The following is a 56722-nucleotide window of genomic DNA, read 5'->3' as shown; positions in this document are numbered from 1 at the left end:
GATTCCCCTCTATCTGCTCATCGACCGCGAGAAGTCCCAGGTCAGCCTCTTCTCCCAGCCGAAGCGCGACGAGTACACCGAAGTGCACATCGCGGCCTTCGGCGAGTCGCTCGCCCTCCCCGCCCCGTTCGACTTCGAGCTGGACACCAAGCCCTTCCTCTAGAAGCCGGACGCACGACGGCCCGCGCCCTCCGGGTGGAGGACGCGGGCCGTCGGGTGCTCGTACGCGTCAGCCGCGGGTGGCCATGGCGCGCAGGAAGAAGGTGAGGTTGGCCGGGCGCTCGGCGAGGCGGCGCATGAAGTAGCCGTACCACTCCTGGCCGTACGGGAGGTACACGCGCATGGTGTTGCCCTCGCCGGCGAGGCGCAGCTGCTCCTCGGGGCGGATGCCGTAGAGCATCTGGTACTCGAAGGAGTCCCGCTTGCGGCCGTTCCACTGGGCCAGCTGGCCGGCGATCTTGATCATGTTGGGGTCGTGCGAGGCGATCATCGGGTAGCCCTCGCCGGCCATCAGGATCTTGAGCGCGCGGACGTACGCGAGGTCGACCTCGTGCTTGCCCTGGAAGGCGACCGACTCGGGCTCCTTGTAGGCGCCCTTGCACAGGCGCACGCGCGAGCCGGCGCCGGAGAACTCGCGGCAGTCGTCCTCGGTGCGGCGCAGGTAGGCCTGGAGGACGACGCCCAGCCAGGGGTAGTCCTCGCGCAGCTCGCGCGCGATGGCCAGGGTGGAGTCGGTGGTGGTGTGGTCCTCCATGTCGAGGGTCACCGTGGTGCCGGCGTCGGCGGCGGCCTCGCAGATGCGGCGGGCGTTCTCCAGCGCGATCTTCTCGCCGTCCACCGGGAGGAACTGGCCGACCGCCGAGAGCTTGACCGAGACCTCGGCGCCGGCGGCCAGGCCGGTCTCCTTGAGCGCCTTGAGCAGGTACTCGTAGGCCTCGGCGGTGCCGGCGGCCTGGGCGGCGTCGCGGGTGTCCTCGCCGAGGTGGTCCAGGGTGACCTTGCGGCCGGTGGCGACCAGGTCGTCGCAGGCGGTGACGGCGTCGTCGAGGGCCTCGCCGGCGACGAACCGCTCGACTATCGCGTGGGTCGGCGGGAACTTCTCGACGACGGTGCGGACCTGCGAGGACCGGGAGGCCGCGAGGAGGGCGGAACGGAGCATCGTGACTCCTGGAGCTGGTGCTTCTAAGGGTGGCAGAAAGAACGGGCGGCAGGCCGAGGGGGGTGGCCGGCCCGCCGCCCGTGGGACGCGCCCGGCTGCGGGACCGGGGCGTCGGGGACTAGGAGTCCGGGGCACTCAGCCCATGTGCGGGTAGCGGTAGTCCGTCGGCGGGACGAAGGTCTCCTTGACCGAGCGGGTCGAGGTCCACCGCGCCAGGTTCTGCTTGGCACCGGCCTTGTCGTTGGTGCCGGAGGCCCGGGCGCCGCCGAACGGCTGCTGGCCGACGACCGCGCCGGTCGGCTTGTCGTTGATGTAGAAGTTGCCGGCGGCGTTGCGCAGCTTGAGCATCGCGTGCTGCACGGCCTCGCGGTCCTGGGAGATGATCGCGCCGGTCAGGCCGTAGGCCGACACCGACTCCATCTGGGTCAGCATCTCGTCGTACTTGTCGTCCTCGTAGACGTGCACGGCCAGGATCGGGCCGAAGTACTCGTCGCGGAAGTACTCGCTCGCCGGGTCCTCGCAGACCAGGACGGTCGGGCGGACGAAGTAGCCGACCGAGTCGTCGTAGGTGCCGCCGGCCAGGACCTCGACCCGCGGGTCGGCCTGGGCGCGGTCGATGGCGGCCTTGTTCTTGGCGAACGCGCGGTCGTCGATGACGGCCGACATGAAGTTCGACAGGTCGCTGACGTCGCCCATGGTGAGGCCGTCGACCTCGTCGCGGAACTCGTCCTTCAGCTCGGCCCAGATCGAGGCCGGGACGTAGGCGCGGGACAGGGCGGAGCACTTCTGGCCCTGGAACTCGAAGGCGCCGCGGGTCATGGCGGTCTTCAGCACGGCCTTGTCGGCGGACGGGTGGGCGACCAGGAAGTCCTTGCCGCCGGTCTCGCCGACGATCCGCGGGTAGGTGCGGTAGCCGGAGATGTTGGTGCCGACCTCGCGCCACAGGTGCTGGAAGGTGGCGGTGGAGCCGGTGAAGTGGATGCCGGCCAGCGCCGGGTGCTTCAGCGCGACGGCGGAGACGTCCAGGCCGTCACCGGTCACCATGTTGATGACGCCCTTGGGCAGGCCGGCCGCCTCCAGCAGCTGCATCAGCAGGTGCGCGGCGAACTGCTGGGTCGGCGAGGGCTTCCACAGCACCACGTTGCCCATCAGCGCCGGCGCGGTCGGCAGGTTGCCGGCGATGGCGGTGAAGTTGAACGGGGTGATCGCGTAGACGAAGCCCTCCAGCGGGCGGTGGTCGCTGCGGTTCCACACGCCGTCCGAGGAGATCGGCTGCTCGGCCATGATCTGGCGGGCGAAGTGCACGTTGAAGCGCAGGAAGTCGACCAGCTCGCAGGGGGTGTCGATCTCGGCCTGCTGCGCGGTCTTGGACTGGCCGAGCATGGTGGCGGCGGCCAGGGTCTCGCGCCAGGGGCCGGCCAGCAGGTCGGCGGCGCGCAGGAAGATCGCGGCGCGGGAGTCGAAGGAGAGCGCCTGCCAGGCCGGGGCCGCGGCCAGGGCAGCGTCGATCGCGTCCTGCGCGTCCGCCTGGGTGGCGTTGCGCAGGGTGCCGAGCCTCGCCGCGTGGTTGTGCGGCTGGACGACGTGGAACTCGGTGCCGCCGCCCATCCGGCGCTCACCGTTGATCGTCATGGTCAGCTGGACCGGCTCCTGGCCGCCCAGCTCCTTCAGCTTGGCCTCCAGACGGGCCCGTTCCGGGCTGCCCGGGGCGTAGCTGTGGACCGGCTCGTTCACCGGCGCGGGGACCTGGGTCACAGCGTCCATAGAGCGCACGCTCTCCTTCGTTTCTTGCGGGGGGATGCCGGCGCGGGTCGCACGTCGGCCACATGACGAACGCTATTCCTGTACGGGGGCCCGCTTGATTGGCCGGACGGCTAAAATCATCCGGACGGCGTTGTCCGCCCGGATGAAGAATCGGCGCGACGACCCACCACACGCCCCACGCACGCCCCACCGGACGCCCCGAGGAGCCCCCGAGGAGGCCCGTATGACCACCCCCGGCCTCCCGCTCCGGCAGCTGCTGATGTCCCTGGGCGAGCCGCTCGTCGAACTCCAGGCCGCGCCGCAGGGGCTGGACGTCCCGGTCCGCGACGTCGCCATCCTCGACCCCGAGGACCCGCCGACCGCCGCCCCCGGCGAACTCGTGCTCGCCATCGGCGCCCGCGGCCGGGCCGCGCTCCCGGCGCTGCGCGCCGCCGGACGGGCCGGGGCCGCCGCGGTGGCCGTCAAGCTGGACGCCCCCGGGCAGGCCGACGCGCTGCGCGAGGCCGCCACCGAGGCGGGCGTGGCGCTGCTGTCGGTGCGCCGGGAGACCCGCTGGGAGCACCTCGACTCGCTGGCCCGCGCGATCATCGCCGGTCCGGACGCCCCGGACACCCCCGGCACCGCCGAGCACAACGCCGGCGACCTCTTCTCGCTCGCCCAGACCGTCGCCGTCCTCACCAACGGCATCGTCTCGATCGAGGACACCTCCAGCCGGGTGCTCGCCTACTCCCGCTCCTCCGACTCCGACGAGGTCGACGACCTGCGCCGGCTCTCCATCCTCGGCTGGCAGGGCCCCGAGCCGTACCTGTCCAAGCTCCGCGAGTGGGGCGTCTTCCAGCACCTGCGCAGCTCGGACACCGCCATCGCGGTCGACCCGCACCCGGAGCTGGGCCTGCGCCGCCGGCTGGCGATCGGCATCCGGGCCGGGGCGCAGCCGCTCGGCACCATCTGGGTGCAGGAGGGCTCCCAGCCGCTCGCCCCGCTCGCCGAGCAGGCCCTGATCGGCGCGGCCCGGGTCGCCGCGGCCCAGCTGGTGCGCCGGCGCCGGGAGCTGTCGGCGGACGTGCGGCTGACCCAGACCCTGCTCACCGGCCTGCTGGAGGGCTCCACCGGCCCGCAGTCGCTCGCCACCCACCTCGGTCTCGACCTGCGCCGCCCGGCCACCGTGCTGGCGTACAGCGCGGGCACCACCGAGCAGCTGACCCGGGCCGAGGTGACCGGCCTCATCTCGGTGCACACGGCGGCCCGGCACCGCGCCGCGCTGCTCGCGCCGATCGAGTCCCGGGTCTACGTGCTGCTGCCGGAGCTGCCCGCCAACCTGCCGATGGCCACCGTGCGCGGCTGGGCGCAGGAGGTGGTCGAGGCGGCCCGCGACCACCTGGGCGTCCCGCTGCGCGCCGCGATCGGCTCGACGGTGGACGGCCTCGCCCTGGTGCCCGAGTCGCGCGCCCAGGCGGACCGGATCCTGGACGCGATGGGCCGCGGCGGGGTGGACCTGGAGGTCGCCGCGCTGATCGACGTCCAGGCGGAGGTGCTGGTCAGCGAGATCCTGGCGCTGCTCCAGGAGCGCGGCGGCCTGCGCGACCCGCGGCTGACCGCGCTCGCCGGGTACGACCGGCGGCACGGCACCCGGCTCGCCGAGTCGGTGCTGGCCTGGCTGGACGCGCTCGGCGAGGTCCGGGTCGCGGCGGACGCCCTGCACATCCACCCGAACACCCTCCGCTACCGGGTGCGCCGGGCCGAGCAGCTGACCGGCATCGACCTGGCCCAGCCGCAGCAGCGGCTGCTCGCCATGCTCCAGCTGCGGCTGCCCGCCGAGCCCTGAGCCCGGGCACGCGACAGGGGCCCGTTCCGGGGAACGGACCCCTGTCGTTCAGCCGCGCTCAGCTCACTGGCCGTAGCCCTGGCCGCGCTTGTGCTCGTTCAGGCGGTGCCACGGGCCGGTGATGGCCAGCTGGATGCCCGGGGTCTGGATGTTGGCGAACAGGGTCTTGCCGTCGTCCGAGAAGGTGACGCCGGTGAACTCGCTGAACTCGGGCTTCTCGGCGGTGCCGATGTTCAGCTCGTTGCGGGCGATCGCGTAGGTCAGGCCGTCCTCGGTGGCGCCGAACAGGTGCGAGACGCCCTCGCCGTCCTCGGCGATCACGATGCCGCCGTAGGGCGAGACGGTGATGTTGTCCGGGCCGTCGTAGTTGTCGTGGTCGCCCCAGACGTCGGTGTTGACGCCCAGCAGGACCTTCAGGGTGATGGTGCGGCGGGTCGGGTTGTAGAACCAGACCTGGCCGTCGTGCTGCAGCGGGCTCTCCGAGCGGGCGAAGCTGGAGACGAAGTAGAAGCCGCCGTCACCCCACCACATGCCCTCCAGCTTGCGGGCGCGGGTGACCTCGCCGTCCTTGAACTGCTTGCGGATGGAGACGGTCCGCGCGTCGCGGTCCTGGACCTTGACCCAGTCCACGCCGTAGGTGGTGCCGACCGTGGTGGCGCGGGACAGGTCGTCGATGAACTTGCCCTGGGCGTCGAAGACCTTGAAGGCCTCCAGCACGCCGGCGTCGGCGGCCAGCTTGCGCAGCTTGTAGCGGCCGTGCTTGAAGCCGGCCTCCGGGGTCCAGCGGAACAGCAGGCCGTTCGGGTTGGAGGCGTCCTCGGTCAGGTAGACGTGGCCGCGCTTCGGGTCGACGACGACGGCCTCGTGGGCGAAGCGGCCGAACGCCTTCACCGGCTGCGGGTCGCGGTTGTAGTCGTCGTCGAACGGGTCGACCTCGAAGATGTAGCCGTGGTCCTTGGTGAAGCCGTTCTTGCCGGCCTTGTCCTCGGTCTCCTCGCCGGACAGCCAGGTGCCCCACGGGGTGACGCCGCCCGCGCAGTTGGTGGCGGTGCCGGCGATGCCGACCCACTGCTCGACCTTGCCGTTGGCCTTGGCGTGCACGATGGTGCAGCCGCCGGCCGCGCCCGGGTCGTAGACGTGGCCCTCGGTCAGCGGGACCGGGTTCGGCCAGTTGGCGCGGGCGCCGCCCAGCTCGTGGTTGACGACCAGCAGGTTGCCGCCGCGCTCGTCCTCGAACGCCGAGGTGCCGTCGTGGTTGCTCGGGGTGAACTCGCCGGTGCGCAGCTTGCTGACGCCGGCGCGGTTCAGGACCTTGTACGTGAAGCCCTTGGGCAGGGCCAGCAGGCCCTGCGGGTCGGCGGCCAGCGGGCCGTAGCCGACGGCGACGCGCTCGGCCTCGGCGGCCGCGGCGACCGGAACCTCGCCACCGGCCGGGGCGGCGATCGCGCCCGGCGCGCTGGCCAGGGCCTCGGCGCTGCCGGCGATCAGAACGCCGGCCCCGACGATGGTGGAACGGTTGACGAAGTCCCGGCGGGACAGCGACATGGCAGTCACTCCTGAGGGGTGGGCCGCCGACCGGGGAGCCCCCCGGTGCGTGGCGTGCGAGGTGTCGACGATGGTCGTCGACGCCCAGCAGACTCGGCCCGCCCGGTGAACGCCCGGTGAAGCGGACACCTCTCCGAGGTGGTCATTTGCCGACCTTATGCGAACCCGTGACTCACCTTTTACCCCGTTACCACAGGTCACACCACAGGTCGGGCCGGCGTCACCCGCCGTTCGGCCTCCGACGGCCCGTCAGGCCCGCCGCCGGCTCACCGTCCGACCCGCGCCGCCCGCCACTGCTCCCAGGCCGCCAGCCACAGCTGCTCGCCCATCCGCTGCTCCCCGCGCTCGCCGCGCTCCCCCCGCCGGACCTGCCGCCAGGCGCGCTGCGCCGGCACGCTCGCCACCTCGCTGGCGAACACCGTGTACCGGATCGACTCCTCCACCGCGGCGTCGCCCTCCGGCGTGCCCACCACCCAGTGCGTCACCTGGGAGAGCCGGCCCAGCTGTTCGACCATCGCGGCCACCGCCTCGGCCGCCTCCGCCCGGGTCTCCGAGGCCAGCCGCATCTGCTGGCGCACCGCCGTCTCCCAGCGCAGCGCGCCGGCCTCCGCGTGCGCCCCCCGGAGCGGCCGGGGCGGGCGCCCGGAGCGCAGCCGCGCCTCCAGCGCGGCGGCCTCGCTGATGCCGTGCGCGATCACCGCCCGGTGCGCCTCCAGCCCGGCGACCGGGGAGAGTTCGCGCTGCTCCACCGGCAGGTGCCGGGCGCGGCGGACGGCCAGCTCGCGCAGCAGCGCGGTGCGGCCGCTCAGGTAGCGCTCGTGGTCCCCGATCCGCGCCAGCTCGACGCCGCCCGGCGGCACACCGCGCCCGCAGACCGTGACGGTCAGCCCGTCCACCCGGAACCGGCCCGCCCAGACCGGTTCGGTCCCGCCCATCGGGCAGCAGCCGGGCAGCGCCGCGCCGGACCACAGGCCGCGCCGGTCCTCGTGCACCTCGACGGCGCGCGGCTCGCCGTCGACGGTGATCCACTCGCGCAGCGCCCGCACCCGGCCGGGCGTGTCCCCCTCGTCGACGCCGAGCTGTTCGTAGACCCGGTCGCGCTCGTCCTCGACGACGTCCTCCAGCTCGGGCAGCGGCTCGAAGCGGTCGGCGCCCGGCCGGTGGGTGCGCACCGTGACGTAGGGGCCGTCGGCCGAGGTCCAGTCGCCGAAGCCGACCTCGATCCAGCCGGGCGCGGCCCACGACCCGGGGTGTCCGGCCCGCTCCGCCTCCGGTCCGGCGCCCGCGGCGGCGCCGCTGTCCGTCCCGTAGGCGACCAGCGCGCCGCCGGCCGGCCCCGGCACGGGCGCGACGCCGTACACCGGGAAGTCGGCCGCGACGAGGGTGCGGCGGGCGAACTCCTCCTGGACCGCCAGGAACTCCTCCAGGTCGCCGACCGGGCGCCCGTCCGGGCGCCTGCCCGGGGACCCGGACGGGTGCCCGTCCGGGTGACCGTCGAGATGGCCGTCCAGGGGTTCACCCGGGCGGTGGTTCGGGCAGTCCTCCGGACCTCCGCCCGGGCGGTCGCACGGGTCCACCGTCCCCGCACCGTCCCCGTACCGGCCGTCCCGGCCCCCTCCGCTCGCCCGCGTCATCCCGCGCCGCACCCCCTGTCCTCGCCGCCCTCACCGGGCCGTCGGCACCGTGCCGTCGACACCCGGGCAACGATACGTGGCCCGACCTGCCGGGTCATCAGGCCCTTTGCCCGCCGGGCGGATCGGCCGTCCCACCGGACGGCCGCGTCCGGGGCGCCGCTGTCGGTCCCCGTCCCTACGCTGGCGGGCATGACAGCAAGCACACCCGTCCCGGCCCGGCTCAGCGTCGTCACCCTGGGTGTGAGCGACCTCGACCGCAGCGCCCGCTTCTACGAGGCGCTCGGCTGGCACCGCTCCGCCGCCTCCAGCCCGGACATCGTCTGGTTCCGCACCGCCGACTCGGTGCTCGGCCTCTACCCGCACGAGGAGCTGGCCGCCGAGGCGGGCGTACCGTCCGTCGGCGAACCGGCGTTCCGGGGCGTCACCCTCGCCGTGAACCTGGAGTCGCCGGCCCTGGTGGACACCGCCCTGGAGACGGCGGTGGCGGCCGGCGCCGTCGTGGTCAGACCGCCGACGGCGACCGGCTGGGGCGGTTACTCCGGGTACTTCGAGGACCCGGACGGCCACCTCTGGGAGCTGGCCCACAACCCCTTCTTCGCCTTCACCGAGGACGGCTCGCTCGACCTGCCCCGCTGAACGGCGCGGCCGCGGATCAGCCCTTGGAGCGCGCCTTGAACGCGGCCTTGCGGGCCTCCTTCGCCACCGCCCGGTCCGGGTGCAGCTCGCCGACCGCCTCCAGCACGTCCGCCGTGTACGGGTGCTCGACCCGCCACAGCTCGCCGAAGTAGCCGCCCGGCTCGTCGGTCACCGGCAGCTCGGCGACCAGGTCGCGCAGCTGGTCGGGATCGCCGCCGGTGTCCAGCAGCTGCGCCGCGAAGGCGTCCACGACCGTCCACAGCGCCATCGCCCGGTCCGGCGCGGGCACGTCCGCCACGCCGAGCGAGACCAGCCAGGCCCGCGCGCCGCCGCCCAGCTCCGGGTCGTCCAGCACCTCCCGGACGGCCGGCTCGGCGGGCGCGCCGAGCAGGGTCAGCGCCGAGTGGCAGAGCAGCCGCCGCATCGGGGCGTACGCGTCGGTGCCGCGCGCCGCCGCGAGCAGCTCGCGCGCCGCCGCCACCGGCTCCCGGCCGGCCACCCAGACCTTCAGCTCCTCCTCGGGCAGCACATTGGCGGCCTCGCTGACCCCGCGGAGCAGCTCGGCGGCGTCGCCCCGGGCCAGGTCTCCGACCAGCGGCGCGTCGTAGCCGTCCTCCAGCAGCCACTGCCGGATCCCGTACTGGCCCAGCGGGGTGAGCCGGACCAGCCCGAACCGGGCGGACTCCGCCTCGTCCAGCTCCGCCGGCTCCGCCCGGTCCGCGGGCCCGGCCGGCCCTTCCTCCTCCTCGTCGAAGAGCTCCGGGTCGATCGGCCGGTACTCCAGCAGGCCCAGCTCGGCGAGGTCGGCGAGCATCGGGTCCAGGGCGACCATCACATCGGTGATGTCGCCGAGCAGCTCGTCGCTCGGCTCCTCCCCCTCCGGGACCACCAGCAGCGCCGCCAGCACGCCCAGCGGCACCGTCTCGTGGCCCGGCTCGGCGAAGGCGGTGGTCTCGTACAGCACCTGGAGGGCCTCGTCGAGCAGCTCGGCGGCCTCGTCGCGGGCGTCCTCGACCTCGTTCAGGCCGTCCTCGTCCGCGTCCTCCGGCCGCTCCCCGTCCTCCGCCTCCAGCTCCTGGGAGTCCGCCTCCACCGCCAGCTCGCGGACGATCCCGGCGGCCGTCAGCCACAGCTCCAGGACGGTGTCGGCGTCGCCCGCCTCGGCCGGCTCCAGGTCCGGGCCGGGGACCGCGACGTGCTCGCCGGCCGCCGTGGTGCCGATCTCGACCAGGTCCAGGTCACAGGCCAGCGACCAGGCGCGCATCGCCTCGACCACCGCCTCCTCCGGCGCGTCCCCCTCCGCGGGGGCCAGGCCCAGCAGCCGGGCGGCCGGGGCGCGGTCCGGGCCGGTGAGGTCGCCGAACTCGTCCACCGCACGGTGCGGCGCCGCCCAGCGGGCCAGCGCCAGCGCCCACCCGAACATCGGGACGGCCTTCGCCAGCTCGGCCAGCTCCGGCTCGGACGGCAGCGTGACGGGCGGCACCAGCACCGCGGCGTCGTCCAGGTCGTCGTCGTCCAGCCCGTGCGCGGCGAACGCCCCGTACAGATCCTGCAGCTCCAGGTCGGCGGGCAGGACCGCGCCCTCGCCCGGCGCACCCGCCGCCGGGGTGTCGGCGTTCCTACGACGTCGTGCGGCCATCGTTGCGCGTTCTCCCTACGCCGAGCGGTCAGCCGGGCCGGGGCGGTGGAGATCACCTCCGCGTCACCGGTCCACCACCTCAGCGTATAGGCCGGGCACGCCCGATGCCCGGCCGCCAGGGGCGCGCGCCGCAACCGTGCGCCCACCCCTTATCCTTCGAAGTCGGTACCGCGCACAACCCCGCGCGCGCCGACGGGCAACGTAGCCCCCCCCCTCTCAGCTCACCTGCACCACCAGGGAGCCCGCACCGAGGCCACCACCACAGCGCCGCCAGGACGGGCGCGCCGGCACACCCCGCCGACCCGGGTGGTGCCCGGCCACAGGAGACCCCTGCCATGGCGGACCTCTCCCCCGCCGGCTCCGGCCTGCGCACCGCGCAGTTCGACGGACGCCGACTGTCGGAGGCCCTGCTTCCCCTGGAGCTCGCGCCGCGCGCCCAGCTCCAGCTCGCCGCGATCAGCCGCTGGAACGCGCTGCGCGGTGTCCGCGTCGGCCTCGTCGCCGCCGCCCTGCTCCTCATGCTGATCGGCGCCAACCTGGCCACGCCGATCTACTCACTCCTCCAGCAGCAGATGCACCTGACCGCGCTGGACACCACGATCCTCTTCACGGTCTACGTGTTCGCGCTGGTCCCGGTGCTGGCCGTGGTCGGCCACTGGTCCGACCACCTCGGCCGGCGCGCCCTGATCCTGCCCGCCGTGGCGCTGTCCGCCGTCGGCGACGTCGTGTTCGCGACCTCCGGCAGCTTCTGGCAGCTCGCCGCCGGCCGCGCCGTCCAGGGCATCGCCGTCGGCCTGACCACCGGCGCCGCCGGAGCCGCCCTCGGCGACCTGCTGCCCGACCACCCGACCCTGGCCGCCAAGCTCACCCTCGCCTGCTCGGCGGGCGGCGTGGCCCTCGGCCCGGTGGTCGGCGCCCTGCTGGCCGGCGGCTCCGACCCGCTGCTCAGCCCGTTCCTGCTGCACGCGATCGCCCTGCTCGCGCTCTGCGTGCCGCTGGCCCTGGTCCACCCGAGGATGCCCGGCCGCAACCGCCCGCCGGCCGCCCCGCCCCGCATCACCACCCCGGCCCACCTGCGCCCGCAGCGCCTGCGGCTGCCGCTCACCGGCCGCCGCACCTTCCTGCTCGCCGCCGCGGCCGGCTTCATCTCCTACGCGGTCTTCGGCGTCTACCTCAGCCTGGCCCCGGCCTTCGCCGCCAAGCTGCTGCACACCGACTCCAAGCTGATCGGCGCCGTGGTCGCGGCCCTGCTCCTCGGCTCCTCGGCCGTCGCCCAGCTGCTCGTCCCGCCGACCGCCGACCGCCTGGTCATCGCCCTCGGCATGGCTGGCCTGGCCGCCGGCCTGGCCCTGGTCGTCGCCGCCCAGTACACCGGCACCCCGGCCTTGCTCTTCATCGGCAGCGTCCTCGGCGGCGCCTGCCAGGGCATCGCCTTCCGCTCCCTGTTCACCACCGCCGTCGCCGCGATGAACCCCGAACGGAGGGGCTCCGAGCTCTCCTCCCTCTGGATCATCGTCTACCTCGGCTCCTCCCTCCCCATCGTCGCCGTCGGCGCCCTCGTCCAGGCCTACGGCCTCCTCCCCGCCACCGGCGGCTTCACCCTCCTCGCCGCCCTCCTCTGCGCCGCCCTGGCGATCGCCGTCGCCCGCGCCCCCGAGCACGGCTGACCCGCCGCACAACGCCGCCGCCCCGGAACGGATCTCCGTTCCGGGGCGGCGGCGTCCCATCCCCGGGGCTTCCAGGCGTCCGTCTGATCTCGACACCGCACGTTGAAACGAGAGCTATGGTGGGCCGCTCAGACCGACAGGAAGAGAGCACCATGCAGCACCGTGTCCGCGCCGTCCTCCTCACTCCGAGCGACACCGTGCTGCTGATCAAGCGCATTCGTCCCGGCATCGACCCGTACTGGGTGATCGTCGGCGGCAAGGTCGAGCCGACCGACGCGAGCCCCGAGGACGCCCTGTTGCGCGAGGTGCGCGAGGAGGTCGCCGGCGAAGCCCGGATCGTCAGCCTCCTCCACACCATCGAGAGCGACGACGAGCGCCAGGACTTCTACCTCGCCGCCATCGAGGAGTGGAGCTTCGCGGACCGCAGCGGTCCCGAGTTCAGCCAGGAAGGCCGGGGCGAGTACCTGTTGGAGGAGATCCCCGTGACCACCGAGGCCCTCGACGCGGTCAACCTCCTGCCGCAGGAGATCGCCACGGTCCTCCGCGCGGCCGTCGCACGCGGAGACCTCTCCGCCGCCCGGTAGTCGCGGACACCTCACGCTACGCCTACGCCCCCTCCTCATCGCCACCGCTGCCTGCGCCCCCAAGCGTCCCTGACCAGCACAAACACCGCCGCCCCGAAACATCCGTTTCGGGGCGGCGGCCGGCCTCGCGGGTGACCGGCCCGCCTTCCGATCCTTGAGCGCGGGCCGGTCCGCTCATGGCATCGTCAGCTTGTACGGAAGGCACCCTCGGGCCACACGACCGTCACAGGTAGCTGGGCGGCACGGGCTGCGGCGACAGTGTCAGCGGTTCCCCCACGCCCGCTGCCGGGCCTGCCGTCCCACACGGCGAACAAGTGGTCAGCACGGCGCAGCAACTCGTTGTTGGCGGCTTCGTACGCCTCGCGGTTGGCCTCGGCGAACGGCATGACCACAACCTCGGCGGCGACCTGGTGAAGACGGTCGAACTCGGCTGCGTACGCTGGCTTGACCTTGGTCTCACGATAGTCGGCCGACGGGATTACAGCGATCAGTCGGCCGCCGAGCGAGAGCACCGCATCGGCGAAGATCGAGTCCGCGCCCTTGGCGATGCACGAGACACCGGTGAGACCGTGCTCGGTGTGGTCAGCGAGTAGCTGATCCAGCGCCTCGCGGACCAGGACGACACTCTCTTCGGTGAGGTCCATGTGCCCGGTCACCGCGATCACGGTCATGCCGCTCCCCTTTTGAGTCAGTTCGCCAGTAGCTCGCGGATGCTATCGCGGGCTTCCTTGACGGCCGAGTTCGTGGATTCCCGGACGGTGTGCCGGTAGAGGTTGCCGAGCTGGGTGCGAACCCGGTCGGACTTCGTGAGCGTGGCGGCGGCTACAGCACGGTGGGTCTCCTCAATGGCCCCCGACACGTCGCCCATGAGGAACTGGGCCTCGGCAAGCCCGATCCGGTCGAGTGCGTGAGATCGACCGGCTTCTGCCCCTCGCTCGGCAAGCGCTGCCCGGATGTGGTCGGCGGCAGCCTCGGCGTGGAAGCGAGGGTCGGTGCGAGCAAGATCCAGCAGCCGTCCGCCGGTGACCCCCGAGATCTCGGCTTCATCGAAGTACGCGATCCAGTGCGGTTCGTCCTCGGCGGCGCCGGCCGAAGCAAGCTCTTCCCGGGCCTGGTCGGTTGCCCGCCGGAACGCGGCTACCCGTCCCATCGCGGCGTAGGCCCATGCTTCGCGCGTGCGAAGCATGGCCCGAACCCGGGGGCCGGTATGTCCGCGACTGCCGTCCTGCGCGAGTCGGACGAGTTCGAGCGCGTCGCCGGGCCGGTCGGTGCACAGCATCTGGCGTGCCATGCCGGCCAGGACATTGGCTCCGAACGCACGGTCACCGCCCGCGTGCGTGGAGCGCAAGGCCAGGCGGTAGTAGTCCTGCGCTCGGCGTTGGTGTCCGGAATCCCACATCATGGTCGCTGCGGTACCGGCGAGTTGTGCCATGACGCAGTGGAGGCGTCCCTCGATGTCGGGTCGTTGCCGCTCTTCGAGAGCGGCGGCGATGTCGTTGAGTTGGCCCAGCACCGCCTTGGCCCGCAAGCCTCCGCCGAAACGGTGGTCCCATTGACGGAACGCGACGGCTGCGTGTTCGAGTTGGCCGATGTCGTGGGTCCCGAGGCGGCCCGGACGTCTGCGCTCAGAGGCGAGTGCCGGCGGGACCAGCCACCCTTCGAGCGGGTCCAGGAGAGCGGTCCCGGTGATTGCGGCGCCGGCGAGCAGCCAAGCGGCGGTGCGTCTGTCCATGGTGAGATCAGTTCCGGTGAGCTCTGTGGCCAGTGTGGTCGTCACCTCCGGCCGCCATGGGAAATCAACGTCCGGCGGGCTGACCGCGATCGTATTGGGCATTTCCGCGCTGCACTTCTCCCATGAGCGCGGGGCCAGACCGAGAAAGTTGCCGGGGATGCCCAATCCATCGGCAATACGGGCGATCACCTCGTAAGAGGTGATCCGCTTGGATCCGTCGGACATGATCACGGAGACCTTGCCAGGAGTGAGCTGGCACGCCGCCGCGATGCGGTTCTGGGACAGACCGCCGTACTTCTTGATCAGGCCGAAGGCTGCTGCGAAGTCATGCTCAGCGAGTGCCAGGCGGAGATCCTCGCGTGCGAGCAGCTCGGCTGACAGCCGTGGACCACGGGTCGGGCCGGTGTGCGTCATCGGACACAGCCTTCACTTGGAACATAGCCGGTTACGAATCATCAAGTCCTCTCCTCACAGATGCTATTACCGTCCAGGTAACACCCGACGGGAATCGTCTGAATCTGCTTCCGGTCCGATCCTTATTTGCGTGCGGTCCGCCGCACGATCCGAGAGTTCGGCTGGAGGTTGTGTGCCTGTCACCGTCGCCGTCTCGCCTGTCGGCCCCTGCGGGTCCTGGCGGTTCGAGAAGCCCACGTCCCTCAACCCGCGGGGTGGTCGCTACTGATGAGCGACATCGCTTCGTTTCCGGTGCCGCAGGAGTGGGATGTCATGCCGGACCCGTCGGCCATTCCGGCGGCTCGCCGCCTGGTGGTCGAGATCGCACGGTTCTGGCGGGTACCGCTCTCGGACGAGGCACTGCGTGATGCCGAGTTGTGCACCATCGAACTCGTGGGGATGGCACCCGCTCGGGACCGGCAAGGTCGTGTGGTTCGAGTGCTCGGCGGACCAGTCGGTGACCGGAGACGCACGGCTCGCGGTGCTCGTCCACGCCGCCCAGACCATCTGACCCACTTCAGGCTTCAGCCGCACAGGGCGATTCACCCCCTCGAACCTTCTGCTCAGAGGTGGGCGGAAGTCATGACAGAAGGAGCACCGCGTGGAGAACGACATGAAGAAGCCGACGCCGGAGGAGTGCGGACTTCTGCTCACGGTCCAGGAGTTGACCGCTGTCCAGGACAGGTACGACAGCCTCCGGTCCGACAACGCCGGTTCCTCGGGCGACGCGCCCTGGCCCGGTGGTGACGGCAACCTGACCGACGTCGCGTAGGACCCGGTCATCCCAGGGGCGGGGGTTCACGCACCGAGTGGGCCCCCGGCCCTGAGTCCAACACTTTCCAGGAGGTAGAAGTGGAACACCGCTTGATCACCGCAATCGAGACGGCCCTGGGCTGGGACGGCTCCGAACCGATCGGCGCGGGCTTCGCGCTCGGGCGGATCGAGGACGACGCGCTGCTGTCGCGCATCCTCACCCCGAACAAGCTGCTCGACATCGCCATGCGGCGCAGCCTCAACCGGCCGCAGTTCCGGGCCTTCCAGAAGGGCGAGGAAGTCCACCCGGCCATCTACTTCACCGATACCGTCAGCCCGCGCGGACAGTCCATCCCGATGGCCAACATGCACCGTCTCGGGGACCTGCTCCGGCAGGGGGCGACGCTGATCATGGACCAGGTCAACGTCTTCGACCCCACAATGGAAGTCGCCTGCCGCGCCTTGCAGTGGTGGGCACGCGAGCGGGTGCAGGTGAACGCCTACCTCACCACCAACGCCGCCGAGGGCTTCCCCCTGCACTGGGACGACCACGATGTGATCGTGGTCCAGCTCTCGGGGCAGAAGGACTGGGAGGTCCGGGCCGCGTCCCGGACCGCACCCATGTACCGGGACGCCGACCCGAACAGCGCCCCCAGCGAAACCGTGATCTTCAACGGCACGCTCCACGCGGGCAACGTCATGCACATCCCTCGCGGCCACTGGCACCAGGCCACCCGCACCCGCAGCGGCACCGGTCACAGCCTGCATGTGACCTTCGGCATCACCAAGCGCACGGGCGCGTCCTGGATGGCCTGGCTGGGCGACTGGTGCCGCGAGCAGGAGGTCTTCCGCCGAGACCTCGACCGCACCGGCACCGACACCACACCGCTGGTGGAAGCAGTCACCCGACTCGTCGGCGTTCGCGGACCGGAGAACTTCCTGACCGCCTACGAGCAGCAGACCGCCCCCGGCCGGCAGGTCCCGTTCCTGGACATCTTCGGCGGACTCGACGCCGTGGTGTGCACCACCCACTTCCCGCCCCGGATCACCGAGTACGAAGGCACCGCAGGCGTCACGTCGGCCGGGAAGCAGCTCACCTTCGCCGCCAAGGCGCTGCCTGCCCTCCGACCGCTGCTCAGCGGCCGACCGGTCCCGCTCGAACAGGCGGCGGTGACCGTCGGGGACGAGATCCACGAGGTGGCCGACATCCTGATCAAGGAGGACCTGTGCGCACCGCTGACCGACGAGTTGTCCTCGGGCTACACCGGTCTCGTCACCGTCGCGACATCCTGACCGAAGCCCTGGGGCTCGGCGTCACCACGATCGACACTGCCTCGAACTACCTCCACCACCGATCCCACCGCACCCTCAGTGAGGTGGCCGGCGCCCTGCTCCCGAAATTCTCGATCTCCACCAAGGTCGGCTACTTCAGTGACGGGCACAGCCTCTCCCCGGCACGCCTGCGGGAAGCCGTCGAGACGGTGGTGGCCGACCTCGGCCGTGAACCGGACACGGTCCTGCTGCACAACCCGGAGCACTCCGGGCCGGACGCCCAGGCCCTGATGAAGGCGTGCGCTGTCCTGGCCGATGCGGTGAAACAGGGGTGGTGCGGTTCCTGGGGGATCTCCACCTGGGATCCGCGCCCGCTGATCGGCCTCGATGCGCTCCGCCCAGATGTCCTCATGGTCCGCTCGGGCCTCCTGGTCAGCAGCAGCGTCCTCGACGCCGCAGAAGCGTTGGTGACCGCGTGGAGGCCGACCCGGGTGCATGGGATGAGTCCCTTCGGCGGCAGTGCGACCGACCCTGTGTGGCAGAAGATCGACCCGAGGGTGTTCCTGCGGTCGTCTGACGCCACACCGGTGCAGGCGGCGTTCCGGGTCGCCTTCGCACTGCCCGAGGTGGAGGCGGTGGCGGTCGGTACCGATGACGCCGAGCACCTGCGGGAGCTTTGCGGCGGACTGGAGCACGAGATCGACACACATGCCCTCCAGGCTTACCGGCAGCTCCTGCGCCAGTCCGCCTGAAGCTCCTTCACCACCTGCTCCGCCAGTGCGCGGGCTCCCTCAAGGCGGGGGTCCTCAGGATGTGCGTATGGCCCGAGGATCTTCGCCGCGACGAACAGCGTCATCAACTGGCCGTCCCGGCTCTCGAAGTCGGCGCTCCGTTCGGCGCGGACGTGGGTGGCCAGTGCAGGTACCGCGAGAGACGCGGCCCATAGGGTGGCGGAGTCCAGGCCGCGTGGGGCCATGCCCCAGTCCTCCCAGTCGAAGAGACAGAACTCCGGAGCCGTCACGTTCGCCCAGTTCAGGTCCGCGTGTGCCGGGTGCCACTCGTCCACGGTCGTGTCGACGTGCGGGAACACCTGGCGGATCGTTCGCGTCACCAGGTCCTGCGTGATCGTCTCGGTGTCGGGCGTGGCGATCCGGTTCGTCCGCTGTCGCGCCAGCGAATCCAGGGAGGCGTTCAGCTGCGCCCACCAAACGGGAGACAGCTCGGGCACGTCCACCACCACCGCGGGCCCCACTGGTTCGGACGGCAGGAGCCGGGTCTCGTCTGCCCGCCACATCACCGGCTCGGCGTCGTCCCGCCAGGCGACACCTGCCAGCCAGGCGGGCTTCGCGATGCCGCTCAGCGCCTCGGCCGACGGCGTGCCGTCCCCGCCCTGGGCGCCGATCCGTTCCAGCCCGCGCCGTTCGATCCGTACCCACGTGCCGCGTTCGGTGCGGGCGCCCACGGATCGGCGCTTGCGAACCATCGACGCCCGGTCGAGCCGGGTGCCCAACGCGGTCTCGGCGCGTTCCAGCACTTCATCCACGGACACCCGGCGCAGATCCGTCATGGGGCAAGGGTAGCGGGAGTCACCCAACGCCTCACGCTGCGTCAAATGACGTGATGCGTTCCGCGCTCAAAGAGAAGATTGCGACCCCGACGGTGCGGGAACGGGCCTGCGCCGGCCTCGCACGAGCGCGGCCCGCGGCGGTCGGGAGCGGCGCTTCCGTGACGGCCCGGGGTGTCGCACGCGCACGCGCCGCCCTGCGGGGAGCGAGAGCACCGCATGTCGAGATCCCTCCCTCGGTGGCGACTCACGGGTGAGCGGTGCACGTGAGCGCCGCAGCCGAGGAGGGATGCGCGATGCAGGAGCTTGTGCAGCGGGCCGTTGACGAGATGGTGGAGTCGGGCGAGGAGCTGGGGATCCAGGTCGCGGTGTACCGGCACGGGGAGCTGGTGGTGGACGCGGTGGCGGGGGTCGCGGATCCGGGGAGCGGGCGGCCGGTCGGCTCGGACACCCCGTTCTACAGCGCCTCCACCGGCAAGGGGGTGACCGCGACGGTGGTGCACGTGCTCGCGGAGCGCGGGGTCCTCGACTACGACCGGCCGATCGTGGAGCTCTGGCCCGAGTTCGGTGCCCACGGCAAGGGCAAGGCGACCGTTCGCCACGCGCTGACCCACTCCCTCGGCGTCCCGGCGGTGCCGGCCGGCCTCACGGTGCGGGACCTGGCCGACTGGGACGGGATGTGCGCGCTGATCGCCGGCTCCGAGCCCTGGTGGGAGCCCGGGACCAGGACCGGCTACCACGCGATGACCTGGGGCTTCGTGATGGGCGAGATCGTGCGCCGGGCCACCGGCAAGCCGATCTCGCAGGTGCTCGGGCAGGAGGTGGCCGCACCGCTGGGCATCGCCGACGAGCTGTACTTCGGTGTCCCGCAGTCCGAGCTCGGGCGGCTCGCCCGGCTGGAGGAGGCGCCCGGTACCGCCGCGATCATGGCGGCGATGCCCGCCGACCTGCCGTTGTTCAGGGCCACGCCGCCCGCCGTGACCCCCGGCGCCGCGTACGGCAACGACCCCGTGGTGCTCACCTCGGACATCCCCTCGGGCGGCACGATGTCCGCCCGCGCGGTGGCCCGGATGTACGCCGCGCTGCTCGGTGAGGTGGACGGTGTCCGCCTGGTCTCGGACGAGCGGCTGCGCGAGGTCACGGCCCTGGCCACGGACGACGTCGACCAACTGATCGGCTTCCCGGTGCCGCGCGCGCTGGGCTGGAACCTCGGCCGGCCCGGGGCCGACCTGCGGCGGACCCGGAGCACCTTCGGCATGCCCGGCATGGGAGGCAGCGCGGCGTACGCCGACACCACGACCGGGACCGCCTTCGCGCTGACCAAGAACCGGTTCTTCCCCGGGCCCTCCACCGCGGTCGACCGGATCGGCGAGCTGGTCGCGAAGGTCACCGGGAGCTGACCGGGAGCTGAAACCGCGCGGCCCCTTCCCCCGGAGAAGGGGAAGGGGCCGCGCGAGAACGACAGGCCTCAGACGTTGAAGCCGAGGGCGCGGAGCTGCTCGCGGCCGTCGTCGGTGATCTTGTCGGGGCCCCACGGCGGCATCCAGACCCAGTTGATGCGCAGGTCCTGGACGAGGCCGTCGGTGGCGGTCTTGGCCTGGTCCTCGATGACGTCGGTCAGCGGGCAGGCCGCCGAGGTGAGGGTCATGTCGATGGTGGCCACGTCGGACTCGTCGATGTGGACGCCGTAGATCAGGCCCAGGTTGACGACGTCGATGCCCAGTTCGGGGTCGACGACGTCCATCAGGGCCTCGGTCAGGTCCTCGACGGAGACGGTGCCGGCGCTGGTGCCGACCGGGCCGGACGCGGTCTCCTCCGCGGGGGAGGTGGTTTCGTCGCTCATGGGTGGTTCTCCTCCTCTGCGGGGTCAGTCGGTGACGGCGGGGTGCTCGGCGAGGGCCTTGGCGGTGGCGTCCTTCCAGGCCATCCAGCTGAGCAGGGCGCACTTGACCCGGGCCGGGTACTTGGAGACGCCGGCGAACGCGACGGCGTCCTCCAGCACCTCCTCGTCGCCCTCGCCCTGGCCCTTGCTCTGCATCAGCTCCAGGAAGGCCTCCTGGACCGCCTGCGCCTCGCCCACGGACTTGCCGACCACCAGGTCGTTCAGCACCGAGGCACTGGCCTGGCTGATCGAACAGCCCTGCGACTCGTACGAGACGTCGGCGACGGTGCCGCCGTCGAGCTTCACCCGCAGGGTGATCTCGTCGCCGCAGGTCGGGTTGACGTGGTGCACCTCGGCGTCACCGTCGCGCAGCCCCTTGCCGTGGGGGTTGCGGTAGTGGTCCAGGATGATGTCCTGGTACATCGAGTCGAGCTTCATGATCGCGTGCCCCGTCCCGTCAGCCGAAGAAGTTCCGGACGTGGTGCAGGCCGTCGATCAGCGCGTCGACCTCGCCCGGCGTCGAGTACAGGTAGAACGACGCCCGCGTGGTCGCCGGAATTCCGTACCGCAGGCAGACCGGCCGCGCGCAGTGGTGGCCGACGCGCACCGCGATGCCCTGCTCGTCGAGCACCTGGCCCACGTCGTGCGGGTGGATGTCGCCCAGCGTGAACGAGATCGCCGCGCCGCGGTCGACGGCCGTGCGCGGGCCGATGATCCGCAGGTCCGGGACCTCCAGCAGCCGCTCGACCGCGTACGCGGTGATGGCGTGCTCGTGGGCGGCGATCCGCTCCATGCCGATGCCGGTCAGGTAGTCGACGGCCGCGCCCAGCCCGACCGCCTGGGCGATCGGCGGGGTGCCGGCCTCGAACTTGTGCGGCGCCGGGGCGTAGGTGGACGAGCCCATGGTGACGGTCTCGATCATCTCGCCGCCGCCGAGGAACGGCGGGAGGTCCTCCAGCAGCTCCTGGCGGCCCCAGAGCACGCCGATGCCGGTCGGGGCCAGCATCTTGTGACCGGTGAAGGCGACGAAGTCGGCCTCCAGCGCCTGCACGTCCAGCACCATGTGCGGCGCGGCCTGCGAGGCGTCGATCACGACCAGCGCGCCGACGTCCTGCGCCTTGCGCACGATGGCCTCGACCGGGTTGACCGTGCCGAGCAGGTTGGAGACCAGGGTGAAGGAGACCACCTTGGTCTTCTCGGTGATCAGCTCGTCGATGTTGGACAGGTCGAGCCGGCCCTCGTCGGTCAGCCCGAACCACTTCAGCTTCGCGCCGGTGCGCTGCGAGAGCAGCTGCCACGGGACGATGTTGGAGTGGTGCTCCATCTCCGTGATGACGATCTCGGACTCGGCGTCCACCCGGTAGGGCTCGTCGGCCCAGCCGAGCATGTTGGCGACCAGGTTGAGCGACTCGGAGGCGTTCTTGGTGAAGATCACCTCGTCGCGGCTCGGCGCGTTGATGAACGCCGCGACCTTGTCGCGGGCGCCCTCGTACAGCGCCGTGGCCTCCTCGGCGAGCACGTGCACGCCGCGGTGGACGTTGGCGTTGTGCCGCTCGTAGTAGGCGTTCAGCGCGTCGAGCACCTGGCGGGGCTTCTGCGAGGTGGCCGCGTTGTCCAGGTAGACGAGCTGCTTGTCGTCGTGCAGCAGGCGCTGCAGAACCGGGAAGTCCTTGCGGATCGCGTCGGTGTCGAGCAGGCCCGACAGGACCGCCGACTCGTGCGTACGGGTCACTCGGACGCGCCACCCTTCACGTAGGCCTCGTAGCCCTCCTCCTCCAGCTTGTCGGCCAGCTCGGCACCGCCGGACTCGACGATGCGGCCGCCCGCGAAGACGTGGACCTGGTCGGGCTTGATGTACCGCAGGATGCGGGTGTAGTGGGTGACCAGCAGGGTGCCCACCTCGCCGGTCGAACGCACCCGGTTGATGCCCTCGGAGACGACCCGCAGCGCGTCGACGTCCAGGCCGGAGTCGGTCTCGTCGAGGATCGCGATCTTCGGCTTGAGCAGCTCCAGCTGGAGGATCTCGTGGCGCTTCTTCTCGCCGCCGGAGAAGCCCTCGTTGACGTTGCGCTCGGCGAAGGCCGGGTCCATCTGGAGGGCGGCCATCGCCTCCTTGACCTCCTTCACCCACAGCCGCAGCTTGGGGGCCTCGCCGCGGACGGCGGTGGCGGCGGTGCGCAGGAAGTTGGAGACCGAGACGCCGGGGACCTCGACCGGGTACTGCATGGCCAGGAAGACGCCGGCCCGGGCGCGCTCGTCGACGGACATCTCCAGCACGTCCTCGCCGTCCAGCAGGACGGAGCCGCCGGTGACGGTGTACTTGGGGTGGCCGGCCAGCGAGTAGGCCAGGGTGGACTTGCCGGAGCCGTTCGGACCCATGATGGCGTGGGTCTCGCCCTGCTTCACGGTCAGGTCGACGCCCTTCAGGATCTCCCGGGGGCCGTTCTCGGCCTCGACGGAGACGTGCAGGTCGCGGATTTCAAGGGTAGCCATGTGTACTCAGGACTCCTGGTTGACGGAGACGAGCACATCGTCCCCTTCGATCTTTACGGGGTAGACAGCGACCGGCCTGGTGGCGGGCAGGCCGGAGGGCTTGCCGGAGCGCAGGTCGAAGCTGGAGCCGTGCAGCCAGCACTCGATCATGCAGTCCTCGACCTCGCCCTCGGAGAGCGAGACGTTCGCGTGCGAGCAGATGTCGTTGATCGCGAACACCCCCTCGTCGGTGCGGACGACGGCGACCGGGACGCCGTTGAGGTCGACGCGCTTGGGCACGTCCTCGGCCAGTTCGCTCAGCGCGCAGGCGCGAAGGAAGCTCATCGGGCTCAGACCGCCGATTCCAGCTCGGCCTCGATCTTCGCCATGAGGTGGTCCTGGATCTCGGCGACGCCGATCTGCTGGACCAGCTCGGCGAAGAAGCCGCGCACCACCAGGCGACGGGCCTCGTCGGCCGGGATGCCGCGGGCCTGCAGGTAGAAGAGCTGCTCGTCGTCGAAGCGGCCGGTGGCGGAGGCGTGGCCGGCGCCGACGATCTCGCCGGTCTCGATCTCCAGGTTGGGGATGGAGTCGACCCGGGCGCCGTCGGTGAGCACCAGGTTGCGGTTGTGCTCGTAGGTGTCGGTGCCCTCGGCGGCGGCGCGGATCAGCACGTCGCCGACCCACACGGCGTGCGCGTCCTGGCCCTGCAGCGCGCCCTTGTAGACGACGTTGGAGCGGCAGTGCGGGGTGTCGTGGTCGATGACCAGCCGGTGCTCCAGGTGCTGGCCGGCGTCGGCGAAGTAGAGGCCGAACAGCTCGGCCTCGCCGCCGGGGGCCGCGTAGTTCACCCGCGGGTGCAGGCGGACCACGTCGCCGCCGAAGGTGACGACGACGGACTTCAGCGAGGCGTCGCGGCCGATCAGCGCGGTCTGCTGGGCGGCGTGCACCGCGTCGCGGTCCCAGTCCTGGACGGAGACGAAGGTGAGCTTGGCGCCGTCGCCGAGCAGCAGCTCGACGTTGGCGGCCCGGGTGCCGGTGCCGGTGTGGCCCAGCACCACGACGGCCTCGGCGAACGGCTTGACGTCGACGACCACGTGGGCGAAGCGGGTGCCGCCCTCGCCGTGGACGTCGATCCGCACCGGCTCGGTGAGCACCGTCTCCTTGGGGACGGTGACCACGAGCGCCTGCTCGAAGGCGCTGAACGCCTGCGCGGCGACCCGGTCGACCGGCTTGCCGGCCTTGCCGAGGCGGGCGTCGTCACGGCCGACGGTCTCGGCGGTGACGCCCTCGGGCAGGCTCAGCTCGACCTTGTCCTCGCCCTTCGCGGCCGCGGCCGCGGTGCCGTCGTGCAGGCCGCCGAGGCGGTGCAGCGGGGTGAACCGCCAGTCCTCCTCGCGGCCGGTGGGCACCGGGAAGTCCGCGACGTCGTAGGACGGCTCGACCGCGACGCGGGCGTCGATCGGCTGCCGGACGCGGTCCCGGCCGGTGCCGGGACCGGCCAGCTGGGCGCCCGCGCCGGCGGTGCCGACCTCGATCGAGCCGGCGGTGGTGGAGCCGGTGGTGTTCGCAGCGACATTCAAAGGCGTGTCAGCCATGGCTGTTCGTTGTGCTCTCTTCCTGAAAAAAATGTCGATGGACGGCGGGCGGCGGCGGGTCAGCCGACGGAGCCCTCCATCTGCAGCTCGATCAGCCGGTTCAGCTCCAGCGCGTACTCCATCGGCAGCTCGCGCGCGATCGGCTCGACGAAGCCGCGGACGATCATCGCCATGGCCTCGAACTCGGTCATGCCGCGGCTCATCAGGTAGAAGAGCTGGTCCTCGCTGACCTTGGAGACGGTGGCCTCGTGGCCCATGGACACGTCGTCCTCGCGGACGTCCACGTACGGGTAGGTGTCCGAGCGCGAGATCGTGTCGACCAGCAGCGCGTCGCAGAGCACGTTGGACTTGGCGCCCTTGGAGCCCTCGCCGATCTCGATCAGACCGCGGTAGGAGGTGCGGCCACCGCCCCGGGCCACCGACTTGGAGACGATGTTGGAGGAGGTGTTCGGCGCCATGTGGACCATCTTGGCGCCGGCGTCCTGGTGCTGGCCCTCACCGGCGAAGGCGATGGACAGGGTCTCGCCCTTGGCGTGCTCGCCCATCAGGTAGACGGCCGGGTACTTCATGGTGACCTTGGAGCCGATGTTGCCGTCGATCCACTCCATGGTCGCGCCCTCGTACGCCACGGCGCGCTTGGTGACCAGGTTGTAGACGTTGTTCGACCAGTTCTGGATGGTCGTGTAGCGGCAGCGGCCGCCCTTCTTGACGATGATCTCCACGACCGCCGAGTGCAGCGAGTCGGAGGAGTAGATCGGCGCGGTGCAGCCCTCGACGTAGTGGACGTAGGCGTCCTCGTCGACGATGATCAGCGTCCGCTCGAACTGGCCCATGTTCTCGGTGTTGATCCGGAAGTAGGCCTGGAGCGGGATGTCGACGCGCACGCCCTTCGGCACGTAGATGAAGGAGCCGCCGGACCAGACCGCCGTGTTCAGCGCGGCGAACTTGTTGTCGCCGGCCGGGATGACGGTGCCGAAGTACTCCTTGAACAGCTCCGGGTGCTCGCGCAGCGCGGTGTCGGTGTCCAGGAAGATGACGCCCTGCTCCTCCAGGTCCTCGCGGATCTGGTGGTAGACGACCTCGGACTCGTACTGGGCGGCGACGCCGGCGACCAGGCGCTGCTTCTCCGCCTCCGGGATGCCGAGCTTGTCGTACGTCGCCTTGATGTCCGCCGGCAGGTCCTCCCAGGACTCGGCCTGCTTCTCGGTGGAGCGGACGAAGTACTTGATGTTGTCGAAGTCGATGCCGGACAGGTCGGAGCCCCAGGTCGGCATGGGCTTCTTCCCGAACAGCTTGAGGCCCTTGAGACGCAGGTTCAGCATCCACTCGGACTCGTTCTTCTTGGCCGAGATGTCGCGGACGACGCCCTCGTTGAGTCCGCGCTTGGCGGCGGCGCCGGCCACGTCCGGGTCGGCCCAGCCGTACTCGTACGTGCCGAGGCCTTCGAGCTCGGGGTGCGAAACGGTGTCAGTCATGCGGCTTCCTAACGCGCGGACGCTGAATCTTCGGTGGACGTACCGGCAGTCGGCGCGGCACCGGTGTCCCGGCCCGCGGCGGTGCGCAGGGCGGGCGACGATGCGGCACCGGGTGCCGGCACATAGGTGGTGCAGACCCCGTCGCCGTGGGCGATGGTGGCCAGCCGTTGCACATGGGTGCCCAGCAGCTGGGAGAAGACCTCGGTCTCCGCCTCGCACAGCTGCGGGAACTGCTCGGCGATGTGCGCGACCGGGCAGTGGTGCTGGCAGAGCTGGGCGCCCGCCGGGGCCTTCGCCGCGGCCGACGGGACCCGCCGCACCGTGGCAGCGTACCCGGCGGCACTCAGTGCCTGTGCGAGTGCCTCGGTGCGCTCCCCCTCCTCGGCGGAGCGCAGCGCCTCCAGGTACTTCTCCGCCTGGCGGCCGAACCGGGCCCGGGCGAAGGCGGCGACCGCCTCCTCGCCGGCCTTGCCGCCGCCCACCGACTCGGAGATCCAGCGCAGCGCGTCGGCCGCGAGCTGGTCGTACTCCTGGTAGAAGGCGTCGCGGCCGCCGTCGGTGAGGGCGAAGACCTTGGCCGGGCGGCCCCGGCCGCGGCTGCCGTACACCCGCTGCTCGCGGGACTCGACCAGGCCGGCGGCGGCCAGTCCGTCCAGGTGACGGCGGACGGCGGCGGCGGTGAGGCCGAGGCGGCTCGCCAGGTCGGCGGCGGAGGAGGGGCCGTGGTCCAGGATCGAGCGGGCGACCCGGTCGCGGGTGGCGCGGTGGCCGTCCAGCAGCACCTCGGCCGCCGTCGCGGGCACGGCGCAGCCGGGGGCCGACTCGGCCTCCTGCTCCGCGGGGTGCTCGCGCATGTTTTTCACAACACCAGTGTTGCGTAATTACTTCCGGCAGGACAAGCCGTGATGCAGGCCTCACTCGTGGCATCTGTCACGCAGGTAAGCCTTACCTGACCAGCGGATGAAGTGATCAAGCCCAGTGTGCAAACGGCCTGTTGGGGCCTCTTAGACTCACCCGTATGCAATCCGAACCCGCGGTCCAGATCACCGGGCTGGTCAAGCGCTACGGGGACAGGCCCGCGGTGGACGGTCTCGACCTCAGCATCGCGCGCGGCGCCGTCACCGCCGTTCTCGGCCCCAACGGCGCCGGCAAGACCACCACCATCGAGACCTGCGAGGGATACCGCCGCCCCGACGCCGGCACCGTCCGGGTCCTCGGCCTCGACCCGGTCGCCCAGGGCGCCGAGCTGCGCCCCCGGATCGGCGTGATGCTGCAGTCCGGCGGCGTCTACGCGGGCGCCCGCGCCGTCGAGATGCTCCGGCACACCGCCAGGCTGCACGCCCACCCGCTGGACGTCGACGCGCTGGTCGAGCGGCTCGGCCTCGGCTCCTGCGGCCGCACCGCCTACCGCCGGCTCTCCGGCGGCCAGCAGCAGCGGCTCGCCCTCGCGATGGCCGTGGTCGGCCGCCCCGAGCTGGTCTTCCTGGACGAGCCCACCGCCGGCCTCGACCCGCAGGCCCGCCGCGCCACCTGGGAGCTGGTCCGCGACCTGCGCCGGGACGGCGTCACCGTGGTGGTCACCACCCACCACATGGAGGAGGCCGAGCAGCTCGCCGACCGGGTCGCGATCGTGGACCGCGGCCGGGTGATCGCCGAGGGCACCCCGGACGAGCTCTGCCGCGGCGGCGCGGAGTCCACGGTGCGCTTCGACGGCCCGCCCGGGCTGGACCTCGCCACCCTGCTCAAGGAGCTGCCCGAGGGCGCCACGGCCGCCGAGACCTCCCCCGGCAGCTACCGCGTCGAGGCGCCGGTCGACCCGCAGCTGCTGGCCGCCGTCACCGCCTGGTGCGCGGCCGGCGGGGTCCTGCCCGAACGGCTCTCGGTGCAGCGCCACAGCCTCGAAGACGTCTTCCTCGACCTGACCGGACGGGACCTGCGTTCATGACGACCACCGACTACGCCGACTACGCGCCGAGGCCCGGTGCCGCGCCGGTCGGCCGGATGCTGCTCGCCCAGACCGCGTTCGAGACCCGGATGCTGCTGCGCAACGGGGAACAGCTGCTGCTCACCGTGGTCATCCCGACCGTGCTGCTGGTGCTCTTCTCCGCCGTGGACATCGTCGCCGTCGAGGGGCCCGGCAAGCGGGTGGACTTCCTCGCCCCGGGGCTGCTCGCGCTCGCGGTGATGTCCACCGCGTTCACCGGCCAGGCGATCGCCACCGGCTTCGAGCGCCGCTACGGCGTGCTGAAGCGGCTGGGCGCCAGCCCGCTCCCCCGCTGGGCGCTGCTCACCGCGAAGACCGGCTGCGTGCTGGTCACCGAGGCGCTCCAGGTGGCGCTGCTGTCGGTGATCGCGCTGGCCCTCGGCTGGTCCCCGCAGGGCAACCCGCTGGCCGTCGCCGCGCTGCTGGTGCTCGGCACGGCCGCGTTCTCCGGGCTCGGGCTGCTGATGGCCGGCACGCTGCGCGCGGAGGCGACGCTGGCCGCCGCCAACCTGGTGTTCGTCCTGCTGCTGCTGGCCGGCGGGGTGGTCGTGCCGCTCGGCAGGTTCCCCTCGGCCGTGCAGTCGGTGCTGGAGCTGCTGCCGATCGCCGCGCTCTCGGAGGGCCTGCGCGCCGTGCTGCAGAACGGTGCCGGGACGCCCTGGTCCGACCTCGGCGTCCTGGCCGTCTGGGCGGTGGCCGGGCTCGCGGCCGCGGCGCGCTTCTTCCGCTGGGAGTAGCGGCCGGCCCCGTCCGACGCGGCGGCCCCCGGCTCGGTCACCGAGCCGGGGGCCGTCGTCGTCCGCCGTCCGGGGTGCTCCGGATCAGCCCTCGGTGCCGTCGCCGCGGCGGCGGCGGGCGAGCAGCAGGAGCGCGCCGCCGAGCAGCACCACGCCGCCGCCGACGGCCGCGATGACCGGGGTGGCGTCGCTGCTACCGGTCTGCGCGAGCGCCGGCGCGACCGGGGTGGGCGTCGCGGTCGGGGTCGGCGTCACCGTGCGGCTCGGGGTGGGCGTCGCCGTACGGGTGGGCGTGGGCGTCGGCGTCGGGGTCGGGGTCACCGTACGGGTCGGCGTGGGCGTCGGCGTCGGCGTCGGCGTCGGAGTGGGGGTCGGCGTGGGGGTCGGGGTGGGCGTGGGCGTCGGCGTCGGCGTGGGCGTCGGCGTCGCGCAGACCGGGATGGTCTTGGTCTCGGTCTTGTTCCAGTCGCTGTTCTTCGGGTCCTCGGTGGTGGTGACCACGAGGGTGGCGTCCACCGGCGCGCTGTGCGCCGCGACCGGGAAGGTCTGGTGGAACTCCTTGCCGAACTCCTTCTGGTCGAGCAGCTTCACACCGTCGATGCTCAGGCTGACGGCGTTCTTGATGCCCGTCTCGGTACTGTAGTTGGTCAGGTCGACCACGATCTTGTCGCAGGTGATCTGCCAGGCCGGCACATGGGCCGAGGCGCTGGTCGCCAGCGCCACCGGCAGCAGGACGGCGGCGGCCGCCGTCCCCACGATCGCCGCGCCGCTTCCGACCACTGTCTGCCGCCGCTGTCGAGCCATCTCGTTGTCCCCTCCGAACGGTCTGGTGCAGCAGGCGTGTTGAGTGGAACAGCGGTGGCCCGCTACGACTGTCCGGGGGACTCTACCGGCACTCCCGCACCCCTCCACACCCCGCTGCGCGGCCGGATTTCCTCTATCCGTCCGCATCCGCGTGTGCATCGGCAGCCCATCACACCCGCCGCCTCGGACGACACCGCTTCGGCCAACGTGGAATGAACTCTGTCACAGTGGCCGAAAAGAGCGGCCCCCGGTGATCGCTCGCGATCACCGGGGGCGCCCGATCGGGCAATCCGGGTCAGTCCGGAATCGGCCCGCGGTGGAGTCAGGCCTGGCCGGCCGCCTTGCGCCGGCGCGCGACCACGACCAGCGCGCCACCGGCGGCGATGACCACCGCGCCGCCGATCGCCAGCGGCACGACCGGGCCCGAGCCGGTGTGGGCGAGACCGCCCCCGGCGTCGGCCTCGGCCGACGGGCTCGCCGAGGCGCCCGGCGCGGCGGCCGCCCCGGAGGCCGACGGGCTCGCCGAGGCGCCCGCGGACGGCTTGGCGGAGCCCGGCGCGGACGGGCTGCCCGAACCGCCCGGCGTCACGGACGCGCCGGGGGTGCCCGGGGTGGCCGGCGTGCTCGGCGTCCCGGTGCCGCCCGGCGTGCTCGGGGTGGTGCTCGCGGACGGCGTGGTGCTCGGCACCACGACCGGCGGGGTGGTGGCCGGGGTGGTCGGCGGCGTGGTGGGCGGCGTGGTGGTCGGCAGGCAGCCGGTGAACGGGTAGTGGTGCGTCTCCGCACCGCCCTTGCCGGTCAGCGACTTGACGATGACCGAGCCGTTCACCGGGGCCGCGGAGCCGAGGTCGAACGCGGCGTTCGGTGCCAGCACGGTGCCGGACCACGCGGCCGTGCTGCTCTTGACCACCTTGGTGGCGGTCGGGAAGTTCCAGAGCAGCTTGGAGCGGACGGCGCCGCCGTGCGCGCTCTGCAGCTTGTCGTCCAGGACGTAGGCCTTCTTGCCCTCGTCCCACAGGTGGAAGCCGGTGGTCTTCGCGGCGGCCTGGTCGTACGACGAGCCGGTCACGGTGACCACGGTGACCGCGCCGGCCGGCACCTTCACGAAGATGTCGGTGGCGCCCTGGAGGGTGGCGGCGGAGACCGTGAAGCTGTTGAACTTGGCGTCGCCGCTGGTGAGGTGGAGCTCCTTGCCCTTGGCCTCGACCGTGGCGCCGGCGGTCTGCGGCAGCCCCGCCAGGGTGGTGGCGACGGCGCGCGCCTTGGCGAACTCGGCGGCGAAGTCGATCGGCGAGCTGCCCTGGCCGACGGCGCCCTGGTGGGCCTGGATCACGTCGGCGGCGGACTTCGAGCCGTAGACGCCGTTGCCCTTCATCACCTGGGTGTTGCCGCCGGAGAGCTTGCCCGCGACGACCAGCGCGTTGCCGCCGGGCAGCGCCTTGACCTGGTCCGGGGTCAGCTCCTGGCCGACCGAGAAGCCGCCGGTGAAGTCGGCATTGCCGCCGACCGCCACCGCACCCTCGGCGTCCGGCGTATGGGTGTCGTCGCCCTCGACGAACTCACCGTAGAGGTTGGCGACCCCGAGGCTCAGGCACTGGTTCGGGTCGGCGGCGTGGGCGGCGGCCGGGGCGACGAGCCCGGCCAGAACGAGAGATCCACCGAGCGCGAGCGCTGCGGCGGGAACGGATATGCGCATGTGCAGGTTCTCCGCTTACGTGCGGGGGGTGGGAGGGGTCCACCTGAAAAAGGTATGGACCAAACCGCACTCTTTCGGCCAAACGGGTGATTGGTCAAGACCAATGCCCGCGTTGCCCGAACAGTCCTTTTTGCGCCCTCTTTACGTTCCACGGGTTTGCCGCTATGTCGACACGGGAAGACTCGCCGGTTCAACCCGAACGGCACCGCCCGCCCCGCCCCAAGATCGGCTGTAAGGCCGCATACCATGGACGCCGTGCCTAACACCACCCCCTTCTCCCTGCTCGCCGAGCGCTGGCAGCCCTCCGCCGCCATGGTCAAGCGCGCCGCGTTCGCCGCGCTGGTGATGAGCGTGGTGATCGTCGTGACCGGCGGCGCCGTCCGGCTCACCGCCTCCGGCCTCGGCTGCACCACCTGGCCGCGCTGCACCGACGAGAGCCTCACCCCGACCGCCGAGATGGGCTTCCACGGCGTCGTCGAGTTCACCAACCGGATGCTCACCTACGTGCTGAGCGCCGCCGTCGGCTGGGCGATCCTCGCCGCGCGCTGCTCCCGGCCCCGACGGCGCGGCCTGACCAAGCTCGGCTGGGCCCAGTTCTGGCTGGTGATGAGCAACGCCGTGCTCGGCGGCATCACCGTGCTGACCGGTCTCAACCCCTACACCGTGGCCCTGCACCTGATCGCCGCGATGGGCCTGGTCTGGGTCGCGACCCTGATGTGGGAGCGGAGCAAGGAGGGCGACGGCCCGGCCCGCCCGCTGGTGGCCGAGCCCATCAGGCGGCTCAGCCAGGTCCTGGTCGTCGCGATCGGCCTGCTGGTCGCCGCCGGCACCCTGGTCACCGGCGCCGGCCACCACCCCGGCACGCCCAAGGACAACAAGATGGTCCCGCGCATCCCGCTGGACTACGACCGCCTCGCCCAGGCCCACGCCGACCTGGCCTTCGTCTCGATCGGCCTCTCGATCGCGGTGATCTTCGTGTTCGCCGCCGTCAAGGCGCCGCCGGCCGCCAAGGCCCGCGCCCGCGAGCTGCTGATCGGCCTGCTACTCCAGGCCGTGATCGGCTTCGCCCAGTACTTCACCGACGTCCCCGAGATCCTGGTCGGCCTCCACATGCTCGGCGCCACCCTGATCTGGATCGCCGCCCTGCGCATCCCCCTCGCCCTCCGCACCCGCGAGGGCGCCCCCGCCGACGCCCCGGCCGCGGCCCGCACCCCCGAACCCGCGGCCGCCTGACGGCCCCCGCGCACGCCGAAGGGCCCCGGTCGCATCGACCGGGGCCCTTCGGCGTGCGCGCGCCGGGCGGGGTCAGCCGCCGAGCTGGATGCCGGCCATGCGCTTCCACTCGTAGGCGCCGGTCTTGACCTTCAGGCCCAGCTCGCCCTCGAAGTCGGCGTGCAGCGTGATGCCGGCCAGCTCGGCGGCGCGGCGGCCGATCGCGTGGCTGGGCGCGACCTGGTCACCCCAGGTGCCGTCGGCGCCGACCACCACGATCCGGGTGGCGACCGAGCCGACGTACTCGACGACGCCGTCGGCGCTGCCGCCGTGCTGGGCGGCGAAGGCGGTCAGGTGCTTGGCGATGCGCTTGGCGCGGCGCTCGGCGCGGGCGTCCGGGGCGGCGGTGGTGGCGGTCTCTGCGCTGCTCATGCCCGCATGCTACCCAGCGGTAGGGGAGCTGGCGACGGGAGCGCCGTGTGCACCGGGCCACATACTGGGAGGGTGACCTTCGACGGCTGGCCGGCCGAGGCGCTCGACTTCTACGAGCACCTCGAGGCCGACAACTCCAAGACCTTCTGGCAGTCCCACAAGGGCCGGTACGAGCACGCCGTACGGGAGCCCATGGAGCGGCTGCTGGCCGAGCTGGAACCCGAGTTCGGGCCGGGCAAGATCTTCCGTCCGAACCGCGACGTCCGGTTCAGCGCCGACAAGTCCCCGTACAAGACGCACATCGGCGCCCATCTGACGGCCGGCGGCTACATCCAGCTCTCCGCCGACGGCCTGGCCTGCGGCAACGGGCTGTACCAGCTCGCCGCCGACCAGCTGGAGCGCTACCGCGCCGCGGTCGCCGAGGACGTCTCCGGCGCGGAGCTGGAGCGGGTGGTGGCCCGGGTCGGCGCGGCCGGCCCCGAGGTGGTCGGCCGGGACTCGCTGAAGTCCGCGCCGCGCGGCTACCCCAAGGACCATCCGCGGATCGCCCTGCTCCGCCACAAGGGGCTGATCGCCTGGCAGGAGTGGGCGCCCGAGCCCTGGCTGGGCACCCGGGCCGCCTACGAGCGGATCACCGGCTTCCTGCACGCCTCCCAGCCGCTCAAGGACTGGCTGGACGGCCACGTCGGCCCGTCCGGGCTCCCCGCCCGGTAGCGGGGCCGCGGACGCGAGAAGGCCCCGGTCGCATCGACCGGGGCCTTCTCGGCGGTCATCGCCGCGCCGGCGGACTCACTTCACGAACGGGTCCACCGCAATCACCACGAACAGCAGCGTCAGGTAGGTGATCGACCAGTGGAACAGCCGCATCTCCTTGAGCTTGGCACCCACCACCCCGGCCTTGGCCCGCCCGTACAGCGCGTGCGCCTCCTTGAGCCAGGCCGCGCCGAGCAGCACCGCCGCCACCGGGTAGAGCCAGCTGGTGTCGGCCAGCGGCCACAGCAGCAGCGAGACCGCCACCATCACCCAGGAGTAGGCGACGATCTGCTTGGCGACCGCCAGGTTGCCCTTGATCACCGGCAGCATCGGCACCCCGGCCCGGGCGTAGTCCTCGCGGACCTTCATCGACAGCGGCCAGTAGTGCGGCGGCGTCCAGAAGAAGATCACCAGGAAGAGCACCAGCGCCGACCAGGAGACCGTGTTGGTGACGGCCGCCCAGCCGACGAAGACCGGCATGCAGCCGGCGATCCCGCCCCAGACGATGTTCTGCGCGGTGCGCCGCTTGAGCCCCAGCGTGTAGACGAACACGTAGAAGAGGAGGGCGCCGAGCGCCAGCGCCGAGGACAGCCAGTTGACCAGGACGCCCAGCCAGACCGTCGACAGGACGCCGAGCGCGATGCCGAACACCAGCGCCTCGCGCGGCGAGACCATGCCGGTGACGATCGGCCGGCGCTCGGTCCGGGACATCACCGCGTCGATGTCGCGGTCGATGTACATGTTGAGGGCGTTGGCGCCGCCCGCCGAGAGGTACCCGCCGAGGACCACCTTCAGCACCAGCAGCAGGTCCGGCACACCGCGTTCCGCCAGGAACATCACCGGCACCGTGGTGATCAGCAGCAGCTCGATGATCCGCGGTTTGGTCAGTGCGACGAAGGCGCCGACACGGGCCCCGAACGGCCGGTGCGCAGGCGTCGCCCCGGTGACCCCGGCGGGACGGGATTCGACGGCGGTCACTAACACCCCAACTGAAGATGAATCCTCACAGGCGGCCACCGGAACGTTGTCTCCCGAATCGTCCGCTCTGCGCGTACCACGCCACCTTAGACGCTCCATATCTCCCCACCGGCCCCGGGGTGCCCCGGCGGGGCGGAACGCACACCCCCGGGTGAACCCCCACCGCCCCCACCTGGAACGTTGCCGCGGCGGGCCCCGCGGGGCCGCCCCTTCCCGTCCCGCGCCCCCGGAGAGGCGAACCGGACGGATCCGGGCGAGGGTGGACAAAGGGACGGGCCGCGCCGGCGCACGGTCGTCCACGGACCGTCCGGGGAATGACGGCCAACATGCCTGAGTTGTCCCACCACGGAGGGTGAGCCCCGGCCCGGACGGTAGGCTCGCCCACAGAAGCGGGATCTACCCTCCGTGACCGGCACCACCCAGCGTCCGGCCCCAGCGACGTGGCCGACCCGGTCCCTCACGGGGTCACTCTTCACCATGGAAGGAGCCCTGAGACAGGGTGAGCACGACGCCGAATGCATTCGAGTGGTCGGACCTCGACGAGCGGACCGTCGACACGGCCCGCGTCCTGGCGATGGACGCGGTTCAGAAGGTCGGCAACGGACACCCCGGGACGGCCATGTCGCTGGCCCCGGCCGCCTACCTCATCTTCCAGCGCTTCCTGCGCCACGACCCCACCGACCCCTCCTGGGTCGGCCGTGACCGGTTCGTCCTCTCCCCCGGTCACACCAGCCTGACGCTCTACACCCAGCTCTACTTCTCCGGCTACGGCCTGGAGCTCGACGACCTCAAGGCCTTCCGGGTCGCGGGCAGCCGCACCCCCGGCCACCCCGAGCACGGCCACACCGCCGGCGTCGAGACCACCACCGGCCCGCTCGGCCAGGGCATCGGCAACGCCGTGGGCATGGCCATGGCCGCCCGCTTCGAGCGCGGCCTGTTCGACCCGGACGCCCCGGCCGGCGAGTCGCCGTTCGACCACACCATCTGGGCCATCGTCTCCGACGGCGACCTGGAGGAGGGCATCTCCGCCGAGGCCTCCTCGCTGGCCGGCCACCAGAAGCTCGGCAACCTGGTCGCCCTGTACGACGACAACCACATCTCGATCGAGGGCGACACCGAGACCGCCTTCTCCGAGGACGTCCTCAAGCGCTACGAGGCGTACGGCTGGCACGTCCAGCGCGTCACGCCGAAGGCCAACGGGGACATCGACGTCGCCGCGCTCGCCGAGGCGCTCGCCGCCGCGAAGGCCGAGACCTCCCGCCCGTCGATGATCGCTATGCGCACGATCATCGCCTGGCCGGCCCCGGACGCCCAGAACACCGCCAAGGCCCACGGCTCCGCGCTCGGCGCCGCCGAGATCGCCGCCACCAAGAAGGTCCTGGGCTTCGACCCGGAGAAGACCTTCGAGGTCAGCGACCACGTCATCGAGCACGCCCGGCTGGTCGTCAAGCGCGGCAAGGCCGCCCGCGCCGAGTGGCAGCAGTCCCTCGACGCCTGGCGCGCCGCCAACCCGCAGCGCGCCGCCGAGTTCGACCGGATCGAGGCCCGCGAGCTGCCCGACGGCTGGAAGAAGGCCGTCCCGGTCTTCGAGGCCGGCAAGGACGTCGCCACCCGCAAGGCCAGCGGCGAGACCCTCAAGGCGCTCGGCGCGGTGATCCCGGAGCTGTGGGGCGGCTCGGCCGACCTCGCGGAGTCCAACCTCACCACCATCGACGAGGACAGCTCCTTCCTCCCCGAGGGCAACCCGCTGAAGACGGCCGGCCCGTACGGCCGCACCATCCACTTCGGCATCCGCGAGCACGCCATGGGCTCCACCATGAACGGCATCGCGCTGCACGGGAAGACCCGCGTCTACGGCGGCACCTTCCTGGTCTTCGCCGACTACATGCGCCCGGCCGTCCGCCTGGCCGCCCTGATGAAGCTGCCGGTCACCTACGTGTGGACGCACGACTCCATCGGTCTCGGCGAGGACGGCCCGACCCACCAGCCGGTCGAGCACCTGGCCTCGCTGCGCGCCATCCCGGGCCTGTCCGTGGTCCGCCCGGCCGACGCCAACGAGACCGCCGCCGCCTGGCGCACGATCATCGAGCGCCAGACCACCCACCCCGGCCCGGTCGGCCTGGCGCTCACCCGCCAGAACGTCCCGACCTTCGACCGCGTGTCCTACGGCAACGCCGAGGACACCGCGAAGGGCGGCTACATCCTGGCCGAGGCCTCCAGCGGCACCCCGCAGGTGATCCTGCTCGGCACCGGCTCCGAGGTCCAGCTGGCCGTCAAGGCCCGCGAGGTCCTGGAGGCCGAGGGCATCGCCACCCGGGTCGTCTCGCTGCCGTCCTTCGAGTGGTTCCAGGAGCAGGACCAGGCCTACCGCGACAGCGTGCTGCCGCCGTCGGTCAAGGCCCGCGTCTCGGTCGAGGCCGGCATCGCCCAGGGCTGGCGCGAGCTGGTCGGCGACCACGGCCGGATCGTCTCGCTGGAGCACTTCGGCGCCTCCGCCGACTACAAGGTGCTCTTCGAGGAGTTCGGCATCACCGCCGAGCGCGTGGTCGCCGAGGCCCACAACGCGCTGCGCTCGCTCGAGGCCGTCAACCGCTAGCGGCACCGGGCCGCGTACCCGCCCGCACCGCGGGTACGCGGCCCTTCGACCACCCCCACACGCACAGAATCCAAGGGACTGAAGCACCATGACTGACGCATTGAAGCGCCTCAGCGACGAAGGCGTGGCGATCTGGCTGGACGACCTCAGCCGCAAGCGGCTGAACACCGGGAACCTCGCCGAGCTGGTGCAGCACAAGCACGTGGTGGGCGTGACCACCAACCCGACCATCTTCCAGAAGGCCATCGGCGGCGGCGACAGCTCCTACGACGGCCAGCTGCGCGACCTCGCCGTCCGCAAGGTCACCACCGACGAAGCCGTCCGCATGATCACCACCTCGGACGTGCGCGACGCCGCCGACGTGCTGCGCCCGGTCTACGACGCGTCCAACGGCCGCGACGGCCGGGTCTCCATCGAGGTGGACCCGCGGCTGGCCCACGAGACCGCCGCCACCGTGGCCGAGGCGAAGCAGCTGTGGTGGCTGGTCGACCGCCCGAACGTGTTCATCAAGATCCCCGCCACCAAGGCCGGCCTGCCCGCGATCAGCGAGGTCATCGGCAAGGGCATCAGCGTCAACGTCACGCTGATCTTCTCGCTGGAGCGCTACAAGGCCGTCATCGACGCCTACCTGACCGGCCTGGAGGCCGCCAAGGCCAAGGGCCTGGACCTCTCCCAGATCGAGTCGGTCGCCTCCTTCTTCGTCTCCCGCGTCGACACCGAGATCGACAAGCGCCTGGACAAGATCGGCGGCGAGGCCAAGAACCTCCGCTCCAAGGCCGCCCTGGCCAACGCCCGCCTCGCCTACCAGGCCTACGAGGAGGTCTTCGGCAGCGTCGACGGCAAGACCGCCGGCACCGCCCGTTGGCGCTCCCTGGAGGCCGCCGGCGCCAAGCCGCAGCGCCCGCTCTGGGCGTCCACCGGCGTCAAGGACCCGGCCCTGCCGGACACCCTGTACGTCACCGAGCTGGTCGCCCCCGGCACCGTCAACACGATGCCCGAGGCCACCCTGGACGCCACCGACGACCACGGTGTGGTCACCGGCGGCACCATCGTCCCCAACTACGCCGACGCCAAGGCCGTGATGGACGCCATCGCCGCCGCCGGTGTGGACTACGACGACGTGGTCCAGGTGCTGGAGGACGAGGGCGTCGAGAAGTTCGAGCAGTCCTGGAAGGAGCTGCTCGACACCGTCACCGCCTCGCTCGCCGCGCTGTCGGACCAGCACGGCGCCGGCGAGAAGTGACCCCCTGCTCACAGCGCACGAAAGCGGAGCCCATCAAGTGAGCACTGATTTCCCCGAGTTGGCGCCGGACTCGGACGTGGACAACCTCCCGTCGGCCCCCGTCAACCCGCTTCGCGACCCCTCCGACCGGCGGCTCCCGCGCATCGCGGGGCCGTCCGGCCTGGTCATCTTCGGGGTCACCGGTGACCTGTCCCGCAAGAAGCTGATGCCGGCCGTCTACGACCTGGCCAACCGCGGCCTGCTGCCGCCGGGCTTCTCGCTCGTCGGCTTCGCCCGCCGCGAGTGGAAGGACGAGGACTTCGCCCAGGAGGTGCACGACGCCGTCAAGGAGCACGCCCGCACCCCCTTCCGCGAGGAGGTCTGGCAGCAGCTCGCCAAGGGCATGCGGTTCGTCCACGGAACCTTCGACGACGACGACGCCTTCGACAAGCTCCGCGCGACCATCGAGGAGCTGGACAAGGCGCAGGGGACCAGCGGCAACTTCGCCTTCTACCTGTCCGTCCCGCCGAAGTTCTTCCCGACCGTCGTCCAGCAGCTCAAGAAGCACGGCCTGGCCGACCCTCCGCAAGGCTCCTGGCGGCGCGCCGTCATCGAGAAGCCGTTCGGCCACGACCTGGAGTCCGCCCAGGAGCTGAACCGGATCGTCCACGAGGTCTTCCCCCGGGACGAGGTCTTCCGGATCGACCACTACCTGGGCAAGGAGACCGTCCAGAACATCCTGGCGCTCCGTTTCGCCAACCAGATGTTCGAGCCGATCTGGAACCGGTCGTACGTCGACCACGTGCAGATCACCATGGCCGAGGACATCGGCATCGGCGGCCGGGCCGGCTACTACGACGGCATCGGCTCGGCCCGTGACGTCATCCAGAACCACCTGCTCCAGCTGATGGCGCTCACCGCCATCGAGGAGCCGGCGTCCTTCCACCCGAAGGCGCTGGTGGCCGAGAAGCTCAAGGTGCTGAGCGCGGTCAAGCTGCCGGCCGATCTCGGCCTGCACACCGTGCGCGGCCAGTACACGGCCGGCTGGCAGGGCGGCGAGGAGGTCGGCGGCTACCTCGACGAGGACGGCATCGACCCGGACTCCAAGACCGACACCTACGCGGCCATCAAGCTGGAGATCAACAACCGCCGCTGGGCGGGCGTGCCGTTCTACCTGCGCACCGGCAAGCGGCTGGGCCGCCGGGTCACCGAGATCGCGGTGGTCTTCCAGCGCGCCCCGTACCTGCCGTTCGACTCCTACGCCACCGAGGAGCTGGGGCAGAACGCCCTGGTCATCCGGGTGCAGCCGGACGAGGGCGTCACCGTGCGGTTCGGCTCCAAGGTGCCGGGCACCTCCTTCGAGGTCCGGGACGTCACGATGGACTTCGCCTACGGCGAGTCCTTCACCGAGTCCTCCCCGGAGGCGTACGAGCGGCTCATCCTCGACGTGCTGCTCGGTGACGCCAACCTCTTCCCGCGCCACCAGGAGGTCGAGCTCTCCTGGCAGATCCTCGACCCGATCGAGAAGTACTGGGACGCCCACGGCAAGCCCGCCGAGTACGCGGCCGGCACCTGGGGCCCGGCCGAGGCGGACGAGATGCTCGCACGAGACGGCAGGAGCTGGCGCCGGCCATGAAGATCGACCTCACGAACACCACGTCCGGCAAGATCAACGCAGCGCTCATGGCGGCGCGCCGGGCCAGCGGCTCCACCGCCGCCGGCATGGTGCTCACCCTGGTCATCGTGACCGACGAGGGCAGCGCCTACGACGCCCTCAAGGCGGCCAACGACGCCTCCCGCGAGCACCCCTCGCGCACCCTGGCGGTCATCAAGCGCGCCGGGCGCTCGCCCCGGGCCCGCGCCGAGACCCGCCTGGACGCCGAGGTGCTGGTCGGCTCCGACGCCGGCTCCGGCGAGACCGTCGTCCTGCGGATGCACGGCGAACTCGCCGCGCACGCCCAGTCGGTCGTCCTGCCGCTGCTGCTGCCGGACGCCCCGGTCGTGGTCTGGTGGCCGGACAACGCGCCGCTGCACCCGGCGCAGGACCCGCTGGGCGCGCTCGCCCAGCGCCGGATCACCGACGCGGTCACCGCCGAGTCCCCGGTCGGCCAGCTCGCCCAGCGGGCCCAGAGCTACACCCCGGGCGACACCGACCTGGCCTGGACCCGGATCACCGGCTGGCGCTCGATGCTGGCCGCCGCGCTGGACCAGCGGCCGTCGACGATCACCTCCGCGGTGGTCGAGGGCGAGTCGTACAACCCCAGCGTCGAGCTGCTCGGCCTGTGGCTGCACAACCGGCTGCACGTGCCGGTCGAGCGGGTCGTCACCAACGGCCCGGGCATCACCGCGGTGCACCTGCGCACCACGAACGGGGACATCACCCTGGACCGCCCGGACGGCCTGATGGGCACGCTCTCGATGCCCGGCTCGCCGGACCGCCAGGTGGCGCTCAAGCGGCGCGAGACCTCGGAGCTGATCGCCGAGGAGCTGCGCCGGCTCGACCCGGACGACATCTACGCGGCCGCCGTGCGCACGCCGGTGGACCGGCTCAAGGAGCCGGACAACGCCGAGCAGGCGGCGGCGAACGCGGTGGCCGCCGAGGTCGCCACCGAGGTCGTCGGCGAGGCGTCCACGCAGGCGCCCGCGCAGGAGGGCGAGCAGGTCGCCAACCCGGCCCGGGTGACCGCCGAGGCGGCCCCCGGCACCGCGAAGAAGACGGCCGGCAAGCGCACCGCCAAGAAGGCCGGGGCATGACCGCGGCCACCCCGCAGCTGGTCGTCCACCGGGACAAGGAGCTGATGGCCCAGGCGGCCGCGGCCCGGCTGATCACCCGGATCGTGGACGCCCAGGCCGCCCGCGGCACCGCCTCGGTGGTGCTCACCGGCGGACGCAACGGCAACGCCCTGCTGGCCGCGATCGCCGCCTCCCCGGCGCGCGACGCGGTCGACTGGGCGCGGCTGGACCTCTGGTGGGGCGACGAGCGGTACCTGCCCTCCGGCGACCCGGAGCGCAACGCCGTCCAGGCCCGCGCCGAGCTGCTGGACGCCGTCCCGCTCGACCCGGCGCGGGTCCACGAGATGCCCGCCTCGGACGGCGTCGACGGCTCGGACGTCGACGCCGCGGCGGCCCGCTACGCGCAGGAGCTCGCGGCGGCGGCCGGACCGGGCGACCGGGCCGGCGTCCCCGCCTTCGACGTGCTGCTGCTCGGCGTCGGCCCGGACACCCATGTCGCCTCGCTCTTCCCCGAGCACCCGGGCGTGCGGGAGACCGAGCTGACGGTGATCGGCGTGCGCGGTGCGCCGAAGCCGCCGCCGACCCGGGTCTCGCTCACCCTGCCGGCCATCCGCAGTGCCCGCGAGGTCTGGCTGCTGGCGGCCGGCGAGGACAAGGCGGGCGCGGTGGCGGTCGCCCTCTCCGGCCCCGGCGAGATCCAGGCGCCGGCCTCCGGCGCGCACGGCACCGGCCGCACCCTGTGGCTGCTGGACCGCGCCGCGGCGTCCCAGCTGCCGCCCCAGCTGTACCCCCCGGCCTCGGCCTAGGCCGGGGAACACCGAAGGGCGCCACCCCGTGCGGGGTGGCGCCCTTCGTGTTTCGCCTCGTCCTCAGATCTCGCCGCGGAGCTTCGCCAGCGCCTCGGCGAGGATCGCCTCGCCGTCGGCGTCGGTGCGCCGCTCGCGCACGTAGGCGAGGTGGGTCTTGTACGGCTCGTTGCGGGACGGCGCGGGCGGGTTGTGCTCGTCCTGGCCGGCCGGGAAGCCGCAGCGCGGACAGTCCCAGGTCTCCGGGATCACCGCTTCGGCCGCGAAGCTCGGCCGGGTCTCGTGCTTGTTCGCGCACCAGAAGGAGATCCGGTTGCGGGGGGCGGATTCGCCGCGCTCCGCCTCACCCATCGGGCCGGCTCCGACCCTGCTGCCACGGATGGCGTTGCCACTTGCCACGGTCTGACTCCCTGCGTGCTGGTGCGCCGACGCGCGCGACGCGCGTCGGTGGCGAAAGTCGTCCTAGTGTAAGCAGGAGTTAAGCATGCGCCACCACCGGCTCCGCCCCGGACCTTTCCAGGATAGGCCGCGGGGCGACGGGGCGTCAGAGGTATGTCAGCCCTTGTACTTCAGGACCAGGCCGAGCACCAGGAGGCTGGCGAACCAGGCCAGGCCGACCACGATCGTGATGCGGTCCAGGTTGCGCTCGGCCACCGCCGAGCCGCCGCCGGTGGACATCGCGCCGCCACCGAACATGTCCGACAGACCGCCGCCCTTCCCCTTGTGCAGCAGCACCAGCAGGATCATCAGCAGGCTGAAGACGATCAGGGCAATCGAGAACCCGATAACCACGACGGGACCAACTCTCTCGTATCTTCGGCGAAGGGGCCGGACCACGACAGGTGGTCCGGCCCCAAAGCCTACGTTGCTGCGGCGGCGTTAGCCTACTGCCTGCTCACGGTAGCGCACGATCTTGACGAACTCCTCGGCGTCCAGCGAGGCTCCGCCGATCAGACCGCCGTCGATGTCCGGCTTGGCCATCAGGCCGGCCGCGCTCGACGACTTCACCGAACCGCCGTAGAGCACCCGGACCTTGCCGGCCAGCTCGGCGTCGTACAGCTCGGCGATCCGCGCGCGGATCGCGGCGCAGACCTCCTGGGCGTCCTCGGGGGTCGCCACCTCGCCGGTGCCGATCGCCCAGACCGGCTCGTAGGCGACCACGATGGACTCGGCGTCCGCGGCCGGGACGTCCTGCAGGGCGCCGTCGAGCTGGGCCAGGGTGTGCGCGACGTGGGTGCCGGCCTTGCGGACCTCCAGCGGCTCGCCGATGCACAGGATCGGGGTGATCCCGCTGCGGTAGGCGGCCTTGACCTTGGCGTTGACGATCTCCTCGTTCTCGCCGTGGTACTGGCGGCGCTCCGAGTGGCCGATCACCGCGTAGGCGCACTTCAGCTTGGCCAGCATCGGGCCGGAGACCTCGCCGGTGTAGGCACCGCCGTCGTGCTGCGAGATGTCCTGCGAGCCGTACTTGATCTTCAGCTTGTCGCCGTCGACCAGGGTCTGCACCGAGCGGAGGTCGGTGAACGGCACGAGGACGGCCACCTCGACCGCCGCGTAGTCCTTGTCGGCCAGCGCGAAGGCCAGCTTCTGGGTGTGCTGGATGGCCTCAAGGTGGTTGAGGTTCATCTTCCAGTTGCCCGCCATCAGCGGGAGACGCTCAGTCATGCGTGATTCAGCCTTCCAGGGCGGTGAGACCGGGGAGCTGCTTGCCCTCCAGGTACTCCAGGCTCGCGCCACCGCCGGTCGAGATGTGCCCGAACTTCGTCTCGTCGAAGCCCAGGATGCGAACGGCCGCGGCGGAGTCCCCGCCGCCGACCACGGAGAACGCGTCACTGTCGAGCAGGCCCTGCGCGACGGCCGCGGTGCCGCCGGCGAAGTCCGGGTGCTCGAAGACGCCCATCGGGCCGTTCCAGAACACCGTCTTCGCGTCGGCCAGCTTCGCCGCGAACAGCTCGCGGCTCTCCGGGCCGATGTCCAGACCCAGCTGGTCGGCCGGGATCGCGTCCACGGCGACGACCGAGTAGGTGGCCGGGGCCTTGGTCTTGACGTCCGGGAACCCGGTGGAGACCAGGACGTCCGTCGGCAGGACGAACTCGACGCCCCGCTCCTTCGCCTCCGCCAGGTAGCCCTGGACGGTCGGGATCTGGTCCTCCTGCAGCAGCGAGACGCCGACCTCGTGGCCCTGGGCCTTGAGGAAGGTGAACACCATGCCGCCGCCGATCAGGATCCGGTCGGCCTTCTTCAGCAGGTTCTCGATCACGCCGACCTTGTCGGAGACCTTGGAGCCGCCGAGCACCACCACGTACGGGCTCTCGACCTCCTCGGTGAGGCGCTTGAGCACGCCCACCTCGGTGGCGATCAGGTCGCCGACCGCGTGCGGCAGCAGGGCCGGCAGGTCGAACACCGACGCGTGCTTGCGGTGCACCGCACCGAAGCCGTCGCCCACGTAGAGGTCGGCCAGCTCGGCCAGCCGGGCGGCGAACGCCGCGCGCTCGGCGTCGTCCTTGCTGGTCTCACCGGCGTTGAAGCGCAGGTTCTCCAGCAGCGTGACCTCGCCGTCGGCCAGGGCGGCGACGGTGGCCTTCGCGCTCTCGCCCACGGTGTCGGCCGCGAAGGCGACCGGCGTGCCGAGGATCTCGCCGAGGCGGACGGCCACCGGCGCGAGGGAGAACTGCGGGTCCGGCGCGCCCTTGGGGCGGCCGAGGTGGGAGGCGACGACGACCTTCGCGCCACGCTCGACGAGCTTGGCGATGGTCGGGGCGACGGCACGGATCCGGCCGTCGTCGGTGATCGTGCCGTCGGAAAGCGGAACGTTCAGGTCCGCACGCACGAACACGCGCTTACCGGCGACGTCCAGGTCTTCGATGGTCTTCACGGTCTTCGGTCTCCTGGCGAGATGGTGGAGCAGGCGACGGCACAACGTTGTGCCGTCAATGGGGAGTTGAGGGTGCGCAGACGGAGGGCCCGGTCGGCTTCGCACATGCCTTCCGGGCCCTCCCCCCTACTTCACGTCAGCTCCCGCTACGTCAGAGCCCGGCACCGACGAGGGTGGTCAGGTTGACGAGGCGGTTCGAGTAGCCCCACTCGTTGTCGTACCAGCCGAAGATCTTGACCTGGTTGCCCTGGGCCATCGTCAGCAGCGAGTCGAAGATCGTGGAGAACGGCGAGTTCACGATGTCGGAGGAGACGATCGGGTCCTCGGTGTACTGCAGGATGCCCTTGAGGGTGGTCTCGGAGGCCTTCTTGAAGGCCTCGTTGACCTCGGCGACGGTGACGTCGCGCTCCAGGGTGACGACCAGGTCGGTGATCGAACCGGTCGGGACCGGGACGCGCAGCGAGGTGCCGTCCAGCTTGCCCTTGAGCTCCGGCAGGACCAGGGCGGTCGCCTTGGCGGCACCGGTCGAGGTCGGGATGATGTTGAGGGCCGCGGCGCGGGCGCGACGCAGGTCCTTGTGCGGGAAGTCCAGGGTGACCTGGTCGTTGGTGTACGCGTGCACCGTGGTCATCAGACCCTTGACGATGCCGAAGCTCTCGTTCAGCACCTTGGCCAGCGGCGCCACACAGTTGGTGGTACAGGAGGCGTTGGAGATGATGGTGTGCTTCGCGGCGTCGTACTTCTCGTCGTTGACGCCCATGACGACGGTGATGTCCTCGTCGGTGGCGGGCGCCGAGATGATGACCTTCTTGGCGCCGGCGGTGACGTGCTTCTTGGCCGCCTCGGCCTTGGTGAAGATGCCGGTCGACTCGATGACGACGTCCGCGCCCAGCTCGCCCCAGGGGAGGTTGGCCGGGTCACGCTCGGCGATGACCTTGAAGGTCTTGCCGTCGACGGTGATGCTGTCGGCGGTGTGCGACACCTCGCCCGGGAAGGTGCCCAGGATCGAGTCGTACTTGAGCAGGTGCGCCAGGGTCTTGGTGTCGGTCAGGTCGTTGACACCGACGATCTCGATGTCCGCGCCCTGGGCCTGAACCGCACGGAAGAAGTTGCGGCCGATGCGGCCGAATCCGTTGATGCCTACCCGGATCGTCACGAACCGATCTCCTCATTAGGTACGCCGGACGCTATGCCGACGGGGTGGAATTTTGGGATGTCCCCGACCGCCTATGACCCTACCCCTCCGAGGCCGGGTAGAGCACATCAGGCGCCCGCGCAACCCCTGGCGTGGCGCGTGTTCACAACAATTCCGGGCCGTCCGACCCTGCCTTCGCGGGCAGTTGGTCCCGGCCTCCGGACGGGGCCCGCGGCGGCGCCCCGTCCCACCCTCCGGACACGGCTCCGCCGGTGCCCGCGGAAGCGGACACCGGCGGAGGGTTCGGCACCGGGCGTGGCCGTCGGCGTCAGTTGAGCGCCATCTCGTCGGTGAGGTTGGCCTCGGTACTCGGCAGGCCGAGTTCGGAGGCGCGCTTGTCGGCCATCGCCAGCAGCCGGCGGATCCGGCCGGCCACCGCGTCCTTGGTCAGCGGCGGGTCGGCGAGCGCGCCCAGCTCCTCCAGCGAGGCCTGCTTGTGCTGCATCCGCAGCTGGCCGGCCGCGGCCAGGTGCTCGGGCACCTCCTCGCCGAGGATCTCCAGCGCGCGCTGCACCCGGGCGCCGGCCGCCACCGCGGCCCGGGCCGAGCGGCGCAGGTTGGCGTCGTCGAAGTTGGCCAGCCGGTTGGCGGTCGCCCGCACCTCGCGGCGCATCCGGCGCTCCTCCCAGGCCAGCACCGACTCGTGCGCACCGAGCCGGGTCAGCAGCGCGCCGATCGCGTCGCCGTCGCGGATCACCACCCGGTCGACCCCGCGCACCTCGCGGGCCTTGGCCGGGATGCCGAGCCGGCGGGCGGCGCCGACCAGGGCGAGGGCGGCCTCCGAACCGGGGCAGGTGATCTCCAGCGAGGACGAGCGGCCGGGCTCGGTGAGCGAGCCGTGCGCCAGGAAGGCCCCGCGCCAGGCCGCCTCGGCATCGCAGGTGGCCCCGGAGACCACGGCCGGGGGCAGACCGCGGATCGGGCGGCCGCGGCCGTCCACGAGACCGGTCTGGCGGGCGAGCAGCTCGCCGTCCTTGACCACCCGGACCACGTAGCGGCTGCCGCGCCGCAGCCCGCCGGGGGCCATCACGACCAGGTCCGAGGAGTGTCCGAAGATCTCCAGCAGGTCCTTGCGCAGACGCCGCGCGGCGGCTCCGGTGTCGAGCTCCGCCTCGATCACGATCCGGCCGCTCACGATGTGCAGCCCGCCCGCGAATCGCAGGATCGCCGACACCTCCGCCTTGCGGCAGCAGGCCCGGGTGACCGGGAGCCGGCTGATTTCGTCCTTCACCGCTGGAGTCATCGCCATGGCCCGATCCTTCCATGTGTCCGGAAAATCCGGTCGTACGCGGCCGCCAAGAGCTCCGGGTCGTGTCGCGGCGTGCCGTCGGTACGGGCGACCCGGCCGAGCACCAGGGCTGCTCCCATCCGCTCGGCGGCCTGTTCCAGTCCGGCCAGGTCCGCCTGGCCGAAGGCGCCGCCGGTGACGGCGCGCTCGTCCACCAGGATCGCATCCACCGCGAGCGCGGGGGCGTGGTCGGCGATGACCTCCAGGTGGCGCTGCGGGGTGAAGCCCTCGGTCTCGCCGGGCTGCGGGGCCAGGTTCAGGGTGAGCAGGCGGCGGGCGCGGGTCTCCACCAGCGCCTTGGCCAGCTCGGGCACCAGCAGGTGCGGCAGCACGCTGGTGAACCAGGAGCCGGGGCCGAGCACCACCCAGTCCGCCTCCCGGACGGCGGTGACCGCCTCCGGCACGGCGGGCGGCTCGTCCGGCAGGAGCCGGACGGACTGCACGGTTCCGGGGGTGACCGCGACGTTGGCCTGGCCGCGGACGGCGCCGAGCTCGGTCGGGAAGGCCGGGTCGTGGCCGCGGACGACCGCCTCGATGTCCAGCGGCACCGCCGACATCGGCAGCACCCGGCCCTGCACGTTGAGCAGCCGGCCGACCCAGTCCAGGGCGGCGACCGGGTCGCCGAGCTTCTCCCAGAGCGCGACGATCAGCAGGTTGCCGACGGCGTGGCCGCCCAGCTCGCCGGAGCCGGTGAAGCGCTGCTGGATCACCTCGGACCAGGTGCGGCCCCAGTCGTCGTCGCCGCACAGCGCGGCGAGCGCCTTGCGCAGGTCGCCGGGGGGCAGCACCCCGAGCTCCTCGCGCAGCCGGCCGCTGGAGCCGCCGTCGTCGGCGACGGTGACCACGGCGGTGAGGTCGGTGGTGAGCCGGCGCAGCGCGGAGAGCGAGGCGGACAGGCCCTGGCCGCCGCCGAGCGCGGTGATCCGCGGGGCCTGGTTGGTCCGGGCGGCATGACTGGTCCGGGGCGCCGGGTGGGGACGGGACGGGCCGGTGCGGGCCGCCCCGGAGCGGGGCCGGCCGGTCACGGTGGACCGGGCCGGGGCCCCACTCCGGTCGGCGGTCCTGTTCTGGAACTGCCGCCCGGGCACGTATCCCGTCACACCTACCTCGCGTTCCTCTTGCCCGCCGCCGACCTCCGCCGGCGGCCCGGCAGGGTGCGGCGGCTACTCCCGTCCCATGTCACGGTGGACCAGCACCGTCTCCACTCCGTCGGCGATGAGACGCTTCGTCAGGCGCTCGGACATCGCGACACTGCGGTGCTTGCCACCGGTGCAGCCTACGGCAAGGGTCATGTAACGCTTCCCCTCGCGTCGATAGCCCTCGGTGACAATGCGCAGCAGCTCGGCGTAGCCGTTGAGGAACTCGTTGGCCCCGGGCTGCTGGAAGACGTAGTCGGCGACGTCCGCGTCGGTCCCGGTGCGGGCCCGGAGTTCGGGCACCCAGTGCGGGTTGGGCAGGAAGCGGCAGTCCACCACGAGGTCGGCGTCGACCGGCAGGCCGTACTTGAAGCCGAAGGACATCACCGTGGCGCGCAGCTCGGGCTCGTCGTGGTCGGCGAACTGGGCGTCGAGCTTGGCGCGCAGCTGGTGGACGTTGAGGTTGGAGGTGTCGATCACCAGGTCAGCCTCGCCGCGCAGCTCGCGCAGCAGGTCGCGCTCCTGGGCGATGCCGTCGACGATCCGGCCGTCCGCCTGGAGCGGGTGCGGGCGGCGCACGCTCTCGAAGCGGCGGACGAGGGCCTCGTCGGAGGAGTCCAGGAAGACGACGCGCAGCCGAACGCCGCGCTTCTCCAGCTCGTCCAGGGAGGTCAGCAGGTCGTCGAAGAACTGCCGGCCGCGGACGTCCACGACGGCGCCGATCCGGGCGACGTTGCCCTGGGAGCGGGCGCCGAGGTCGACCATGGTCGGGATGAGGGCCGGGGGGAGGTTGTCCACCACGAACCAGCCCAGGTCCTCAAGGCACTTGGCGGCGGTGGAGCGGCCCGCTCCGGACATGCCGGAGATGATCACCAGCTCCGGGGTGTTCTCGCCGACGGCCTCGGGCCGGGCGGTCCCCCCGTAATCGGACACGGTCACTTCGGTTCCCCGCTCTCGGTGGTTCTGCTGTGGAGAACGCGCGTCGCGCGGGCGTGCTTCCCCGGCTCACTCGGACGAGTGGGTCCGGGGCGCGCCGGCTGACGGGCGGCGTCGGCCGTCATGGCGTCTCCTGGATGGGTGCGGTCTCGGGCGCCGCGGGCGCCGGCTCGTCGGCGCCGTCCTCGATGATCTCGCCCGTGGCGGTGTTCACGGCTGGTGCGGCAGGTGTACGGGACGACAACGCCGCCGCAACGGTCTCCGCCGTCCGCCGGCCGATGCCGGGGACCGCGCAGAGTTCGTCGACGGTGGCCGCCCGGAGCTTCTTCAGCGAGCCGAAGTGCTTGAGCAGCGCCTGACGGCGAGTCTCGCCGAGGCCGGGGACGGAGTCCAGTTCTCCGGCGGTGAGTCGCTTGGAACGCTTGCCGCGCTGGTAGGTGATGGCGAAGCGGTGGGCCTCGTCGCGGACCCGCTGGAGCAGGTAGAGGCCCTCGCTGCTGCGCGGGAGCACGACCGGGTCGTCCTCGCCGGGCAGCCAGACCTCCTCCAGCCGCTTGGCCAGACCGCAGAGCGCGACGTCGTCGATGCCGAGCTCGTCCAGGGCCCGCCGGGCGGCGGCGACCTGGGGCTGGCCGCCGTCGACGACGAGCAGCTGGGGCGGGTAGGCGAAGCGCTTGGGGCGGCCGTCCTCGGTGCGCGGGCCGTCCTCGGTGCGCGGGCCGTCCTCGGGGCGGTGGCCGTCCTCCTCCGGGCCCTCGGCCTCCTCGGGGACGGCCCACTCGCCGGTCTGCTCGCGCTCCTGGAGGTAGCGGCGGAAGCGGCGGCTGATCACCTCGTGCATCGAGCGGACGTCGTCCTGGCCCTCGAAGCCCTTGATCTGGAAGCGGCGGTACTCGCTCTTGCGGGCCAGGCCGTCCTCGAAGACCACCATGGAGGCGACCACGTCCTCGCCCTGGAGGTGGGAGATGTCGAAGCACTCGATGCGCAGCGGGACGCTGTCCAGCTCCAGCGCCTCGGCGATCTCCTGGAGGGCGCGGCTGCGGGTGGTGAGGTCGGAGGCGCGCTTGGTCTTGTGCAGCCCGAGCGCCTGCTGGGCGTTGCGCTGCACGGTGGCCATGAGGTCCTTCTTGTCGCCGCGCTGCGGGACGCGCAGGTCGACCTGGGCGCCGCGCAGGCCGCTCAGCCAGTCGCGGACCGGCTCGACGGGCGCCGGGAGGGCGGGGACGAGCACCTCGCGGGGGACGGACTCGCTGCCGCCGCCGTAGAGCTGCTGGAGGGCGTGCTCGACCAGGCCGGCGGTGTCGACGTCCTCGACCTTGTCGGTGACCCAGCCGCGCTGGCCGCGGACCCGGCCGCCGCGGACGTGGAAGATCTGGACGGCGGCCTCCAGTTCGTCCTCGGCGACGGCCAGCAGGTCGGCGTCGGTGGCGTCGGCGAGGACGATGGCGTTCTTCTCCATGGCCCGCTTGAGCGCGCCGATGTCGTCGCGCAGCCGGGCCGCCTTCTCGTACTCCAGGTCGGCGGCGGCCTCCTGCATCTCGGTCTCCAGCCGGCGCAGGTAGTTGCCGGTGCGGCCGGCCATGAAGTCGCAGAAGTCCTCGGCGAGGGCGCGGTGCTCCTCGGGCGAGACCCGGCCGACGCAGGGGGCGGCGCACTTGCCGATGTAGCCGAGCAGGCAGGGGCGGCCGACCTGGCGGGCGCGCTTGAAGACGCCGTTGGAGCAGGTGCGGACGGGGAAGACGCGCAGCAGCAGGTCGACGGTCTCGCGGATCGCCCAGGCGTGGCCGTAGGGGCCGAAGTAGCGCACGCCCTTCTTGTGCGCCCCGCGCATCACCTGGACCCGGGGGTACTCCTCGTTGAGGGTGACGGCGAGTTCCGGATAGCTCTTGTCGTCGCGGTACTTGACGTTGAACCGGGGGTCGAACTCCTTGATCCAGGAGTACTCCAGCTGGAGCGCCTCGACCTCGGTGGCGACGACGGTCCACTCCACCGAGGCGGCGGTGGTGACCATGGTCGCGGTGCGCGGGTGCAGCCCGGCGAGGTCCTGGAAGTAGGAGGAGAGCCGGGGCCGCAGGCTCTTGGCCTTGCCGACGTAGATGACCCGCCCGTGGGCGTCGCGGAACTTGTAGACACCGGGCGAGGTGGGGATCGCACCCGGAGCCGGGCGGTAGGTGGACGGGTCAGCCATGGGTCCACCGTACCGACTCCGGCCGGGGGCGCGTGCGGGAGATCAACTGCTTCAGCGCGGGGTCACCTTGAGGTTGCCGCCCTCGACCGCCACGGTGTACTCGGGCAGCGGGGTGGGGGCCGGGCCGTCCAGCACGGCGCCGTCGGTGATGCCGAACAGGCTGCCGTGACAGGGGCATTGGATCTTCTGGTTCTTGACCTGGTCGACGATGCAGCCGGCGTGGGTGCACTTGGCGCTGAACGCCTTGTACTGGCCCTCGGCGGGCTGGGTGACGACGATCTTCTTCTCGCGGTAGACGGTGCCGCCGCCGACCGGGACGGCGGAGGCGGGGCCGACGTCGACCGGGGTCTTGGCGGCGGAGCCGGAGTCGGAGGAGGACGAGGAGCAGCCGGAGACGGCGAGGGTGCCGCCGGCCGCGAGGACGGCCGCGGCTCCGCAGAGCAGGGTGCGGCGGGTGGGGGCGGCGCCTTCGGGGGCCTCGGACATGTCGTTCACTCCTGGTCGCACGGTGGCCCGCGGGCTGCGGACCGCCGGGAAGTCTATGCGTCCTCACGGCAACCGCCCCCGGCGCGTCCGGGGGCGGTTGCGATCGTGTCCGGGCTACTTCTTGGCCGCTGCGGCCGCCCGCTTGCGCGGGGCGCGGGCCTTGGCCGGCGCCTTGACCGGGGCGTCGGCGAAGTCGCCGGGCAGGATGTCGCGCAGGAACTTGCCGGTGTGGCTCTCCGGGACGGCGGCGATCTCCTCGGGGGTGCCCTCGGCGACCACGCTGCCGCCGCCGGAGCCGCCCTCGGGGCCCATGTCGACGATCCAGTCGGCGGTCTTGATGACGTCGAGGTTGTGCTCGATGACGATCACCGTGTTGCCCTTGTCCACCAGGCCGGTGAGCACCTTGATCAGCTTGCTGATGTCCTCGAAGTGCAGACCGGTGGTGGGCTCGTCCAGCACGTAGACGGTCCGGCCGGTGGAGCGCTTCTGCAGCTCGGAGGCGAGCTTGACGCGCTGGGCCTCGCCGCCGGAGAGGGTCGGCGCGGACTGGCCGAGCCGGACGTAGCCGAGGCCGACGTCGTTGAGCGTCCGCAGGTGGCGGGCGATCGCCGGGACGGCCTCGAAGAAGCCGAGCGCCTCCTCGATCGGCATGTCCAGCACCTCGGCGATGGACTTGCCCTTGTAGTGGACCTCCAACGTCTCCCGGTTGTACCGGGCGCCGTGGCAGACCTCGCACGGCACGTAGACGTCCGGCAGGAAGTTCATCTCGATCTTGATGGTGCCGTCGCCGGAGCAGTTCTCGCAGCGGCCGCCCTTGACGTTGAAGGAGAACCGGCCGGGCAGGTAGCCGCGGACCTTGGCCTCCTGGGTCTCCGCGAACAGCCGCCGGACGTGGTCGAACACGCCGGTGTAGGTGGCCGGGTTGGAGCGCGGGGTGCGGCCGATCGGCGACTGGTCGACGTGCACCACCTTGTCCACCAGCTCGGTGCCGGTGATCCGGGTGTGCCGGCCGGGCACCGTGCGGGCGCCGTTCAGCTCCCGGGCGAGGTGGGTGTAGAGGATGTCGTTGACCAGGGTGGACTTGCCCGAGCCGGAGACGCCGGTGATCGCGGTGAAGGTCCCGAGCGGGAAGCCGACCGTGACGTCCTTGAGGTTGTGCTCGCGGGCGCCGTGCACGGTGAGCTGGCGCTTCCGGTCCCGCGCGCGGCGCTCGTCCGGGATCGGGATGAAGCGCTTGCCGGAGAGGTACTGGCCGGTCAGCGACTCCTTGTTGGCGAGCAGCTGCTTCAGCGAGCCGGAGTGCACCACCTTGCCGCCGTGCTCGCCGGCGCCGGGGCCGATGTCGACCACCCAGTCGGCCATCTTGATGGTGTCCTCGTCGTGCTCGACGACGATCAGCGTGTTGCCGATGTCGCGCAGCCGGACGAGGGTCTCGATCAGCCGGTGGTTGTCGCGCTGGTGCAGGCCGATGGACGGCTCGTCCAGCACGTAGAGCACGCCGACCAGGCCGGAGCCGATCTGGGTGGCGAGCCGGATGCGCTGGGCCTCGCCGCCGGAGAGGGTGCCGGCCGCGCGGTCGAGCGAGAGGTAGTCCAGGCCGACGTCGACCAGGAAGCGCAGCCGCTCGTTGACCTCCTTGAGGACGCGCTCGGCGATCTGCTTGTCGCGGGCGTTCAGCTTCATCGCGCCGAGGAAGTCCGAGCAGTCGCTGATCGACATCGAGGAGACGTCGGCGATCGACCGGCCCTCGACGGTGACCGCGAGCACCACCGGCTTGAGCCGGGTGCCCCGGCAGGTCGGGCAGGGCACCTCGCGCATGTAGCCCTCGAAGCGCTCGCGGCTGGAGTCGCTCTCGGCCTCCTGGTGGCGGCGCTGGATGAACGGCACCGCGCCCTCGAAGCCGGTGCTGTAGGAGCGGTCGCGCCCGTAGCGGTTGCGGTAGCGGACCTGCACCTGGTGCTTGTGCCCGTACAGCAGCGCCTTCTTGGCGCGGGCCGGCAGCCCGGCCCAGGGGATGTCGGTGCGGAAGCCCAGCTCGCCGGCGAGGGCGTCGATCAGCCGCTGGAAGTACTCCTTGGTGTGGCCGCCGGACCACGGGTGGATGGCGCCCTCGTCCAGCGAGCGCTCCTCGTCGGGCACCACCAGCTCCGGGTCCACCTCCATCCGGTTGCCGAGGCCGGAGCAGTCCGGGCAGGCGCCGAACGGCGAGTTGAAGGAGAACGAGCGCGGCTCCAGCTCCTCGAACGACACGTCGTCGTAGGGGCAGTAGAGGTGCTCGGAGTACATCCGCTCGCGCTCGGGGTCGTCCTCGGGGAGGTCGACGAAGTCGAGCACGACCATGCCGCCGCTGAGCCGCAGGGCGGTCTCCACCGAGTCGGTCAGGCGGCGCTTGGCGCTCTCCTTGACGGTGAGGCGGTCGATCACCACCTCGACGGTGTGCTTCTCCTGCTTCTTCAGCTTGGGCGGCTCGGCGAGCTGGACCGTCTCGCCGTCCACCCGGGCGCGGGCGTAGCCCTTGGACTGGAGGTCGGCGAAGAGGTCGACGAACTCGCCCTTGCGCTCGCGCACCACCGGGCTGAGCACCTGGAAGCGGGTGCCCTCGGCGAGTTCGAGCACCTTGTCGACGATGGCCTGCGGGGACTGCTTGGCGATCGGGCGGCCGCAGTGCGGGCAGTGCGGCTTGCCGATCCGGGCGAACAGCAGGCGGAGGTAGTCGTAGACCTCGGTGATGGTGCCGACGGTCGACCGCGGGTTGCGGTTGGTGGACTTCTGGTCGATCGAGACGGCCGGGGAGAGCCCCTCGATGAAGTCCACGTCGGGCTTGTCCATCTGGCCGAGGAACTGGCGGGCGTAGGACGACAGCGACTCGACGTAGCGGCGCTGGCCCTCCGCGAAGATGGTGTCGAAGGCGAGCGAGGACTTGCCGGAGCCGGAGAGGCCCGTGAAGACGATGAGGGAGTCGCGGGGCAGGTCGAGCGAGACGTTCTTGAGGTTGTGCTCGCGAGCACCGCGGACGATGAGGCGGTCGGCCACTGCTTCTGGCGCCTTTCTCCGGGGCGAGAGGGCTGGGGAACGAAACTGTGCTTCTTCCAGGATGCGGCAGCCAGCCTACTAGCTCAGGCGTTCGATTAACGACCATGTCCAGCCGGGTCCACCCGAACGAGTGAGGACGGTCTGCGGAGCCTTGACGTACGGCCCGCAAAAGCCCCTGCTCAGCACCGCGAAACGACGGTAGCGTCGTCCGGACGTCACTCCCTCAACGAGCGGAGCCCCGCCCGGGCAACGCACCGTCCCCACGGAAGGCCGATCCGATGACCGATCCGAGCACCGACCCGCGGTCCGCCGCGGCCTCCGCCACCGCCGCGCGCTACCTCGCACTGGTCGAGGAGGCCACCCGGCAGCTGCTGCACACCGCCGCCGAGCTCAAGCCCGAGGCCGTCGCCGAGCCCTCCGCGCTGCCCGGCTGGACCCGCGGCCACGTCCTGGCCCACCTCGCCCGCAACGCCGACTCCCTGGTCAACCTGCTGGACGGCGCCCGCACCGGCACCGACATCCCGCAGTACCCGAGCGGGGAGGCCCGCGACCGGGACATCGAGGAGGGCGCGCCCCGCCCGGCGGAGGTCCAGCTCGCCGACCTGCGCGACAGCGGCGGGCGCTTCGCCGCGGCCGCCGCCCTGCTGCCCGCCGGGGCCTGGACCGCCGAGGTCCGGCACCGCAGCGGCTACCTCTTCCCGGCCCGCGAGATCCCCTGGAGGCGCCTGATGGAGGTCGAGTACCACCACGTCGACCTGGACGCCGGCTACACCCCGGCGCACTGGCCGGCGGAGTTCGCCTCCGCCGAGTTCCGCCGCCTCGCCGGCAAGCTGTCCGGCGCCGACCTGCCCGCCGTCGAGCTGTTCGCCGAGGACACCGCCGAGCGCGCCGTGATCGGCACCGGCACCCCGGTCCTGGCCGTCGAGGGCCCCGTCCGCGCCCTGCTCGCCTGGCTCTCCGGGCGCGCCGACGGCGACGGCCTGCGCCGCACCCCCGACACCCCCCTCCCGGCCCTCCCCCCGCTGGGCTGAGCGGCCCCCCAGGCGCGAGGATGACCGTGAACCTGTAGCCCGACAAGGAGCGGACGGATGACGTACCACGGAGCGGTCAAGGTCGGCGGGCCGCCGGACGTGCGCGAGCTGGCGCACCTGATCATCACCAAGGTGGCGGTCGGCCCCTACGACAACAACGCCTACCTGCTGCGCTGCCGCGACACCGACGAGCAGCTGCTGATCGACGCGGCGGCGGACGCGCCGGTGCTGCTGGAGTCGGTCGGCCCCAGCCTGGCCACCGTCGTCACCACCCACCGGCACCGCGACCACTGGGGCGCGCTGGAGGAGGTGGTCGCCGCCACCGGCGCGCGCACCGCGGCCGGCGAGCACGACGCGGAGGGCATCGACGTCCCCACCGCGCTGCCGCTCGCGGACGGCGACACCCTCGCGGTGGGCCGCTGCGCCCTCACCGTCCGGCACCTGGTCGGCCACACGCCCGGGGCGATCGTGCTGGTGTACGACGACCCGCAGGGCCACCCGCACGTGTTCACCGGCGACTGCCTGTTCCCCGGCGGGGTCGGCAACACCTGGGGCGACAAGGAGGCCTTCGCGAGCCTCTTCCGGGACGTCAACGAGAAGGTCTTCGACGTCCTGCCGGACGAGGCCTGGGTCTACCCCGGCCACGGCAACGACACCACCCTCGGCGCCGAGCGCCCGCACCTGGCCGAGTGGCGCGAGCGGGGCTGGTAGGCGTCCGGACGCGGAACGGGGCGGGCCCGCGACCACTGCTCGGTCCCGGGCCCGCCCCGTTCGCGGGGGCGCCTCGTCAGGCGTCCAGCTTCTGCGGCTCCTCCGGCTCGGCCAGGGCCGCCCGCTTGGAGGCCATCAGGCTGGTCACGGTGGTGACGGCGAGGACGACCACGATGAAGCCCAGCGAGAACGGGATGCCGATCTCCGGCACGTGCGCGCCCTGCTCGTGCAGCGCG

At 72.0% G+C, this 56722-nt stretch carries 52 protein-coding genes (2 of these 52 only partly in view); 20 read left to right on the top strand and 32 right to left on the bottom strand.

Features of this window, described 5'->3' with window-relative positions; translation table 11 throughout:
• On the top strand, positions 1–163 hold the final stretch of the coding sequence (locus ACFC0B_RS22645) for a Uma2 family endonuclease (RefSeq protein WP_376088498.1). It extends 431 nt beyond the left edge of the window; 163 of the gene's 594 nt are visible here — the last part of the coding sequence; its start codon lies beyond the left edge, outside the window; the stop codon is at positions 161–163.
• 66 nt (positions 164–229) lie between these two features.
• On the opposite strand, the gene ACFC0B_RS22640 is transcribed toward ACFC0B_RS22645, so the two are convergent.
• Both ACFC0B_RS22640 and pruA read right to left on the bottom strand, forming a co-directional pair.
• Positions 230–1159, bottom strand: coding sequence for a proline dehydrogenase family protein (locus tag ACFC0B_RS22640; RefSeq protein ID WP_376088495.1), 930 nt, complete (start codon positions 1157–1159; stop codon positions 230–232).
• Between the two features lie 135 nt (positions 1160–1294).
• Entirely contained in the window at positions 1295–2923 is a 1629-nt protein-coding gene (gene pruA / locus ACFC0B_RS22635) for an L-glutamate gamma-semialdehyde dehydrogenase (protein WP_376088492.1), read from the bottom strand.
• 223 nt (positions 2924–3146) lie between these two features.
• Between pruA and ACFC0B_RS22630 the strand changes: the two genes are divergently transcribed.
• Complete coding sequence (locus tag ACFC0B_RS22630; protein ID WP_376088489.1) at positions 3147–4748, top strand: PucR family transcriptional regulator; 1602 nt, start codon at positions 3147–3149, stop codon at positions 4746–4748.
• A gap of 63 nt (positions 4749–4811) precedes the next feature.
• On the opposite strand, the gene ACFC0B_RS22625 is transcribed toward ACFC0B_RS22630, so the two are convergent.
• Positions 4812–6293: an alkaline phosphatase PhoX gene (locus tag ACFC0B_RS22625; protein ID WP_376088486.1), complete on the bottom strand. Its 1482-nt coding sequence runs from the start codon at positions 6291–6293 to the stop codon at positions 4812–4814.
• A gap of 266 nt (positions 6294–6559) precedes the next feature.
• Positions 6560–7927 (bottom strand): hypothetical protein, encoded by a 1368-nt coding sequence (locus ACFC0B_RS22620; RefSeq protein WP_376088483.1) that lies wholly within the window; start codon positions 7925–7927, stop codon positions 6560–6562.
• A gap of 189 nt (positions 7928–8116) precedes the next feature.
• Between ACFC0B_RS22620 and ACFC0B_RS22615 the strand changes: the two genes are divergently transcribed.
• Positions 8117–8563, top strand: a complete 447-nt coding sequence (locus ACFC0B_RS22615) for a VOC family protein (protein WP_376088480.1) — start codon at positions 8117–8119, stop codon at positions 8561–8563.
• Between the two features lie 16 nt (positions 8564–8579).
• Here ACFC0B_RS22615 and ACFC0B_RS22610 read toward each other — a convergent pair whose 3' ends face one another.
• A complete protein-coding gene (locus tag ACFC0B_RS22610; protein ID WP_376088477.1) occupies positions 8580–10202 on the bottom strand; it encodes a hypothetical protein in 1623 nt (540 codons plus the stop codon).
• 335 nt (positions 10203–10537) lie between these two features.
• On the opposite strand from ACFC0B_RS22610, the gene ACFC0B_RS22605 reads away from it, so the two are divergent.
• Together ACFC0B_RS22605 and ACFC0B_RS22600 are read left to right on the top strand one after the other, a co-directional pair.
• Positions 10538–11869 (top strand): MFS transporter, encoded by a 1332-nt coding sequence (locus ACFC0B_RS22605; protein WP_376088474.1) that lies wholly within the window; start codon positions 10538–10540, stop codon positions 11867–11869.
• A gap of 152 nt (positions 11870–12021) precedes the next feature.
• Entirely contained in the window at positions 12022–12453 is a 432-nt protein-coding gene (locus tag ACFC0B_RS22600) for an NUDIX domain-containing protein (protein WP_376088471.1), read from the top strand.
• Between the two features lie 185 nt (positions 12454–12638).
• Here the strand turns inward: ACFC0B_RS22600 and ACFC0B_RS22595 are convergent, their stop codons facing one another.
• Together ACFC0B_RS22595 and ACFC0B_RS22590 are read right to left on the bottom strand one after the other, a co-directional pair.
• Positions 12639–13124, bottom strand: coding sequence for a hypothetical protein (locus tag ACFC0B_RS22595; RefSeq protein ID WP_376088468.1), 486 nt, complete (start codon positions 13122–13124; stop codon positions 12639–12641).
• Between the two features lie 17 nt (positions 13125–13141).
• Positions 13142–14599: a hypothetical protein gene (locus ACFC0B_RS22590; protein WP_376088465.1), complete on the bottom strand. Its 1458-nt coding sequence runs from the start codon at positions 14597–14599 to the stop codon at positions 13142–13144.
• 640 nt (positions 14600–15239) lie between these two features.
• Between ACFC0B_RS22590 and ACFC0B_RS22585 the strand changes: the two genes are divergently transcribed.
• The 3 genes from ACFC0B_RS22585 (at position 15240) to ACFC0B_RS22575 (ending at position 17415) form a co-directional block, all read left to right on the top strand.
• Positions 15240–15410 carry a hypothetical protein gene (locus ACFC0B_RS22585; RefSeq protein ID WP_376089009.1) on the top strand — a complete coding sequence of 57 codons (171 nt, stop codon included), beginning with the start codon at positions 15240–15242 and terminating at the stop codon, positions 15408–15410.
• An 80-nt stretch (positions 15411–15490) separates the two neighbouring features.
• The gene (locus ACFC0B_RS22580; RefSeq protein WP_376088462.1) at positions 15491–16684 is read left to right on the top strand and encodes a JmjC domain-containing protein; all 1194 of its coding nucleotides are present in this window, start codon (positions 15491–15493) and stop codon (positions 16682–16684) included.
• On the top strand, positions 16618–17415 hold the full coding sequence (locus tag ACFC0B_RS22575) for an aldo/keto reductase (protein WP_376088459.1): 798 nt from the start codon (positions 16618–16620) through the stop codon (positions 17413–17415). The genes ACFC0B_RS22580 and ACFC0B_RS22575 overlap by 67 nt, the downstream gene beginning before the upstream one ends.
• On the opposite strand, the gene ACFC0B_RS22570 is transcribed toward ACFC0B_RS22575, so the two are convergent.
• Positions 17385–18230 carry a hypothetical protein gene (locus ACFC0B_RS22570; RefSeq protein WP_376088456.1) on the bottom strand — a complete coding sequence of 282 codons (846 nt, stop codon included), beginning with the start codon at positions 18228–18230 and terminating at the stop codon, positions 17385–17387. The two genes, ACFC0B_RS22575 and ACFC0B_RS22570, sit on opposite strands and share 31 nt — an antisense overlap.
• A 293-nt stretch (positions 18231–18523) precedes the next feature.
• On the opposite strand from ACFC0B_RS22570, the gene ACFC0B_RS22565 reads away from it, so the two are divergent.
• Entirely contained in the window at positions 18524–19627 is a 1104-nt protein-coding gene (locus ACFC0B_RS22565) for a serine hydrolase domain-containing protein (protein WP_376088453.1), read from the top strand.
• A gap of 68 nt (positions 19628–19695) precedes the next feature.
• Here the strand turns inward: ACFC0B_RS22565 and ACFC0B_RS22560 are convergent, their stop codons facing one another.
• Genes ACFC0B_RS22560 through ACFC0B_RS22525 form a run of 8 tightly spaced genes read right to left on the bottom strand, consistent with a single transcriptional unit; the run spans position 19696 to position 26508 of the window.
• Entirely contained in the window at positions 19696–20070 is a 375-nt protein-coding gene (locus tag ACFC0B_RS22560; protein WP_376088450.1) for a metal-sulfur cluster assembly factor, read from the bottom strand.
• A 24-nt stretch (positions 20071–20094) separates the two neighbouring features.
• Positions 20095–20547 carry a Fe-S cluster assembly sulfur transfer protein SufU gene (gene sufU, locus ACFC0B_RS22555; RefSeq protein WP_376088447.1) on the bottom strand — a complete coding sequence of 151 codons (453 nt, stop codon included), beginning with the start codon at positions 20545–20547 and terminating at the stop codon, positions 20095–20097.
• Between the two features lie 19 nt (positions 20548–20566).
• Entirely contained in the window at positions 20567–21814 is a 1248-nt protein-coding gene (locus tag ACFC0B_RS22550; RefSeq protein WP_376088979.1) for a cysteine desulfurase, read from the bottom strand.
• A gap of 23 nt (positions 21815–21837) precedes the next feature.
• The gene (gene sufC / locus ACFC0B_RS22545) at positions 21838–22602 is read right to left on the bottom strand and encodes a Fe-S cluster assembly ATPase SufC (protein ID WP_350552684.1); all 765 of its coding nucleotides are present in this window, start codon (positions 22600–22602) and stop codon (positions 21838–21840) included.
• A gap of 6 nt (positions 22603–22608) precedes the next feature.
• Positions 22609–22926: a non-heme iron oxygenase ferredoxin subunit gene (locus ACFC0B_RS22540; protein ID WP_030308000.1), complete on the bottom strand. Its 318-nt coding sequence runs from the start codon at positions 22924–22926 to the stop codon at positions 22609–22611.
• A gap of 5 nt (positions 22927–22931) precedes the next feature.
• Positions 22932–24179: a Fe-S cluster assembly protein SufD gene (gene sufD / locus ACFC0B_RS22535; RefSeq protein WP_376088443.1), complete on the bottom strand. Its 1248-nt coding sequence runs from the start codon at positions 24177–24179 to the stop codon at positions 22932–22934.
• Positions 24180–24238: 59 nt separating this feature from the next.
• Complete coding sequence (sufB, locus tag ACFC0B_RS22530) at positions 24239–25654, bottom strand: Fe-S cluster assembly protein SufB (protein WP_376088440.1); 1416 nt, start codon at positions 25652–25654, stop codon at positions 24239–24241.
• A gap of 8 nt (positions 25655–25662) precedes the next feature.
• On the bottom strand, positions 25663–26508 hold the full coding sequence (locus ACFC0B_RS22525) for a helix-turn-helix transcriptional regulator (protein ID WP_376088437.1): 846 nt from the start codon (positions 26506–26508) through the stop codon (positions 25663–25665).
• A gap of 164 nt (positions 26509–26672) precedes the next feature.
• Here ACFC0B_RS22525 and ACFC0B_RS22520 point away from each other — a divergent pair, with 164 nt between their 5' ends.
• Complete coding sequence (locus tag ACFC0B_RS22520) at positions 26673–27599, top strand: ABC transporter ATP-binding protein (protein ID WP_376088434.1); 927 nt, start codon at positions 26673–26675, stop codon at positions 27597–27599.
• Entirely contained in the window at positions 27596–28375 is a 780-nt protein-coding gene (locus ACFC0B_RS22515; protein ID WP_376088430.1) for an ABC transporter permease, read from the top strand. Before ACFC0B_RS22520 ends, ACFC0B_RS22515 begins: the two co-directional genes overlap by 4 nt.
• An 84-nt stretch (positions 28376–28459) precedes the next feature.
• Here the strand turns inward: ACFC0B_RS22515 and ACFC0B_RS22510 are convergent, their stop codons facing one another.
• On the bottom strand, positions 28460–29179 hold the full coding sequence (locus ACFC0B_RS22510) for an LAETG motif-containing sortase-dependent surface protein (RefSeq protein WP_376088427.1): 720 nt from the start codon (positions 29177–29179) through the stop codon (positions 28460–28462).
• 322 nt (positions 29180–29501) lie between these two features.
• A complete protein-coding gene (locus ACFC0B_RS22505) occupies positions 29502–30875 on the bottom strand; it encodes a choice-of-anchor A family protein (protein WP_376088424.1) in 1374 nt (457 codons plus the stop codon).
• A 246-nt stretch (positions 30876–31121) separates the two neighbouring features.
• Here ACFC0B_RS22505 and ACFC0B_RS22500 point away from each other — a divergent pair, with 246 nt between their 5' ends.
• Entirely contained in the window at positions 31122–32108 is a 987-nt protein-coding gene (locus tag ACFC0B_RS22500; protein ID WP_376088421.1) for a heme A synthase, read from the top strand.
• A gap of 72 nt (positions 32109–32180) precedes the next feature.
• Here ACFC0B_RS22500 and ACFC0B_RS22495 read toward each other — a convergent pair whose 3' ends face one another.
• Positions 32181–32519 carry a hypothetical protein gene (locus tag ACFC0B_RS22495; protein ID WP_376088418.1) on the bottom strand — a complete coding sequence of 113 codons (339 nt, stop codon included), beginning with the start codon at positions 32517–32519 and terminating at the stop codon, positions 32181–32183.
• Between the two features lie 72 nt (positions 32520–32591).
• Between ACFC0B_RS22495 and ACFC0B_RS22490 the strand changes: the two genes are divergently transcribed.
• On the top strand, positions 32592–33233 hold the full coding sequence (locus ACFC0B_RS22490; RefSeq protein ID WP_376088415.1) for a DUF2461 domain-containing protein: 642 nt from the start codon (positions 32592–32594) through the stop codon (positions 33231–33233).
• 75 nt (positions 33234–33308) lie between these two features.
• Here the strand turns inward: ACFC0B_RS22490 and ACFC0B_RS22485 are convergent, their stop codons facing one another.
• Positions 33309–34250, bottom strand: a complete 942-nt coding sequence (locus tag ACFC0B_RS22485; protein WP_376088412.1) for a heme o synthase — start codon at positions 34248–34250, stop codon at positions 33309–33311.
• Positions 34251–34749: 499 nt separating this feature from the next.
• On the opposite strand from ACFC0B_RS22485, the gene tkt reads away from it, so the two are divergent.
• From tkt to pgl, 5 genes are all read left to right on the top strand, one after another.
• Positions 34750–36846 carry a transketolase gene (gene tkt / locus ACFC0B_RS22480; RefSeq protein WP_376088409.1) on the top strand — a complete coding sequence of 699 codons (2097 nt, stop codon included), beginning with the start codon at positions 34750–34752 and terminating at the stop codon, positions 36844–36846.
• 88 nt (positions 36847–36934) lie between these two features.
• Positions 36935–38089 (top strand): transaldolase, encoded by a 1155-nt coding sequence (gene tal / locus ACFC0B_RS22475; RefSeq protein ID WP_376088406.1) that lies wholly within the window; start codon positions 36935–36937, stop codon positions 38087–38089.
• Positions 38090–38165: 76 nt separating this feature from the next.
• Positions 38166–39704, top strand: a complete 1539-nt coding sequence (gene zwf, locus ACFC0B_RS22470) for a glucose-6-phosphate dehydrogenase (protein WP_376088976.1) — start codon at positions 38166–38168, stop codon at positions 39702–39704.
• Positions 39701–40822 carry a glucose-6-phosphate dehydrogenase assembly protein OpcA gene (opcA, locus tag ACFC0B_RS22465; protein WP_376088403.1) on the top strand — a complete coding sequence of 374 codons (1122 nt, stop codon included), beginning with the start codon at positions 39701–39703 and terminating at the stop codon, positions 40820–40822. Before zwf ends, opcA begins: the two co-directional genes overlap by 4 nt.
• Positions 40819–41607 carry a 6-phosphogluconolactonase gene (pgl, locus tag ACFC0B_RS22460; protein WP_376088401.1) on the top strand — a complete coding sequence of 263 codons (789 nt, stop codon included), beginning with the start codon at positions 40819–40821 and terminating at the stop codon, positions 41605–41607. The genes opcA and pgl overlap by 4 nt, the downstream gene beginning before the upstream one ends.
• 63 nt (positions 41608–41670) lie before the next feature.
• Here pgl and ACFC0B_RS22455 read toward each other — a convergent pair whose 3' ends face one another.
• From ACFC0B_RS22455 to uvrA, 11 genes are all read right to left on the bottom strand, one after another.
• On the bottom strand, positions 41671–41958 hold the full coding sequence (locus ACFC0B_RS22455; RefSeq protein ID WP_243436955.1) for an RNA polymerase-binding protein RbpA: 288 nt from the start codon (positions 41956–41958) through the stop codon (positions 41671–41673).
• A 204-nt stretch (positions 41959–42162) separates the two neighbouring features.
• On the bottom strand, positions 42163–42399 hold the full coding sequence (secG, locus tag ACFC0B_RS22450; RefSeq protein WP_376088398.1) for a preprotein translocase subunit SecG: 237 nt from the start codon (positions 42397–42399) through the stop codon (positions 42163–42165).
• An 87-nt stretch (positions 42400–42486) separates the two neighbouring features.
• Complete coding sequence (tpiA, locus tag ACFC0B_RS22445; protein ID WP_376088395.1) at positions 42487–43272, bottom strand: triose-phosphate isomerase; 786 nt, start codon at positions 43270–43272, stop codon at positions 42487–42489.
• Between the two features lie 7 nt (positions 43273–43279).
• Complete coding sequence (locus tag ACFC0B_RS22440; RefSeq protein ID WP_376088392.1) at positions 43280–44482, bottom strand: phosphoglycerate kinase; 1203 nt, start codon at positions 44480–44482, stop codon at positions 43280–43282.
• A 151-nt stretch (positions 44483–44633) separates the two neighbouring features.
• Positions 44634–45638: a type I glyceraldehyde-3-phosphate dehydrogenase gene (gene gap, locus ACFC0B_RS22435; protein ID WP_376088389.1), complete on the bottom strand. Its 1005-nt coding sequence runs from the start codon at positions 45636–45638 to the stop codon at positions 44634–44636.
• A gap of 307 nt (positions 45639–45945) precedes the next feature.
• Positions 45946–46926 carry a DNA-binding protein WhiA gene (whiA, locus tag ACFC0B_RS22430; protein ID WP_148642545.1) on the bottom strand — a complete coding sequence of 327 codons (981 nt, stop codon included), beginning with the start codon at positions 46924–46926 and terminating at the stop codon, positions 45946–45948.
• A complete protein-coding gene (yvcK, locus tag ACFC0B_RS22425) occupies positions 46917–47990 on the bottom strand; it encodes a uridine diphosphate-N-acetylglucosamine-binding protein YvcK (protein WP_376088972.1) in 1074 nt (357 codons plus the stop codon). The genes whiA and yvcK overlap by 10 nt, the downstream gene beginning before the upstream one ends.
• Positions 47991–48128: 138 nt before the next feature.
• The gene (gene rapZ / locus ACFC0B_RS22420) at positions 48129–49040 is read right to left on the bottom strand and encodes an RNase adapter RapZ (RefSeq protein ID WP_376088386.1); all 912 of its coding nucleotides are present in this window, start codon (positions 49038–49040) and stop codon (positions 48129–48131) included.
• A 118-nt stretch (positions 49041–49158) separates the two neighbouring features.
• Positions 49159–51225 carry an excinuclease ABC subunit UvrC gene (gene uvrC, locus ACFC0B_RS22415; RefSeq protein ID WP_376088383.1) on the bottom strand — a complete coding sequence of 689 codons (2067 nt, stop codon included), beginning with the start codon at positions 51223–51225 and terminating at the stop codon, positions 49159–49161.
• Positions 51226–51276: 51 nt separating this feature from the next.
• Positions 51277–51711: a Rieske (2Fe-2S) protein gene (locus tag ACFC0B_RS22410; RefSeq protein WP_376088381.1), complete on the bottom strand. Its 435-nt coding sequence runs from the start codon at positions 51709–51711 to the stop codon at positions 51277–51279.
• 114 nt (positions 51712–51825) lie between these two features.
• Positions 51826–54744 carry an excinuclease ABC subunit UvrA gene (gene uvrA, locus ACFC0B_RS22405; RefSeq protein WP_376088378.1) on the bottom strand — a complete coding sequence of 973 codons (2919 nt, stop codon included), beginning with the start codon at positions 54742–54744 and terminating at the stop codon, positions 51826–51828.
• A gap of 278 nt (positions 54745–55022) precedes the next feature.
• On the opposite strand from uvrA, the gene ACFC0B_RS22400 reads away from it, so the two are divergent.
• Both ACFC0B_RS22400 and ACFC0B_RS22395 read left to right on the top strand, forming a co-directional pair.
• Complete coding sequence (locus ACFC0B_RS22400; protein WP_376088375.1) at positions 55023–55775, top strand: maleylpyruvate isomerase family mycothiol-dependent enzyme; 753 nt, start codon at positions 55023–55025, stop codon at positions 55773–55775.
• Positions 55776–55832: 57 nt separating this feature from the next.
• A complete protein-coding gene (locus tag ACFC0B_RS22395; RefSeq protein ID WP_376088372.1) occupies positions 55833–56486 on the top strand; it encodes an MBL fold metallo-hydrolase in 654 nt (217 codons plus the stop codon).
• Between the two features lie 76 nt (positions 56487–56562).
• Here the strand turns inward: ACFC0B_RS22395 and ACFC0B_RS22390 are convergent, their stop codons facing one another.
• A protein-coding gene (locus tag ACFC0B_RS22390) for a TerC family protein (RefSeq protein ID WP_376088369.1) crosses the window boundary here: on the bottom strand, positions 56563–56722 show its 3' portion. Its footprint extends 824 nt past the window's final position; the window shows 160 of its 984 coding nt (coding positions 825–984); the start codon falls outside the window, past its right edge — the gene reads right to left on this strand; its stop codon occupies positions 56563–56565.

The sequence above is a fragment of the Kitasatospora sp. NPDC056184 genome, assembly GCF_042268405.1.
Classification (GTDB): Bacteria; Actinomycetota; Actinomycetes; order Streptomycetales; family Streptomycetaceae; genus Kitasatospora.
Note: the sequence above shows the minus strand (reverse complement) of the source record. Positions and strands in the feature narration are given on the sequence as shown.

Coding starts and splice junctions, on each gene's coding strand:
- tpiA (WP_376088395.1), bottom strand. CDS start 43,272: ATGACTGAGCGTCTCCCGCTGATGGCGGGCAACTGGAAGATGAACCTC.
- ACFC0B_RS22570 (WP_376088456.1), bottom strand. CDS start 18,230: ATGACGGATCTGCGCCGGGTGTCCGTGGATGAAGTGCTGGAACGCGCC.
- ACFC0B_RS22565 (WP_376088453.1), top strand. CDS start 18,524: ATGCAGGAGCTTGTGCAGCGGGCCGTTGACGAGATGGTGGAGTCGGGC.
- ACFC0B_RS22560 (WP_376088450.1), bottom strand. CDS start 20,070: ATGAGCGACGAAACCACCTCCCCCGCGGAGGAGACCGCGTCCGGCCCG.
- ACFC0B_RS22410 (WP_376088381.1), bottom strand. CDS start 51,711: ATGTCCGAGGCCCCCGAAGGCGCCGCCCCCACCCGCCGCACCCTGCTC.
- uvrC (WP_376088383.1), bottom strand. CDS start 51,225: ATGGCTGACCCGTCCACCTACCGCCCGGCTCCGGGTGCGATCCCCACC.
- ACFC0B_RS22625 (WP_376088486.1), bottom strand. CDS start 6,293: ATGTCGCTGTCCCGCCGGGACTTCGTCAACCGTTCCACCATCGTCGGG.
- ACFC0B_RS22455 (WP_243436955.1), bottom strand. CDS start 41,958: ATGGGTGAGGCGGAGCGCGGCGAATCCGCCCCCCGCAACCGGATCTCC.
- ACFC0B_RS22500 (WP_376088421.1), top strand. CDS start 31,122: ATGGACGCCGTGCCTAACACCACCCCCTTCTCCCTGCTCGCCGAGCGC.
- ACFC0B_RS22590 (WP_376088465.1), bottom strand. CDS start 14,599: ATGACGCACACCGGCCCGACCCGTGGTCCACGGCTGTCAGCCGAGCTG.
- sufD (WP_376088443.1), bottom strand. CDS start 24,179: ATGGCTGACACGCCTTTGAATGTCGCTGCGAACACCACCGGCTCCACC.
- sufU (WP_376088447.1), bottom strand. CDS start 20,547: ATGAAGCTCGACTCGATGTACCAGGACATCATCCTGGACCACTACCGC.
- ACFC0B_RS22630 (WP_376088489.1), top strand. CDS start 3,147: ATGACCACCCCCGGCCTCCCGCTCCGGCAGCTGCTGATGTCCCTGGGC.
- ACFC0B_RS22540 (WP_030308000.1), bottom strand. CDS start 22,926: ATGAGCTTCCTTCGCGCCTGCGCGCTGAGCGAACTGGCCGAGGACGTG.
- ACFC0B_RS22520 (WP_376088434.1), top strand. CDS start 26,673: ATGCAATCCGAACCCGCGGTCCAGATCACCGGGCTGGTCAAGCGCTAC.
- ACFC0B_RS22620 (WP_376088483.1), bottom strand. CDS start 7,927: ATGACGCGGGCGAGCGGAGGGGGCCGGGACGGCCGGTACGGGGACGGT.
- tal (WP_376088406.1), top strand. CDS start 36,935: ATGACTGACGCATTGAAGCGCCTCAGCGACGAAGGCGTGGCGATCTGG.
- ACFC0B_RS22395 (WP_376088372.1), top strand. CDS start 55,833: ATGACGTACCACGGAGCGGTCAAGGTCGGCGGGCCGCCGGACGTGCGC.
- whiA (WP_148642545.1), bottom strand. CDS start 46,926: ATGGCGATGACTCCAGCGGTGAAGGACGAAATCAGCCGGCTCCCGGTC.
- sufB (WP_376088440.1), bottom strand. CDS start 25,654: ATGACTGACACCGTTTCGCACCCCGAGCTCGAAGGCCTCGGCACGTAC.
- ACFC0B_RS22505 (WP_376088424.1), bottom strand. CDS start 30,875: ATGCGCATATCCGTTCCCGCCGCAGCGCTCGCGCTCGGTGGATCTCTC.
- pgl (WP_376088401.1), top strand. CDS start 40,819: ATGACCGCGGCCACCCCGCAGCTGGTCGTCCACCGGGACAAGGAGCTG.
- ACFC0B_RS22515 (WP_376088430.1), top strand. CDS start 27,596: ATGACGACCACCGACTACGCCGACTACGCGCCGAGGCCCGGTGCCGCG.
- sufC (WP_350552684.1), bottom strand. CDS start 22,602: ATGGCTACCCTTGAAATCCGCGACCTGCACGTCTCCGTCGAGGCCGAG.
- pruA (WP_376088492.1), bottom strand. CDS start 2,923: ATGGACGCTGTGACCCAGGTCCCCGCGCCGGTGAACGAGCCGGTCCAC.
- ACFC0B_RS22605 (WP_376088474.1), top strand. CDS start 10,538: ATGGCGGACCTCTCCCCCGCCGGCTCCGGCCTGCGCACCGCGCAGTTC.
- ACFC0B_RS22595 (WP_376088468.1), bottom strand. CDS start 13,124: ATGACCGTGATCGCGGTGACCGGGCACATGGACCTCACCGAAGAGAGT.
- opcA (WP_376088403.1), top strand. CDS start 39,701: ATGAAGATCGACCTCACGAACACCACGTCCGGCAAGATCAACGCAGCG.
- ACFC0B_RS22615 (WP_376088480.1), top strand. CDS start 8,117: ATGACAGCAAGCACACCCGTCCCGGCCCGGCTCAGCGTCGTCACCCTG.
- ACFC0B_RS22640 (WP_376088495.1), bottom strand. CDS start 1,159: ATGCTCCGTTCCGCCCTCCTCGCGGCCTCCCGGTCCTCGCAGGTCCGC.
- ACFC0B_RS22510 (WP_376088427.1), bottom strand. CDS start 29,179: ATGGCTCGACAGCGGCGGCAGACAGTGGTCGGAAGCGGCGCGGCGATC.
- ACFC0B_RS22600 (WP_376088471.1), top strand. CDS start 12,022: ATGCAGCACCGTGTCCGCGCCGTCCTCCTCACTCCGAGCGACACCGTG.
- ACFC0B_RS22610 (WP_376088477.1), bottom strand. CDS start 10,202: ATGGCCGCACGACGTCGTAGGAACGCCGACACCCCGGCGGCGGGTGCG.
- ACFC0B_RS22495 (WP_376088418.1), bottom strand. CDS start 32,519: ATGAGCAGCGCAGAGACCGCCACCACCGCCGCCCCGGACGCCCGCGCC.
- ACFC0B_RS22525 (WP_376088437.1), bottom strand. CDS start 26,508: ATGCGCGAGCACCCCGCGGAGCAGGAGGCCGAGTCGGCCCCCGGCTGC.
- ACFC0B_RS22400 (WP_376088375.1), top strand. CDS start 55,023: ATGACCGATCCGAGCACCGACCCGCGGTCCGCCGCGGCCTCCGCCACC.